Here is a 56,795-nt window from a genome sequence, read left to right on the forward strand (position 1 = left end):
GCTCAGCGCCGATGGTAGTGTGGGGTCTCCCCATGCGAGAGTAGGTCATCGTCAGGCACTTCTTCCGAAACCCCCGTCCTCCCCGAGGCCGGGGGTTTTGTCGTCTGGGGCCCCGACGCGGCGATTGCCGGCAGGCCGCCCTCGTCGGACATGCGTCGGCCCCGCCTCGTGGGAGGTGGCCCCTTTGCCCTTGTGGGCACCAGGCCGCGCCTGCCTACCAAAGCCCGGGATGTCGGGCTTTGGGTGCCTCTACCGATTCATTGCGTCAATGGACGGCACATGGTCTCCAGGGCTTCTATCAAGCTATCCATCTCATCATCGGTGCCAATGGTGATACGCATGAAGTCGCGTAGGATTTGGGTGTCGAAGTGTCTTACCAGAATGCCGCGTTCGCGTAGGCCAGTGAATATTTCTCCTGCATCGAAATCGGCGTGACGGACCAGGAGAAAGTTGGCTTGGGAGGGTAGGGCGTCGAATCCTAGTGCTTCCAACTGCTGACGCGTCCGCTCGCGAGTAGTCATGACTCGCTCACGGCAGGCGTCGAAGTGTTCAGTGTCACGCAGCGCTGCGACACCGGCGGCAATGGCCAGGCTGTCGAGAGGATAGGAGTTGAATGAGTTCTTGACTCGCTCCAGCCCCTCGATCAGTTCATGCGAACCGATGGCATACCCTAGACGTAGTCCCGCCAGACTGCGCGATTTCGAGAAGGTGCCGGTGACCAGCAGGTTGGGGTAGTGGCTGACAAGCGGTACGGCACTTTCGCCGCCGAAGTCCACATAAGCCTCGTCTATCAGCACCACGCTATCGGTGACTCGCTCGAGAAGGTGGGCGATCGCATCACGGGTATAGCCATGTCCGGTCGGGGCATTGGGGTTGGCAAAGATCACTCCGCCCTCATCGTTGGTGAACGCCTCCAGCGGCACGCGCCACTGGGCGTCTAGCGACTCAAGACGGTAATCGATGCCATACAGCTTGCAATAGACCGGATAGAAACTGTAAGTAATCGCGGGCATTGCCAGCGGCCTGCGCTGCTGGAAGAAGGCTTGAAACGCCAGCGCTAATACCTCATCGGAACCGTTGCCCACGAATACCTGATCGAGCGCGACCCCGTAGATCTCGGCCAGTGCCTGGCGCAGCAGCGTGGCGTCGGGGTCCGGGTAGAGGCGCAAGTGGTCGGTGGGATACTCACGCAGTACCTGTTCAACGCCTGGGGCCGGCGGATAGGGGTTCTCGTTGGTATTCAGCTTGATCAAGCGTTCACGTGGCTGTTCACCGGGGACATAGGGGGTCAGCTCGCGAATCGCGGGACTCCAGAATTTGCTCATGATGGCTCGCACTGGTGGGATAGACTTTTAGTCATGGTGACGTGCGCGAGCAGGCCGCGCAAGAGCGGTCATGTTAGGCTGCTAGCTTTGCTTCGGCCGGATGCCGCCATGCTTGCCAAGATACTTTCGACCTTGTTGCCCGTCTTCCTGATTACCGGCTGCGGTACGTTGTACGGACGTTTCCGGACACCAGATATTCGAGGACTCAACACCTTGAACATGGAACTGTTCGTTCCGCTACTGGTGTTCGCGGTGTTGGCGGATCGTCAGGCTCCCTTGCAGGACTATACGTCGCTGGCCCTCGCTGCAGTCATTATCGTGCTTGGGTCGGGCCTGCTGTTATGGCCATTGGCACGTGCCTTGCGTCTGGACCTGAAAACCTTCCTGCCACCGATGATGTTCAATAATACCGGCAATATGGGGATACCGCTGCTGGTACTTGCCTTTGGGGAGGAGGCGTTACCCGCAGCTGTAGTGCTGTTCATCATCGAAATGCTGCTGCACTTTTCGGTTGGGCTTTACATGCTGGATCCCAGAACACCGCTGTGGCGTGTTCTGCGTATGCCCATTGTGTTTGCCAGCCTGGCGGGATTGGTCGTGAATATCGCTGAGATCCCGTTGTCGGCCTGGCTGTTGGAGGCGATGAATATGCTCGGCGGGGTGAGCATTCCTCTGATGTTATTCGCACTTGGCGTACGTCTGCTCGATGTCGATTTCAGTGACTGGAAGATCGGGATACTCGGTGCCATTGCCTGTCCGCTCAGTGGTCTGGTGCTGACTTGGCCACTGATTCACTGGCTCGGCCTGCATGGCTTACAGGCAGCGTCTCTTTGGGTGTTTGCGGCTTTACCGCCAGCAGTACTCAATTACCTTCTGGCAGAGCAGTATCATCAAGAACCCCACAAGGTGGCCTCGCTAGTGCTGATCGGCAATCTGGGCAGTCTAGTCATCATGCCGTTGATCCTGGCGATGATCTTTTACTATCAAACCAGTTGAAAACCTCAAGCATACAGCCACTTGATTAGTATCCTAATGGCCGCATCTTATAGGCATCGTGCACTCCACTAGGAAATCTTATGTCTTTCGATAAGCTGCTTTCGCCCGTCACCTTGGGCCAGGTTGAACTTCCCAATCGGGTGCTCATGGCGCCTCTGACACGTTCGCGCACTCCCGACAGTATCCCCGGCGACATGCAGGCGACGTATTACTCGCAGCGCGCCGATGCGGGACTGATCATCAGCGAAGCGACCAATATCTCGCCCACCGCCCAAGGGTATGCCTATACCCCAGGCATCTGGACCGATGCCCAGGAACAGGGCTGGAAAAAGGTCGTGGCAGCGGTGCATGACGCCGGCGGCCGCATGGCGTTGCAGCTCTGGCACGTGGGACGCATCTCTCACGAGATGATCCAGCCCGACGGGCAACAGCCGGTGGCGCCGAGCGCCTTGCGTGCCGAGGGTGCCAAATGCTTCGTGGAGTTTGAGGATGGCAGCGCAGGTCAGCACCCGACCAGTACGCCGCGGGCGCTCGAAACCGACGAAATTCCCGGTATCATCGAAGATTATCGCCAGGCCGCACAGCGGGCCAAGCGAGCCGGTTTCGATATGGTCGAAGTCCATGCCGCCAACGCTTATCTGCTGCAGCAGTTTCTAGCCACCGGCTCCAACCAGCGTACCGACCGCTATGGCGGAAACCTGGTCAATCGTGCCCGTCTGGTACTCGAAGTTGTCGATGCCGTCAGTGAAGTCATGGGCGCGGGACGGGTCGGTATTCGCCTGTCGCCGTTCATCGAGATTTTCGGCTTGTCCGACGATGAGCCCGAGGAAATGACCTATTACCTGATGGAGCAGTTGTCTCAGCGCAAGATCGCCTACGTGCATATCAACGAACCCGACTGGACCGGCTCAGGGCCGCAACTGAACGATGAGTTCCGACGTGCCGTCCGTGACCGTTTCCAGGGAGCGTTGATCTATTGTGGCCATTACACTGCGGAACGCGCCGAAAAGCTGATTGGCGATGGCCTGGGAGATGCGGCGGCGTTCGGGCGGCCCTATATTGCCAATCCGGATCTGGTCGAACGGTTCCGCCAACAGGCGCCACTGAACGAGCCGGACCCGAGCACTTTCTATGGTGGCGGCGCCGAAGGCTACATCGACTATCCTACTTTGTCGTGAGGCAATATCGACCAGGGGTGTCCGCAGGCACCGCTTATCGCTATCCTGTCAGGTAGGTGGACGCGTAAGCGGTCCATGGCCCATTGGTTAGGAGGACTAATATGCAGATCAGGACGCTACTGGCCGGTTCCGCCATGTTGGCAGTGTTAGCGGGTTGCGCCGCACAATCTCCACAAGGGGGCGCTGGCGTCACCACCCCCGACGCGGAGAATGTCGCGCTTTACGAAGGCACCTTGCCGTGTCGGAGCTGTGCGGGGATCGATCTTACCGTGCGTCTGCACGGTGATGAGGCTGCGCCCGATGATGAGCGTACCTTCACCCTCAATGCCGATTATCGTGAGCATCCTCAGAATCCACCCGCCGAGGAGTACCAGGGGCAGTGGGATGTGCTGACCGGAACTGCCATCGATCCTCAGGCGACCGTCTATGAACTGACGCCGAGCGGAGAAGGTCAGGTATATTACTTCCAGAAGATCGATGCCGATACACTGGAACTGATCGATCCGCAGCGTCGGCGCTTCCAAAATGGCGAGACGTTGCGCCTGCAGCGCCAGTAAAGCGGAATTGCAGGAGCATGAACGGGGCGGCCATTGGCCGCCCTGCGTGTTTCCGTCTCACCCGCATTATCCCTTGAGCCGGCGTGTGTCGGCAGGAGAGCAGACGCCAGCATGGCAAAAGCGAAGAGCGCCTTCGTATGCACCGAGTGTGGTGCGGAGTACACCAAGTGGCAGGGGCAATGCTCAAGCTGTCGTGAATGGAATACCCTGACCGAGGTGCGCCTTGCCCCATCGCGCCCGGGCGCAGCCCCCGCCGCGACGGGGCGTGGCGGCTATGCCGGCCTTGTCTCGCGCGAGGTGGTGGACCTGGGGGCGGTGGATCTGACCGAAGTGCCGCGGTTGTCGTCAACGTTCGGCGAGTTCGATCGCGTGCTGGGGGGCGGCATGGTCCCTGGCTCGGCAGTGCTGCTGGGGGGCAACCCCGGTGCCGGCAAGTCGACGCTGCTGCTGCAGGTCGCCTGCAAACTGGCCCAGGGGCACCGGGTGCTGTACGTCACCGGCGAGGAGTCGCTTTCCCAGGTGGCCATGCGAGCCCATCGTCTGCAACTGCCGGTGGGCGGGCTGAAGATGCTCGCCGAAACCAGCGTCGAGACGGTGCTCGCTGTCGCCGAGCGCGAGCGCCCCGGCATTCTGATCATCGACTCCATCCAGACCATGCATCTTGAGGATATCGGCTCGGCGCCTGGTGGCGTGGCGCAGGTGCGAGAGTCCGCCGCTGCCCTGACGCGCTTTGCCAAGCAATCGAATACCGTGCTGCTGTTGGTCGGGCATGTCACCAAGGACGGTACGCTGGCTGGCCCCAAGGTACTGGAGCACATGATCGATGCCTCGCTGCTGCTCGAAGGCGGCGCCGACTCGCGCTTTCGCACCCTGCGCGGGCAGAAGAACCGCTTCGGGGCGGTTAACGAACTGGGTGTGTTCGCCATGCTGGAACACGGCCTCAAGGAAGTGAAAAATCCCAGCGCCATCTTTCTCTCGCGTGGCGAGGAACAGGCCCCCGGCAGTCTGGTGATGGTGGTCTGGGAAGGCACGCGGCCGATCCTCGTCGAGGTGCAGGCATTGGTCGATGACTCGGCAATGGGCAATCCCCGGCGCGTGGCGGTAGGGCTCGACCCGAACCGCCTGGCCATGTTGCTTGCCGTCTTGAATAAGCATGGCGGATTGTTTACCGGCGATCAGGACGTCTTCCTGAACGTGGTGGGCGGGGTCAAGGTACTCGAGACCAGCGCCGATTTGGCGGTGTTGCTGGCGGTGGTTTCCAGTCTGCAGAGCCGATCGCTGCCGCGCGAGCTGGTGGTGTTCGGCGAGGTCGGCCTGTCGGGAGAAATACGCCCGGTGCCCAGTGGACAGGAGCGTATCGTCGAAGCCGCCAAGCATGGCTTTACCCGCGCCATCGTGCCGCGGGGCAATGCGCCCAAGAAATCGCCGCCGGGGATGCAGGTGATTGCCGTGGACAAGCTGACCGAAGCGCTGGAGGCGCTATAACTGCGCAACTGCACAGAGTGGCATGTCCATTGGGGCACACGATATGTCCAATGTCTCGCCGAGTTTCCGCCGACCCCCTAGACTTCATGTTTAGAGCGCTGCAGCACCTATCGGCGGTCACCATCCCGGGGGGCGGAGGGACAGGGTGCTGTCGGAAACAGCCGGGGCGGCATGGAATGCAGAAACGCGCTTGAAAGAGGGTGACGCCGGGATTGTTCAGCTGCCGCTGCGCGGCTTATGTAAAATGCCATCAGGATTAGCAAGGAGAGAGCGATGAGCGCCATTCGATTGACCCAATACAGCCACGGAGCCGGGTGTGGTTGCAAGATCGCGCCGGATGTTCTCGACAGCATCCTGGCCAAGGCCGGCCCCGGGGCCACCCACCATAATCTGATTGTCGGCAACCAGGGCCGCGAGGATGCGGCGGTCTACGACCTGGGCGACGGGCGTGGCATGATCGCCACTACCGATTTCTTCATGCCCATCGTCGACGATCCTTTCGACTTCGGGCGCATCGCTGCCACCAATGCCATCAGCGACGTCTATGCCATGGGTGGCACGCCGGTGATGGCGCTAGCGATTCTCGGCTGGCCGCTCGACAAGCTGCCGGCGGATATCGCCGGGGATGTGATCTCGGGGGCCCAATCGGTATGCCGCGAGCTAGGGTTGGCACTGGCTGGCGGGCATTCGATCGATTCGCCGGAGCCGATCTTCGGCCTGGCGGTCAACGGGCTGGTGGATCTCGACCATCTCAAGCTCAACAAGGGTGCCAAGCCGGGGGATCTGCTCTATCTCACCAAGCCGCTGGGCGTAGGCATGCTGACCACCGCCGAAAAGCGCGGGTTGCTCCAGACCGGGCATCACGATCTGGCACGCAACACCATGCTCGAGTCCAATATTATTGGTGCCGAACTGGCTCGCGTCGAGGGTGTGCATGCGATGACCGACGTGACCGGTTTCGGGCTGGCGGGGCATCTCAGCGAAGTCTGCTCGGCAAGTGGCGTGGCGGCGCATATCCATTTCGGCAAGTTGCCCCGGCTGGCGGAGGCGGAGGCGTATCGGCGGCAGGGTGCGCTGCCCGGCGGAACCGAGCGTAACCGACAGGCGCTGGGAACCAGCCTGCCCAAGATGGATGAGGCGCATTGGCAGTGGTTGTGCGACCCGCAGACGTCGGGGGGCCTGTTGCTGGCTGTAGATCCGGCCTGGGCCGATGATGTGGAGCGTATCGGCCGAGCCCATGGGCTAACCCTGGAAGCCTTTGGCGAGTGCGTCAGGCCGAGAGGCGAGGCGTTAATCGAGGTCACCGGGTGAAGCAAGCGCTGATCGAGCCGGATGTAGAGCTGCTGCGCGAGGGTCGCTTGCTGATCGATGTGCGTGCGCCGGTCGAGTTCCGTCAGGGAGCGTTGCCTGGCGCCGTCAACCTGCCGCTGATGGATGACGAGGAGCGTCATCAGGTGGGGCTTACCTATAAGCAGGCCGGCCAGGCCGCGGCCATCGAGTTGGGGAATCGTCTAGTCTCGGGCGGGATCCGGCGCGAGCGATTGCAAGCCTGGCGCGAGACGATCGAGGCGCATCCGGAGGCGGTGATGTACTGCTTCCGCGGTGGCCTGCGTTCGCAACTGGCTCAGCAGTGGCTAGCGGATACCGGCATCGACATTCCCCGTATCCGGGGCGGATGGAAGTCCATGCGCCAAGCGCTGTGCCAACGGGTGGATGCCGCCGCCGAACGTCCACTGCTGGTGGTGGCCGGGTTGACCGGATGTGCCAAGACGGAGCTGATTCAGCGTCTCGAGACCGGGCTTGATCTGGAGGCCTGTGCCCGCCACAAGGGTTCCGCGTTTGGCCGCCATCCCCTTCAGGCCCCCGTGCAGATCGATTTCGAACATGCCATCGGCAGACGCCTGCTCGAAACGCCGCATGCCTGCGTGGTCGAGGACGAATCACGCCATATCGGCGGCGCCAACATTCCGCTGACCTTCTGGCGGGGCATGGAGCAGGCACCGCGGGTGCGCGTGGAAATGCCGCTGGACTGGCGGCTCGATCAGATTCGCAAGGATTACATTGATGATCTCTGGGCAGTCTACCGGCATCAGTATGGCGACTGGCTGGGTTGGGCGCTGATGCGCAAGCAGCTATCGAGTGCTTTGGCGCGGCTTAGAAAACGTCTGGGGGGCGCGAGGTTGCAGCGGCTGCAGCGGTTACAGGCGCTGGCCTTTCGCGAGCACGTCGCGGGCAACCGTCAGGCGCACGAAGCATGGCTGGCGCCGCTGCTCACCGAATACTACGACCCCATGTATCGTTATCAGCTCGAGCGTTATCCTCAAGCGGCGCTGCATGTGGGCGACTGGGAGAGTTGTCTGGCGTTCGCCCGGCAGTGGTCGGAGGAGGCCGTCGCACAACGCGCCTAAGCCGGACGCAGGGGCGCAAGCCAGTGCATCATGACACGATCGAGCAACGACGCTAGCCGATCGAAGCGCTGCGGTGTGGCGAGGATCTCTTCGCGGTCCTGTACGAAAGGACCTCCGGCCCGCTGAGTCTCGGGATCCTGCGCCATCATGGCTTCGGCCAGTTGGGGGGTCATTTCCAGATGGCACTGCAGGGCCACGACGCGTCCCCTGTCCCAGGCGAAGCCCTGTACCGGGCTGGCATCGCTGGAGCCGAGCGGCAGGGCGTCGTCGGGCAGGCCGAAGATATCGCGATGCCAATGAAAGGCCTCGAAGCTTTCGGGCAGGTCGAAGGGGCTTTCCGGAGCTAGGGTAATGGCGTGCCAGCCGGTTTCGGCATAGGTGCCGGGAGAAACGATGGCGCCGAGAGTCTCGGCGATCAACTGGGCGCCATCACCGACGCCCAGTAGCGGCTTCCCGCTCTTGAGCACACGGCTGAGCAACTTGCTCTCGCGCTTGCGCCAGGCCGGTGACGTGTCGCCAGTACCTGGCAGGCCACCCAGCACAATCAGGCCATCGAAATCCTCGAAGCGCGGCGGCATCTCGCCCGCATAGAGATGGCTGGTGTTATAGCTGTGTCCCATACCGGTCAGCCAGTCGGCAAGTCGGGCAGGACCGGCAAACGGAGTGTGCTGAAGAAAGTAGATATGCATGATAACCATGATGAATAAGGCGGGTGGCGACGTCCAGTGCTGCATCGCCCTTGGCTTGGGAGTATGGCATGCCGCGTCGTGAAGTGCTGGAACAGATATACACTATTGTCGCGCAGATTCCGCCGGGGCGGGTGACGACTTACGGACGTATCGCCAAGATGACCGACGGGGCGACGCCACGTATGGTCGGCAGTGCCATGCGCCACCTGCCTGCCGGTCACGGTCTGCCTTGGCACCGGGTGATCAATGCCAGTCGGCGGGTCACCGAACATGAAGGGGCGGTGCGTCAGCGCGAGAAGCTGCGGGCCGAGGGAGTTGTCTTCGAGGGCGCAGGACGTGTGCCTGCCGTCCTGATGTGGCCCTGAATTCGATCAGAACGCAAAGGAACACGGTATATGAGCCGACCCCAGACGGGTTTCAATGAACGCCTGCGCCAGCTCGACAAGCGGCGGCGGCTGGCCTACATGGCGACGCTGACTCAGCGGCTGTTGCCCAACTATGCACTGTACAGCCAGGCCAACGGGCAGGGCGATGCCGCTGCGCTGCGCGGTATTCTTGAGCTTGTCTGGGAATCCTTGCTGGTCAGCCAGGCGCGTATAGATTTCGCCAAGCAGGCGGAGAAGCTCGCGCTGCTTGAACCTCCCGAGGAGGACGACAGCTTCGGCGCGCGCCGCGCCGTCGAGGCGGTCATGGCGCTGTCGGCGATCCTCGACGCCTTGCAGGGGGAAACCCCCGACGCACCGCTGGATGTCAGCCGGGTATCGCGCGATGGCGTACGTGCCTTGGTCGAGATGACCGAGGGCCACGAAGAAGACGATGCCGAGCGGCTCGAAAGGCGCATTCGCGAACATGAGCTGATGATCGACGAGTATGACTTTCAGGATACGGTACTGGCCATGGTCGAGGGAGAGCTTGAACGCGACACCTTGAAGGCGCTGCAGCGACTAGGACGCAATCAAGGCGTCAGCAATCTGGGATTGAGCCTGGATTAACCGTTTACTTGTTCCAGAGGCATAAGCGAAAACGCCGGGCATGGACGGCGTTCGCAGATGGCTACCTCATCCTCAAAGGCGCATTTCGATGCCGCTTTCCGCCATGTGGCGCTTGGCATCGGGAATCGTGTACTCGCCGAAGTGGAAGATGCTGGCGGCGAGCACCGCGTCGGCGCCGCCATCCTTCACACCGGCCACCAGGTGATCGAGATTGCCGACGCCGCCGGAGGCGATGATCGGCACGTTCACTGCGTCGCTGATGGCGCGGGTCACGCCGATATCGAATCCTGCCTTGGTACCATCGCGGTCCATGCTGGTCAGCAGCAATTCGCCGGCACCGTAGGCGACCATTTTCTTGGCCCATTCGATGGCGTCCAGACCGGTTGGTTTACGCCCGCCATGGGTGAAGATTTCCCAGCGCGGCGGTTCGCCTTCGGCGCTGACCCGCTTGGCATCGATGGCCACCACGATGCATTGGTTGCCGAAGCGCTCGGCGGCCTCGCGGACGAAGTCGGGGTTGGTCACTGCGGCGGTATTGATCGAGACCTTGTCGGCACCGGCGTTGAGCATGGTGCGAATGTCCTCGCAGCTGCGAATGCCGCCGCCTACCGTCAGCGGGATGAACACCTCGCCGGCGATGCGGCCGACCATGTCGACCGTGGTGCCGCGGTCTTCATGGCTGGCGGTGATATCGAGAAAGGTGATCTCGTCGGCGCCCTGCTGGTTGTAACGCTTGGCGATTTCCACCGGGTCGCCGGCATCGCGGATACCCACGAAATTGACGCCCTTGACCACTCGACCCGCATCGACATCGAGACATGGAATGATACGTTTGGCCAGGCCCATGGTTAATGATCCCCTGTCGCGGTGGCGTTGAGTTCGTCGCATAGCCGTTGGGCCGCCGCGACGTCGAGAGTGCCTTCGTAGATGGCGCGCCCGGTGATGGCGCCGAGAATGCCGGCATCGGCGACCCGTGCCAGGCCGCGAATATCGTCGAGGTTGGTCACGCCGCCCGAGGCGATCACCGGCAGGCCGCCCTCGCGGGCAAGTTCCACCGTGGCTTCGAGGTTGACGCCCTGCATCATGCCGTCGCGAGCGATATCGGTGTAGACGATCGAGGACACGCCGGAGTCGGCGAAACGCTTGGCCAGTTCGGTGGCCTTGATCTTGGAGACCTCGGCCCAGCCATCGGTGGCGACAAAGCCGTCGCGAGCGTCCAGGCCGACGATCACATGGCCTTCAAAGAGCCGACACATCTCGGTGACGAATTCGGGCTCCTTGACTGCCTGGGTGCCGATGATGACGTAGGAAACGCCAGCCTCGAGATAGTGTTCGATGGTCGCCGCGCTGCGGATGCCGCCGCCGATCTGGATCGGCAACTCGGGATAGGCCCGGGCGATGGCGGTTACCGCCGCGCCATTGACCGGCTGGCCTTCGAAGGCGCCGTTGAGATCCACCAGGTGCAGACGGCGGGCGCCGGTTTCGACCCAGCGCGCCGCCATGGCGACCGGGTCGTCGCCGTACGTCGTGGCATCGTCCATCCGGCCCTGCTTGAGGCGGACGCATTTGCCGTCCTTGAGATCGATGGCGGGGATGACCAGCATGTCGTGTCCTCGTTGGCGCGACGCAGAGCGACGCGATCCTGCATGTGTAAGAAGTCTCGTGGCCGGGCGCTGTCGCGAACGGGGCTCAGGGTGACCAGGTGACAAAGTTCTCGAGCAGCCGCAGTCCGGCACTGGCGCTCTTTTCAGGGTGGAACTGCGCGGCAAACACCGGGCCGCGTCCGGTGGCGACATGGGCCTGAATACCGCCATATTCCGTGCTGCCGAGGATGTCGGCTTGGTGGTGGGCATCGACATAATAGCTATGCACGAAATAAAAGCGTGATTCGTCCTCGATCCCCGCCCACAGCGGATGAGCCTGGCGCTGAACGACGCGGTTCCAGCCCATGTGCGGCACCTTGAGGCGCTGACCCTGGGCATCACGCAGCTCCTGGCCGAAGTGACGGACCGTGCCGGGCATGAATCCCAGACACGCTATGCCGCCACTCTCCTCGCTATCATCCATCAGCATTTGCTGGCCTACGCAGATGCCCAGCAACGGCTTGGCCTGCGCAGCCAGCAGCTCGAGTACCACGCCCTTGAGCTCGGTGCGCTCGAGTTCGCCCATGCAGTCGCGGATTGCGCCCTGACCGGGCAGCACCAGGCGGGTGGCGCCGCGTATCTCACGAGCATCACGAGTAATCACTACATGCTCATGGGTCACGTGCTCCAGCGCCTTGGCCACGGAGTGCAGGTTGCCCATGCCATAATCGATAACGGCGATCGTCATGCTCGCTCCTTGTCCTGTCGGGCAGGCCGGTTACAGGCTGCCCTTGGTGGAAGGCATTTGCCCGGCCATGCGCGGGTCCGGCTCGACGGCCATGCGCAGCGCACGCCCGAATGCCTTGAAGATGGTTTCCGCCTGATGGTGGGCATTGAACCCCTTGAGGTTGTCGATATGCAGCGTGACCCGGGCATGATTGACGAAGCCCTGAAAAAATTCCCAGAACAGCTGGGTCTCCAGTCGGCCGACGGTGGCACGCGTGAACTCGACATCCATGAACAGGCCGGGGCGACCGGAAAAGTCGACAACCACCCGGGATAGCGCTTCGTCCAGCGGGACGTAGGCATGTCCATAGCGACGGATGCCGCGCTTGTCGCCGATCGCCTGGTCGAAGGCCTGCCCCAGCGTGATGCCCAGATCTTCGACGGTATGGTGATCGTCGATATGCAGGTCGCCCTTGGCGACGATATCCAAGTCGATCAGGCCGTGGCGCGCTACTTGGTCGAGCATATGGTCGAGAAAGGGCACGCCCGTCTCGCATTGGAAACGGCCCTGGCCGTCGAGATTAACACGTACCGAAATCTGAGTTTCGGACGTGTCGCGCGACACCGTGGCGATACGCTCGGACATGTTGGGCCTCCAGCGGCTTGGTCGTGTCGTTGGGCCACAGCCGTTCCACGCTGCTCCCGGACCCGACATTATAGTGAATCGGCTAGGCCATCCGCTACAATGCCGGTCAATGACGGACGGCCATATTCTGCCGTCCCGCCGACAGGAGGCTCAGGGGATGCCGGTTACCCTACAGAATGTCGATCACGCGCAATGGGCAGCGGATGCCCAGATTGCGCTGGATCTCTCACGAATTTATCACGATGCATCGTCGGAGCGCCTGCCGGCGGCGGCCGAGGACTTCGTCCGCCATCATCTGGAGCAGGGCGGCACGTTCTGTTGCGCCCACTTCAATGACCGGCGCCTGGGCGCTGTGGCCCTGCGTCGCGAAGGACATGTCTGGTGGCTGTCACATTTCTGCGTAAGAGCGACGACTCGCCGCCGAGGCGTCGGCTCGCGATTGTTGGCGTTGATTGCGGATGCTGCCCGGGAAAATGATTGCGTACTGCGTGTACCCGCCGAGGCGTTGATGATCGGGGATCAGTTGTTGCTATCGCGGCTGGGCTATCGCCTGGACGCGCGAGGCACCTATTTCGAATTCAACCCGTTAGCGCCGTAGGGAGGACGCAGATGAAAGCGCTGGTAAGAGCATTGCTGGCGGCAGTCGGGGTATTGGCCCTGATCGTCGTCGGCGCGGTGGTGTACATCACCACCTTTTTCGACCCCAATGATCTCAAGCCCCGCCTGATCGAGGCCGTACGGGACCAGACCGGGCTCGAGTTGCGACTCGAGGGGCCGCTGTCGTGGTCGTTCTACCCGCGTATCGGCGTCGGCGTGGAGCAGGCCGCCGCCTGGCTGCCCGACCAGCCTCTCGACGCCGCACCGTTCATGGCCTTCGACAGCGCCGAGGCCAGCATGGCCTTTGCCCCGCTGCTTTCCGGCGAGGTGGCCGTGGACGGCATCACGCTGGACGGTCTGCAGCTCAATCTTGAGCGCGATGCCCAGGGGCGTGGCAACTGGGCCGGGCTCATGGAACATATGCAGGGCAGTGGCGATGAGGCCGAAACCGCGCTGACGCCGACCGCCGCCAGCCCCGCGGAGAATGACGAGGCCGCCGGCCTGCCGGTGGCGCTGGATATCGACAGTGTGCAGCTGCGCAACAGTCAGGTCAGCTATCAAGACCGGCAGCAAGGGCTGGATCTCCGGTTTACCGATCTGTCCATTGAGGGAACCAACGTCAATCCAGACAGTGCCTTTCCGCTGCAGATGACCTTCGATGTGGCCAGCGCTCAGCCGAATCTGAACAGCCATGTCGACTTCGCGAGTCGTGTGCGCCTAGGGCTGACGAATGGACGCTACGTCTTCGAGAACGTGGCGCTCAAGACGCAGACGAATGTGCCGGAGCTGTCCGACCAGGCCCAGACGTTGAATATCCAGGCCGAGAATCTCACTGCCGATACCGAGGAGCAGCTATACAGCATCGATGGCGCCAGGCTCGACGCAGATCTGACTCACCCTCGACTGCAGCAGGCACCACTGGCGTTGACGCTGAGCTTTGCAGCCGATGCCGATCTTGCCGAACAGACGGCGCAGTTGCGTGACGTGTTGCTCAGCGGGCCGGATGATCTGCGCCTCTCCGCGGCGCTGACCTTTACCGAACTGCTCGAGTCGCCGCAGTACTCCGGTCAGGTGAAGCTTGCGCCGTTGTCGCTTCGCGCCTGGATGCAGCGCCTGGGGATACCTGTCGAGACCGCCAATGACGAGGCGCTTACCGACCTGGCCCTGGCCAGCCCGTTACGTGGCGATCTGACCCAGGCGACGCTGACCAATCTCAGCTTGGTGCTGGACGACTCGACATTCACGGGGCGCCTGGGTGCGGGCTTCGAAGGGCAATCGTTGACATTCGACCTGCAGGGCGACCGGCTCGATCTCGATGCCTATCTGCCACCCCCGGCCGCATCGGAGCCTGCCGTGACTGCGGCGCTGCCCAGCGCGCCGGGGGTTGCCACGGCTGTGGCCGCCGAGGAGGAGGACGGTGCTTTGCTGCCGGTCGAAATGCTGCAAGACCTGACGCTGGATGGCCAGTTGACGCTTGAGCAGCTCAACGTCAAGGGACTGGCGCTGAATGATGTGGCATTGGCCCTCAAGGGAGCAGAAGGCCGGCATCGTGTCGAGACGCTGAGCGCCAACCTCTACGACGGCACGCTTGCCGCTACCGGCAACATGGATGTGAGCCAGGATCCGGTTCGACTGGCTTTCAGCGAACAACTGCGCGGGGTGGATATCGCGCCGCTTTATCAGAATGCCACTGGTGAAACCTCACCGCTACGCGGCCGCCTGAACCTGGAGGGGGATTTCACGTCGCGCACCAATACCCTTGAGACTCTGCTGCGCAATCTCAACGGCAATGCCTCGCTGCGTATCACTCAGGGGGCGATGCTCGACGTCAACGTGTCGCGTGAAATGTGTACGGCGGTAGCCCTGCTCGAAGGGCGCGAGTCGACGCGCGACTGGAGTCAAGACACCGAATTCGAGCAGATCGAGGCGACCGTCCAGATTACGAACGGTGTGGCTAAAAACGATGACCTGACCATTCGCATCCCGGGTATCGAACTGACCGGCGAGGGCCGCGTGAACCTGGTGACCGAACAGCTTGCCTATGACGCTTTTGCACGCTTTATCAATACCGCTGATGCAAACGCCTGTAAGGTCAACCCACGCCTCGAACGTCTGCGCATTCCGGTGCATTGCGAAGGCAGCCTGGAAGGCGAGCCCCGCGAGTGGTGTGCTTTCGATCGCCAGGCATTCCAGGACGCGTTGGGGGAACTGGCGCGAGAAGAGGCATCTCGCAAGGCGTCCGAGCGTATCAATGAAGAACTCGACGAGCGCCTGGGAGGGGATACGGCAAAAAAGATCGATGAACGCCTAGGCGAAGGCACCACCGAGGAACTTCGCGATACCTTGCGGGGTCTATTCAAGTGAGCAAAGCCCTAAGCCAGTCCCTGCGCCGACGTAAGTCGGCGCTTTTTTATGTGGGGCCTTCTCCGGGCCGCGCGGTAAAGCGGGGGCCGATGGGGCAACGCTCATGATTCAGGAGGTCAGTACAAGCGGTATGCAAGATATTGCTCTTACACCCGAGGCGTTTCGCCAGCGCGTGTTCGACTGGTTCGACGTTCACGGCCGCAAGACATTGCCCTGGCAGCACGACAAGACACCCTATCGTGTCTGGGTGTCCGAAATCATGTTGCAGCAGACCCAGGTCGCAACGGTGATTCCTTACTTCGAGCGCTTCATGGCCCGCTTCCCCGATGTGCAGGCACTGGCTGCCGCGGACCAGGATGAGGTGCTTCACCTATGGACGGGGCTGGGCTACTACGCCCGGGCGCGCAACCTGCACAAAGCGGCGCGAGTCGTGGTGGAGCAGCATGAAGGGGAGTTCCCCGTGGCGAGTGTCGAAACGTTGGCGTCGTTGCCCGGGATCGGCCGTTCCACCGCTGGCGCGATCATCAGTATCTCCACCGGCGCACGCGCACCGATTCTCGATGGCAACGTCAAGCGCGTGCTGGCGCGCCTGCATGCGGTGGAAGGCTGGCCCGGACGCCCGCCGGTGGAGCGCGAGCTATGGCAGCTTGCCGAGCGTTACACGCCCGACAGTCGCCTGCCCGACTACACCCAGGCGATGATGGATCTTGGTGCTACGCTATGTACACGCGGCAAGCCGAGCTGTCTGCTGTGCCCATTCGAGGATGTGTGCATCGCGCACCGGCGCGGCGAGGAGCGGCGTTTTCCCGAAGCCAAGCCTCGCAGGACCTTGCCGGAACGCAGTACCCTGATGCTGCTGCTCTGCGACAGTGAAGGGCGCGTGCTTCTGGAGCAGCGCCCCCCGAGCGGCTTGTGGGGCGGCTTATGGTGCTTTCCCCAGTTCGAGGAAGACGCCGGACTGCATGGCTGGCTGGCACTACATTATCCTAAAGCGCGCTTGGATAAGGCGTGGAAATCGTTTTCACACACCTTCAGCCACTTTCGCTTGAATATCACTCCCAGGCCCGCCCGGCTAGACGCCGGTACCAATCAAGTGACCGAGGGCAGCCGCCAGTGGTATGACCCCGTGACTCCCGCCAACATAGGGCTGGCGGCACCGGTCAAGAAGCTGCTGGAAAGTCTGTCGCAAGCGCACATCACCACTACGCAGGAGGAGAAGATCTTATGAGCCGCACCGTGTTCTGCCGCAAGTATCAACGAGATATGGAAGGCATGGCGGTCCCGCCGCTGCCGGGCGCCAAAGGCAAGGAATTGCAGGACAACGTGTCCAAGCAGGCCTGGGAAGAGTGGCAGGCGCAGCAGACCCGCCTGATCAACGAAAAACATCTTAGCCTGCTCGATCCCGAAGCCCGCGCCTATCTGATGGAGCAGATGGAGCGCTTCCTGGATAACCGTGAAACCGATCAGGCGGAGGGCTTCGTACCGCCGTCGGAAAGCCGCTAACGAGCGGCGACCAGGGGCGGCATGTTTTTGAAATAAAAGGCTTGACCGCTCCAAAGCTTTTTAGTTAAATATGTCCCCGTTGGCAGCGGCCAGATAGCTCAGTCGGTAGAGCAGGGGATTGAAAATCCCCGTGTCGGCGGTTCGATTCCGTCTCTGGCCACCATATGCTGGGGTATAGCCAAGTGGTAAGGCACCGGTTTTTGGTATCGGCATTCCCAGGTTCGAATCCTGGTACCCCAGCCAGCCAACATATTTTCAAGCGTTGCCCATGCCGGCATAGCTCAGTTGGTAGAGCAACTGACTTGTAATCAGTAGGTCCCGGGTTCGACTCCTGGTGCCGGCACCACGGGTAAGCTAGAAAAATCAAGCGTTATCGAATATCAAAAAGTCGCCATCGAGCGGCTTTTTTTGTGTGTTCGTTTTTTGTCCATATCGGCCAACGGGTTGTACCTGACGGCTTCCTCCAGGTGGTCCGGCGCAAAGTGCGCAAGTCACAGCCTCGGCCAGATGATTCGCTACACCTACTGATCACTACGAGTACATCAATGTCTATTTCTCGTTGGTACATAGTGGCAGCGCTCTGGCTGCCGCTTTTAACTGCCTGCCAGTCAGCACCCTTGGATGAGCCCGATTCCGGTTTTTCTTTCGAGGGACACGATAGTCGCTTCGCACTGAGGTCCGAGTGTGCTGAAAATGTGGAACTGCGCACAGATGTCAACGGGAAGCCATATGTAATTTACGATATGGTCGAAACCCCTGAGTGCTTCGGCAAGTTCGATAGCTGGATTCATGGCCAAGTGGGAAAAAAGATCTCCTTGCAGCTTGATGGTGAACCAGTGACCCAACCCAGCAAGGTGTATTCCCCGATAGGCCCCGACCAAATCAGGATCACTACTGATAGCCAAGCGATGCTCCGGCGTGTGTCTACTTACCTGTCTCAGTGATACCTCCGTCAATGGAGGCCTGGGTTACGCAACTCATCATGCCGGGTAGCTGACGCCTGGCTATCTCCACGAGGGAAAGGGCTGGAAAGGGAAGGGGTCATCGATTGGTAAAAACCAGTCCCAAAAGACCGGGCGAGCGAACGGACCAGCGAGGCCACATGCCTAGACACTGATACTATGAAATCTATAAACGTGATTGAGTCTGAACCGGTTAACCTTTTGTGAATCGCTACATGCTATGACAAGTTGGCCCGTAGCTTTCGCGCCATGGTATGCCTAGCTTGCATAAGCTGTTGACTAGGTGCTGACTTTTCGTACAGAACCTAACGTCCGTCGCTAACCTCGAATCATTGTCTCCAACGATTACCGAAATCAGCTGCAACTGCTCAACGCACCGAACGAAGGTTTCCGACTGATCGGTCTGTTGGGTGCAAGGTTCAAATGAAATATTGGCCCGGTTCCGACCTGTGGATACGGGGCCACATGACTTCAGTCAAGTTAGCTCGGTTGCTCCCTATTCGTTCCATAGAAAAACACTGTTTTAGGCGTAAGCTAGGTAGCAGTTACTCCGCACGCTGCCATAGATGCAGCGGCAGGAGACGTCAGGGCGCCTCGGCCGATAGCGGGCCATGTCTTCGGAAGTGATGAAAGATTGCAGAGACCCGTTTCGCCGCCGATAGCTACTGGCAACAAGATTCTTTCGCTACCTAGCCGGCCCTGCCACCACCATGGAAATACTCAACCTCATCTTTCTGCTGACACTGGCCGTTGGCGCCAGTCGTATTGTCGCTAACATCATCCCGCTCCCGCTTCCCATATTGCAGATAGTGCTGGGTAGTTTGCTTGCCCTGCCGCCGTTCGGCATGGAAGTCGAGCTCGATCCCGAGATCTTCATGATGCTGTTCATTCCGCCGCTCTTGTTCTACGACGGCTGGAAGATCCCCAAGAAGGAGTTCACCGAGCATGGCGGGCAGATAGCCGCCATGTCGCTGCTGCTGGTGCTGGTCACGGTCGTGGGAATGGGGTATTTCATTCACTGGCTCATCCCGTCGATTCCGCTGGCGGCCAGCTTCGCACTGGCTGCGATCCTGTCGCCCACCGATGCGCTGTCGGTCATCGCCATTGCCCAGGGCCGTCTGCCACGCCACATGTCGCACCAGCTGGAAGGCGAGGCGATGATGAATGACGCCACGGGCCTGGTCTCGTTCAAGATTGCCATCGCGGCTGTCATGACCGGTGGCTTCTCGCTACTCTCGGTCTCCGGCGAGTTTCTGGTCGTCGCGCTGGGTGGATTGCTGATCGGTGGTGGGTTGAGCTGGACGGTCGGCAAGATCAAGCAGTGGATGACCGCACGTAATCTCTACGATCCGGCGACTTATGTAGTGACTATCCTGCTGTTGCCGTTCGCGGCTTTCTTCATCGCTGAGCATGTCGGCATGTCGGGCATTCTCTCGGCAGTCGCCGCCGGCATGGTACAGAGCCGCGTCGACATGCTGCCGGTGAAGACCAGCACCCGCATCCTCAGCCGTAGCATCTGGGAAATGCTCGATTTCAGCTTCAATGGCGTGGTGTTTCTGCTGCTTGGGCTGCAGTTTCCCGGCATCCTCGAGCGCGTCTGGGAGGCTTCCGTCACCCAGAGCTACGCGATGAGCACGCTGATGCTCTACGCCGTGGTGATCATGGCGCTGCTGCTGGCGATCCGCTTTGCCTTCATCTATGCCTACCACTGGGCCGAGACCCGCCTGCTCAAGCTGCGCGGCAAGGACGGCGAGAGTCAGCCGTTGCTGCTGATCACGGCCTTGAGCTCGGTAGCCGGCGTGCGCGGTGCGATTACCCTGGCGGGCGTGCTATCGGTGCCGCTGCTCGTCGATGGGATGCCTTTTCCCGGCCGCGACCTGATGATCTTCTTGTCTGCCGCGGTGATCATCCTCTCGCTGGTAATCGGTGCATTAGGCATTCCCTATTTCATGAAGTTTCTATCGCTCAATGATCTGGCAGAGCACGAGCGTGAGTTGCTCAAGGCGCGCCAGACCGCTACCCAGGCCGCCGTCATGTGGCTGGAGGAGAGGGGGAATCAGCCGGCCGAGGACGACTCGGAGATGAAAAGTTCGGTCACTGCCCGAATCATCGAGTCCTACCGCCAGGAACTGCAAGCGATGGCGCTGGAACGTGACAATCAGGCCGACCATGCCCGCAAACGCTATGCGCTGGAGACTGAGCTGCGTCTGCAAGCCATCCAGATTCAGCGCAAGGAGCTCTACCGGTTGCGCAAGCGTCGCCATATCGACGAGCAGATGCTGCAGACGCTGCTTCGTGAGCTGGACTACGACGAAGCGGCACTGCAATGATCATCGATTGCGACGTTACTGAGCCACGCCGAAAGGTGTGGCTTTTTCGCTACTACGGCGCAGAGGGAGTAGCCATGCGGGGCCGCTGTCAGAAAGCGTTATTCCCTGATGGCGTTAGTACGATGCCTACCGATATCGCGGGGGGTCATGTCGGCGAAGGCGCCTCGGTAGGTAATTGCAGCAGGCTGAGCAGTTCAGACCGTCGCCAGCCGCTGGATTCCAGCAGATCCCCCAGCGTGTAGCCATCCAACACCTGGAAGAAGGCATTCAGTGCTTCGGAGAGCGCTATCTTGAGCCGACAGGCTGGGGTAATAACGCACCGGCCACCTTCGCTGAAGCACTCGGCCAAGGCGAAGTCCTGCTCGGTATCGCGAATCAGCTTTCCCAAGTTGATATCCTCGGGGCGCCCCTTGAGCAAAAGCCCGCCATGCTTGCCCCGAATCGCCAGAAGGTACCCTCTGCGAGTCAGATCATGAACAATCTTCATCAAATGGTTACGCGAGATAGAATAGTGATCAGCAATTTCGCTAATGGTCGAACGCTCTTCCCCCTTGAGGGCCACGAATATCAGTACGCGCAGAGAGTAATCGGTATAGCGGGTGATATGCATGTCGAACACTCTCGGGCATTTGCCATAAGGTACATTGTATATATATCTTATGGTTCGAAGTCACCATACACAAGCCTCGACCGTAGGCCGATAGTCGCTATTTCGGGACATATGCAACACTAAAGCGATGCCGTCGCCCCCCGCTCAGTAGACTTCCAGGCGTGCGATATCGCGTGCTTGCAGGCGCGCCTCGGTCTCCTGGTTCCGCATCAGGTTTTCGAAGAGCTCCGCCTCCTCACGAGTCCGAGCCAGTTCGGCACGTAACCGATACATGTCCTTCAGGGTTTGATGTACCGTCAGTGCGTTAGCCAGAATTTCCTGAACGTCCCGGCAGCCGAGGCACTTGGGGATGCGGGCCAGGACATTGGGATGACCGAAGTCCTGGCTGTCTATTAACCAGGTCTTCAGCAGGTTGGGATGGGCATCCTCGATATAGCTTGCCATGGCGCGACTCATGCGCTGCTCTCGATCGGTCAGGAACGTGAGTGTCATCTTCATTCGCTCGTCCTGCTGCTCATCGGCAAGGTTTTCATACCGAGCCGCTAGTTGCTCATGAAAATCGACAATCCAACCTAGTAGGTCCTTCACTTGACGGAATGCCATGAGTCAGTGTCCTTGAGTTCGTGCCTGGCCTCTCGGAGAGGCGCTACGGGCCATGACAGCTCTCCCAGAATGGCGTTACCTTATCTGTTATCAGAAGAAAATCAGCACAACGGCGATGGCCAAGCAAAGAATCGTGACGACTGCCCAGACTATCGGCCAGACTTTCCCTTCGTCCTTCTGAACAGAGACTGTTTTCATGGGATCGGTACCTCGCTGATCCGGGCCATACAGCTCATCATGCCGCTTCTTGAGCGCGGGATTCAGCGGTGCGTCATTCGTCGTATCGTCGGAGGGTTCGACAGGCGGTGTCGTATTCATTGGATACTCCTTACTTCTCGCGCTAAGGAGGGCTGCCTAGGCAGCCTTTCATGGATCAACTGCCAGCGCACCATGCTAGTGAGGCAAGTGGCTCCTGGATCGTCACTATCGCTGGCTCTGCTCATGAGTTGGGTCCAGGCGTGCTGATCGGCAAAGCGACTGAAATCGGCAACGCAGACCCGGGCGAAGCCCGCCAGCGACATGTCAGCGCACTCGGCAGCCAGCTTCGCCTCTTCTGCAAGGCGAGGATCAGTGGCTTCAATCCACGCCTGGAAGCCTGTAGCGGAGCGCTTCGCTGCACCCAGCAGATCCCCCAGTGTTTGCATTATTGGACCCCCACGGGTGATGGCTCGATCAGCACGCCCTCTATTTCCGCCGAGGCTACAAGATCCGCGGCATAGCGTGTCGCTGTAACCGCCCAGGCGCGGGCCTCTAGCATGTCGGCGATCTTATCCTTGACCATATCGAAAGGCAGCGTCCTGCCCTCGATCCTGCGCTGTAGACGGAGCACGTGCCAGCCATGGCGGGAGCGGACCGGCTCACGGGCGGTGGTGCCTTCGTCAAGCGCTTCCAGGGCCTCCTGCACGATTGCAACCAGTTCCCCGCGTCGCACCTGTCCCAGTGAGCCATCCTGGTGAGCCGTGGGACAGTTGGAGAACTCGCGTGCCGCTGCAGCGAACGCTGCCGGATCATCGCCGACTTCCGTGGCAATTGTCTGGGCTCTGGTCTGGGCGTTGATCCACGCTTTCTCCTTATCGCCCTCCGGTTCGATCAGGATGTGCGAAGCCTCGAATAAATCAGGTGTCCGAAAGCGGGCGATGTGGCCCTCGTAGTAACGCCGGCATTCTTCTTCCCTCGCGGTAGCAGGCTGGAGCTGCCGCTCCAGCAAGGCCCGTACGATCGCATCGTCCTCGGTCTCGCAGCGCCCGGCTTCATCCACTTCAGGGACGGCGCGTACCCCTTGACGGTGAGCCTCCTGAAGCATCAGCTCGCGCAGCGCCAGTGCCCGTGCGGCTTCCTGCCAGGCCGTCTCACCGTCTGCTGCCGGGTGATGCTGGATTTCCTGGGCGATCGCCTCGGCCTCGACCTCCACACCATTGACACTGACCGTCCCAAAGCTTGGCGGCGCCGGCCGGATCCGAGGGTCAGCTGCCGTAGCGCCACCACCACAGCCTCCGCTCTCGCAGGCACTAGGCATGACGGGCTCCGGTCGAGCAGGCGTGCCCACATCCGTTGCAATGATCTGCTCATTCATGGTGTCTCCTCACCGCTTATTGTGCGCTCTCGCTATGGCCACGGGATGTCGAGCTGCCGCCGGAGCTTGGCGCGAGCCCGGCAGGACTATGCGTGGGTGTCGTGACTCCGCCGCGCTTCGAGCGCGAGCGTACGATCTGATAGCCCGGCCGGAGCAGGTACCAGATGGGCGCGCTCCAGATATGTACCAGCCGTGTGAAAGGCGTGATCAGAAATAGCGTCAGACCCAGAACAATATGCAGTTTGTAGACAAGGTAGGTATCGGCGATCAGGTAGGCAGCACCCGGGTCGAGCGTCAGTATCCCCTGTGCCCAGCCCATGAACATGACCATCTCTTCGCCACCCAGATGATCCATGGTCCAGAGGGTCGTGGAGAGCCCTAAAAATAGCTGTAGCCATAGCAGCACCAGCACCAGGATGTCCCCCACGGAGGAGCTTCGGCGGATGCGCGGGTCGGACAGGCGTCGATAGAGCAGCAGACTGCAGCCGATAAAGCCTGCGATCCCCGCAATCCCGCCCACAATGAGCGCTGTCAGTTGCTTGAAGCCGTGGCTGATGCCGAAGAATTCGAACAGCCCGATCGGCGTCAACAGGCCCACGAAATGACCGATGAACAGGATGATCACGCCTAGGTGGAACAGGTTGGAGCCGACCATCAGTTGCTTGCGCCGAAGAAACTGCGAGGACTGCGAGCGCCACGTGTATTGCCCCTTGTCGAAGCGCAGAATGCTGCCCAGGATCAGTACGGTAACGACCAGGTAGGGATACCAGCCAAACATCAGATAGTTGATGAGTTCGTTCATCACACCCTCCTTTAGTGCCTACCCGCCGAGGTTGGCATTTCGCTAGCCGACCGGATTCTATCGATCACCCAGGTCGTATCGTCATTGCGGTTCCGGGGTGGAGGGGCGCTGAAGTCGACCGGCGCTTCCTCCCACTCTTCATCAATCGGTTTCTCCGTATGGGGCCCGGTACGTTCATGCAGCTCGGAGACGGCCGTGGGGTCGGGGCGGGCATCGGCCAGGGCCACCAGCGCATGGAATATCGCCGCGTAAGGTGATTCCCGTTCCGACAGCCTCTGTTCCAGCACCGCCAGCACGTGAACCGGCTCTCCCAGCCATTCCCGTGCCTCTTGGGGTGGTAGGCAGGACAGGAATTCGAGAAACAGGGGAAGGTAGTCGGGCAACTCGGAGGCCTGCATGATGAAGTCTCGATCGATGTACTGCTGGCCCAGATCGATCATCGCCTGACCGCGCTCACGGTTCTCGCCATGGACATGCTCGAAGAGGTGAAGCGAGAGCGGGCGCGAGTGATCGAAGAGCTCGCAATAGTCGATCTGCAGATCGATCAGATCCTTGTTCTCGAAGGCCTGCAGAAGCGGTTCCAGTCGCTCCAGCAACGGGGCGGGGATGGCCGCCTCTGAATGGAGGCCGGTGCGAACCTCGCCGATATGCTCCTTGAGTTCGATGGAGGGGTAGCCAAGCAACGCCGATAGCGCACGCAGTGTCGTTCTCATGTCGGTACGTCCGTGTAGGGTTTGCGGGCAGCACGCTTGGGTCCGCCGAACAGGTTGGTTTTCGTTCTGCCGTTGCTCGCCTCCTGGAAGCCGAAACCTGAGGAGCCGCGGAGGTGGTAAGCGTCTTCATTCAATTCACGATTCGATGTGGGGATGACGTAGCGATCCTCGTAGGCGGCCAGGGCCATGTATCGGTACATTTCCTCGATCATGGGGCCGGTGAGGCCGACACGCTCAGCGATGCTATTATCGATACATCCATCGACGGTCTTGGCACGCATGTAGGCGCGCATGGCCAGCATTCGCTCCAGTGCAGTGGCAACCGGCTCCTCGTCCCCCGCGGTGAGCAGGTTGGCCAGGTAGCGCATGGGAATGCGCAACGAGCGGACATCCGGCATGCCATGGTTGACGGACATCCTGCCGGCCTCCGCGGCCGACTGAATCGGTGACAGGGGCGGGACGTACCAGACCATGGGCAGCGTGCGATATTCGGGGTGCAGCGGGAAGGCGACCTTCCACTCCACGGCCATCTTGTAGACGGGGGAGCGGCCTGCCGCCTCCACCCAAGACTCCGGTACCCCGTCCCGCTTTGCCTGCGCCTGAACCGCAGGATCATAGGGATCGAGGAAGACGTCCAACTGGGCGGGATAGAGGTCCCGGGGATCCTCGACCGACGCCGCCGCCTCGATGCGGTCGGCGTCATAGAGAAATACACCCAGGTAGCGAATGCGCCCGACACACGTTTCGGAGCATACGGTGGGTTGTCCCACCTCGATACGCGGGAAGCAGAAGATGCATTTTTCGGATTTGCCGCTCGACCAGTTGTAGTAGATCTTCTTGTAGGGGCAGCCCGACACGCACATGCGCCAGCCACGACACTTGTCCTGGTCGATCAGCACGATGCCATCTTCCTCGCGCTTGTAGATGGCACCAGAGGGGCAGGAGGCCAGGCAGGAGGGATTGAGGCAGTGCTCGCAGAGCCTGGGCAGGTACATAAGGAAGGTCTGCTCGAACTGCCCGTAGATCTCCTTCTCCAAGCCGTCGAAGTTGTAGTCCTGCGAACGCTTGGCGAATTCGCCGCCCAGGTCGTCCTCCCAGTTGCCGCTCCACTCGATCTTGTTCAGGGTCTCCCCGGTGACCAGCGAGCGCGGTTTTGCCGATGGCTGCGCTTCCAGTTCGGGCGCCTTCTGCAGCCATTCGTATTCAAATGTGTAGGGCTCGTAGAAGTCATCGATCTCGGGAAGATCGGGGTTGGCGAAGATCTTCGAGAGTAGGCGCCACTTGGCGCCGCCGCGTGGCTGGATCGTGCCGTTCTTCTTGCGCATCCAGCCGCCTTTCCAGCGATTCTGGTTCTCCCAATCCTTGGGGTAGCCGACGCCCGGTTTGGACTCGACGTTGTTGAACCAGGCATACTCGACGCCTTCGCGGTTGGTCCAGACGTTCTTGCAGGTAATCGAGCACGTATGGCAACCGATGCATTTGTCGAGATTCAGTACCATCGCAATCTGCGCACGTACCTTCATAGCGTCTCCTTCTTCGCGGCGTCAGCCTTCGTCCCTATGCCCCAGTCCGCTGTGGCATGCGTATCGGTCGAATCGTCCACGGCCTTGTCGAACCAGTTGGTTTCGCTCATCTTGCGAATGATGACGAACTGGTCACGGTTGGCGCCGACCGTGCCGTAGTAGTTGAAGCTGTAGGCGAGTTGGGCGTAGCCACCGATCATGTGGGTGGGCTTCATGTTGACGCGCGTGACGGAGTTGTGGATACCGCCGCGCTGCCCGGTGATCTCCGAGCCGATGGTGTTCACCATCTTCTCCTGCGCGTGATACATGATGGCCGAGCCGGGCATGACCCGCTGCGAGACGATGGCGCGGGCGGTGAGCGCACCGTTGATGTTGAAGGCCTCGATCCAGTCGTTGTCCTCGATGTCGGCCGCCTTGGCGTCCTCTTCGCTGATCCATACCGTCGGACCGCCGCGGCTGAGGCTGAGCATGATGAGGTTCTCGGTGTAGGTCGAGTGGATGCCCCACTTCTGGTGCGGCGTCAGGATGTTGAGCTGGATCTCCGGATTGCCGTTGGGCAGCTTGTTGAGCACTTGCTTGACCGAGCGCGTGTCGATCGGTGGACGCCAGGTCACGAAGCCCTCGCCAAAGGCCCGCATCCAGTGATGATCCTGATAGAGTTGCTGACGTCCGGTCAGGGTGCGCCAGGGAATCAGCTCGTGGACGTTGGTGTAGTTCGAGGTATAGGAGACGTGCTCGCTTTCGATGCCCGACCAGGTCGGCGAGGTGATGATCTTGCGCGGCTGGGCGACGATGTCGCGAAAGCGGATCTTCTCCTCTTCCTTGCCTTCAGCCAGGTGATGATGATCGCGCCCGGTCTGCTTGGACTGCGACGCCCATGCCCGGATGGCCACCTCGCCGTTGGTCTCCGGCGCCAGCGTCAGGATGGTCTCGCAGGCATCGATATCGCTGTCGATCCTCGGCCGCCCGGCGCTGGGGCCGTCCGGGACCACGCCATTCAGCGCCTTCAGCAGCTCGATCTCTGGCGTGACGCTCCAGTTGAGCCCCCGCGAGCCGTTGCCATGCGTTTCCTGTCCCGGCCCCAGCGAAGTGAAGCGGGCGAAGGTCGCCGGGTAGTCGCGCTCGACCAGGGTAACGTTGGGCATGGTCTTGCCGGGCACGGGCTCGCACTCGCCCTTGCCCCAGTCGCGCGGCGCATAGGGCTGGGCGAGTTCGGACGGTGTGTCGTGCGCCGTCGGCGTCAGTACCAGGTCGTGCTCGACGCCAAGCTCCTCCGCCGACACTTCGGAGAATTTCTTGGCGATGCCGCGGAAGATGTTCCAGTCGCTCTTGGCCTCCCACACCGGGTCCACCGCCGCGGTCAACGGATGGATGAAGGGATGCATGTCGGTGGTGTTGAGATCGTGCTTCTCGTACCAGGTCGCGGTCGGCAGTACGATGTCGGCGTACAGTGCCGTGGTGGACATGCGAAAGTCGATGGTCACCATCAGATCGAGCTTGCCGGCCGGCGCCTCCTCGTGCCAGGCCACCTCGTCGGGGCGCTCGTAGCCGTTGCGCGCATCATCGGTGCCGACCACACCGTGCAGCGAGCCGATGAGGTGCTTGAGGAAGTACTCATGGCCCTTGCCGCTCGCCCCCAGCACGTTGGAACGCCAGAAGAACATGTTGCGCGGCCAGTTCTTGGGATTGTCCGGGTCGTGGCAGGCCATCTTGAGCTCACCGGACTTGAGCGCCTCGGGAACGGCCTTGAGCGGGTCGGCGCCACGCTCGACGAACTGGCGGCCGATTTCGATGGGATTGCTCTGCAGCTGCGGCGCGCTGGGCAGCCAACCCATGCGTTCGGCACGCACGTTGTAGTCGATCATCGCCCCCGACCAGTCGCCGACCGGTGCCGTCGGCGACAGGATGTCGGAGATTTTCAACGACTCGTAGCGCCACTGGTCGGTATGCGCATAGAAGAAGCTGGTGCCGTTCATGTGGCGCGTCGGCCGCAGCCAGTCGCTGGCGAAAGCCAGCGGCTGCCAGCCGGTCTGCGGACGCAGCTTCTCCTGGCCAACGTAGTGCGCCCAGCCGCCGCCACTTTGGCCAATACAGCCGCACATGGTGAGCAGTGCGATGATGCCGCGATAGCTCATGTCCATGTGGTACCAGTGGTTGAGGCCGGCGCCGACGATGACCATCGAGCGGCCGTTGGTCTTCTCGGCGTTGGTGGCGAACTCGCGCGCCACCTGGATGATCGCATCGCGCGGCACACCGCAGACCTTCTCGGCCCAGGCTGGTGTGAACGGGAGGTTGTCGTCGTAGCTGGCGGCGACGTTATCGCCGCCGAGGCCGCGATCGATGCCATAGTTGGCCAGGAACAGGTCATAGGTGGAGGCGACGTAGGCCTTGCCGTCCACCAGATCCAGTGCCTTCACCGGCACGTTTCGCATCAGGATCTCGTCATGCTCGGTGGCGACGAAGGTCTCCGGCGCCACCGTGCCGAAATACGGGAAGGCAACGGCAACGACGTCATCGCTTTTCTCCGCCAGGCTGAGCCCGAGGTGCACCTCTCGGCCCCGGCCGTCCTTCTCCTCCAGGTTCCACTTGCCTTCCTCGCCCCAGCGGTAGCCGGAACTACCCAGCGGGCATACGACCCTGCCGCTGATCTCGTCAAACGCGACCGGTTTCCAATCGGGATTATTGGTCTCGCCGAGTGCGCCCTCGAAATCGGCGGCACGAACCAGACGATCGGGAATCATGCGACCGTCGCGTTCGACCAGCTTCACCAGGAAGGGCATGTCGGTAAAGCGGCGGGCGTAGTCGTCGAAGTAGGGGACCTGGCGGTCGACGTGGTATTCGCGCAGCACCACGTGACCCAGCGCCAAAGCGAGTGCGGCGTCGGTACCCTGCTTGGGGTGCAGCCAGATATCGCCGAACTTGGAAGCCTCGGAGTAATCCGGCGAAACTACAGCACTCTTGGTGCCCTTGTAGCGAACCTCGGTGTAGAAATGCGCGTCCGGCGAGCGGGTCTGGGGGATGTTGGAGCCCCACACCAGCAGGAAACCCGAGTTGTACCAGTCCGCCGACTCCGGCACGTCGGTCTGCTCGCCCCAGGTTTGCGGCGAGGATGGCGGCAAATCGCAATACCAGTCGTAGAAGCTCAGGACGGTACCACCGATCAGGCTCAGATAGCGGGTACCGGAGGCATAGGAGACCATGGACATGGCCGGGATCGGCGAAAAGCCGGCGATGCGGTCGGGGCCATACTCCTTGATGGTATAGGCGTTGGCAGCGGCAATGAGCTCGTTGACCTCCTCCCAGTCGGCGCGGATGAAACCGCCGCGGCCACGCCGTGACACCCAACTGGAGCGCGTTTCGGGGTTCTGCACCAGATGACGCCAGGCCGCCACCGGCGACTTGGTCTCGCGTGCCTCGCGCCACGCCCGCAGCAGCCGCGCACGAACGAGTGGGTATTTGACGCGTGTACCCGAGTAGAGATACCAACTGTAGCTGGCGCCACGCGGACAACCGCGTGGCTCGTGATTAGGCAGATCGGGACGGGTGCGCGGATAGTCGGTCTGTTGCGTCTCCCACGTGACGATGCCTCCCTTAACGTAGATCTTCCAGGAGCAGGAGCCTGTACAGTTCACGCCATGAGTCGAACGTACGATCTTGTCCGATGCCCAGCGCTTGCGGTAAGCATCTTCCCACTCACGAGACTCATCGGTTGTAATTCCGTGCCCATCCGAGAATCGATCCTGGCGGCGGCGAAAGTATGTCAGGCGGTCAAGAAAATGGCTCATCGATCCGTCCCTAAGTTCTGGGCCTGTGGTGCACTTCACTTATTCAAAGCTGGTATCGCCTCGGTGAGAAGTCAAAGCCCCTGCAGTAGGAGTAGAGCGGTTTTGGAAAAAGCCTAATTGTCCAGACTAGGCTCGCAACTTATTGTATTGCCTGATAAATTCCTGTCGTTGGTTGCCACCTTGGAAAGGAAAGTTGCGACAAAAGCCAGTAAACTGCACCTTATGCATTCTCTTTCGGTTGATCTGAGTCAAGGGTTTGCTGGCTAAGGGGCGCAATAGTGATTACCACAGTGTCAGGGTATGCATGGGCCCTGGCGAAGATAATTTGTAATAACCTTGAAGACCCTATGGTGTAAGTTGGGTTAACAATATGTCAGAGCCTCTGAACATTAAATGGCGCAGAAGCCTCATGATTACAATGCGGGATACGCAATCTGAATATGCAACGTGAAACTGCAATACGTTATGCAATATCCGTTAAGAACCTCGGAAAGCATTCTACTTATGAATTTTTTTCGAGAAGTTGGATTTAAGATAACCAGTATTCGCTCCGAACTGATGGTTAAGCTATTTGGCAAGCGCTAGTTTTGTTCCCATGGGAGATACGTATGACCCTACCCTCGAATACCTTGGACTCCATACTGGAAGCCAACCCACTCGCCACGGTCTATGCCGATCGCACGGGTCTTATCCGGTATTGGAATCAAGTTGCGGAGCAGATTTTTGGATACACCGCTGAGCAGGCGCTCGGGCAAAGCCTCGACCTGATTATTCCTGAAAAACTACGTGCGGCACACTGGCATGGTTTCGAGCAGGCGATGGGCTCGGGCGTGGCTCGCCTGGGAGGCCAGTTCGTTCGGACTCGGGCACAGACGGCGGCTGGCCAGGCCTGTTACGTCGAGGTAAGTTTCGCTCTAATCGCGGATGATAGCGGGAGAGTGGTCGGTGCAGCGGCCTTTTGTCGGCCGACCGAATAGTCGGTTCAGACCAATCGAATCCTACCCTGGCGGTAGGCTTGGTCCCCGGCTGATCCTAGGCTTTATCCGAAAAGTGCCTGCGCTCGACCATGCGGCGTTAAAATTGACTCAAAATACTCATTTACAACCCGTAAACTCCGTCTTTTCGCCAATTTTTGTCTTGCCTGGCCATCGCTCGTCGACTTTTCAGACGAAGCCTAGCCAGTCTGCCAACCGTCGAATCACTACCCGGCCGGTGGAGGTCGGCGGCCGCAAGCTCGAAGTCGGCGAGCGGTCAGAGCGGCTTATCCAGCAATTGGATTCGCGGTGCTGCCGATGTGGGCCGAGAAAACGGCAGGTGCTTGCTGTATTGGCGGAAACGTTAGGTGGGGTTGGGGTATATACAATATTGATCAGAAAAGGGGACGTATCGTCCCCTTTCGCTTTGCATCTAATAGGTAGCTTACTGGGGCCGATGCTTGCTCGTTTCGGCTTTTGCGCCGGCAGGAGGACCGAAGCCGAAGTAGCCTGCGACTAGGGCGTTGAGAATATGGAGCCAGATATCGTTGCCATACAGTGGCGTGAGTCCAAACAGCGTGTTGGTGGCGGGAATTAACCCGAGAATGGCCAGCAGGGCGAACAGTACCGCGTTGGCCTTTGCGTAAACCACGGCCGCCGAAAAGCTCTTCGCAGCGACAATTCCCCAAATACCCACCGCCAAGTGCACCAGGTTATGCAGGAAGTTGACCGGGAACAGGCCGAGCAACCTGCCGTGTCCAGCGTCAACTGCCAGTTCACCCGTCATGTCGGGCATGGTGACAAGGCCGGGGATAAAACCCAGTATCCCGACGAGGGTATAAATAATCCCGAAGATAAGCGCAAACTTCTTGACCATAAGGCCTCCTGTTCCGTTTGGATTAAGCGTCAATGCCTGGGTTCGTTAAGTACGCTATGGCAAGAATCTCAGTCTGCCGTGAGCTCAGGCCATTCCTTGATGCGTAGACGAAAGCCGATATTTCGCCTGAGTAAGAGTAGAAGGTTCATGCGAACTTGGGGAGGCTATTACCGCTCCGTCGGGTTGAAAACATTAAAATATCGACGATACGGCTTGGCGCGGACCGTGGTGAGCGTGGCCTGAATGGTTAAGGTGGGAAGAGTGTGCGGATTTTATCCGTGGTTAAAGTGACGTAGCACATGTGTCAGCTACGCTGAATATACTATGGGATATCCCATCGTTTCGGCCCGTATGGCCTTGATTTATCTATCCATGCCGTGATGCTAGGCCGCAGGGAAGGGAAAGGTCCTTTCTCGCGAGCAGCCAAGCTTCGGGCTTATGCATTCAACGCATGGCTAAGGAGAGCGAGCAGGGTGGCCAATGAGCACACTGCTGGCGGAGCCGTGAAGCGAGACGTATTGCGTCTTTGCCCAGAGAAAGGATGAGATCATGCGTAAACCCTATGAAAATTTTTATCTGCAACCCCTCGCTGGCGAATGGCGTGAGGGGCGTAGCGAACGCACGCTGGATAACCATAATCCTTACGATCAAAGCATTCTGGTCAGCCTGCGCATGGCCAATCGGGAGGATATGGATGCGGCATACCGCAAGGCGCAGGAAGTACAACCCGAATGGGCGGAGATGGGCCCGGCGGCGCGCGCCGAGGTAATGCTACGTGCCGCGAGAATCCTCGAGGAGCGCGAGGAAGAGGTTGTCGACTGGCTGATTCAGGAGGCGGGCAGCACACGCCTCAAGGCGCAGTTGGAAGTGGGGCTGGTGCGTGCAGTGACGCTGGAGGCGGCGAGCCTGCCCAACCGGGTACATGGGCGTATCCTACCGTCGAGCATTCCCGGCAAGGAGAGTCGCGTCTATCGCCAGCCGCTGGGGGTGGTCGGGGTTATCAGTCCCTGGAACTTCCCGTTGCAGCTCTCCCAGCGGTCGGTGGCGCCGGCCTTGGCGGTGGGCAACGCCGTGGTCATCAAGCCGGCCAGCGATACGCCCATTACCGGAGGCGTGCTGCTAGCCAAGATCTTCGAGGAAGCCGGCCTGCCGGAGGGTGTGCTCAGCGTGGTCGTGGGGCCGGGCTCCGAGATCGGCGATGCCTTCGTCGAGCATTCCATTCCTAAACTCATTTCCTTTACCGGGTCGACCCCGGTAGGACGCAATATCGGCCGTCTCGCCAGTGGCGGCGATTATCTCAAGCATGTCGCGCTGGAGCTGGGGGGCAATGGTCCCTTGGTGGTGCTGGACGATGCCGATATCGAGCAGGCCGTCGATGGGGCGATCGCGGGCAAGTTTCTGCATCAGGGGCAGGTGTGCATGGCAGTCAATCGTCTGATCGTCGATGAGTCTTGCTATGACGCTTTCGTCGCTCGTTTCGTCGAGCGCGCCAAGGCCTTGGCGGTCGGCGATCCCAATGATGAAAAGACCGTGATTGGGCCGATCATTAATGCCAAGCAGCTCGAGAGTCTCAGGGATAAGATCGCGCAGGCCAAACGTGACGGGGCAAAAGTTTTGCTGGAAGGCGAGATTCAGGGGCAGGTGATTCCCCCGCATATCTTCGGCGACGTCACGCAGGAAATGGAAATCGCTAGCGAGGAGATCTTCGGCCCGCTGGTAGGCATTCAACGGGCGCGTGACGAGGCGCATGCCTTGGAACTGGCCAACGACACCGAATATGGCCTGTCGAGTTCCGTTTACACCACCCATCTAGAGCGTGGTGTGAAATTTGCCCAGCGTGTTCAGGCCGGGATGACTCACGTCAACGACATGTCGACCAACGACGAGCCCAATGCACCCTTCGGGGGTGAGAAGAATTCCGGTATCGGGCGCTTCAATGGCGACTGGGCGATCGACGAATTTACCACCGACCATTGGATCACCGTGCAGCACACGCCGCGCCAGTATCCGTTCTGAGCGGCTGAAAGCTTCCTTGCGGCCGGGCTCGCGAGACCGGCCGTCGTATTGGGGGGCGGTTTCATAGCCTATGGAGTCTTGAATCAGAGCGTCTCGGCGGACAGCAGACTGGAGGCAAGCTGACCCTCCAGTTCGATGTTGAAGTACTCCGCCGTCGCCATATGTTCGGTCATCAAACGCCTGACAGCGGTCCGATCCTGCGCGCGCAGCGCCTGGATCAAGGCGTGGTGGTCGTGCAGATTGGCTTTAGAAAATTCATGTTGCTCGGGCAATTGGGTTTTCTTGAAGACCACCAGGTCGCGAATCATGTCGTTGAGAAAGCGCCCGATGAAGCTGAGCAACGGGTCGGGACAGCGCTGGGCGAGCACGTTGTGGAAGTCCAGCTCGGCGATGCGCTGGGCAAGGCGTTCTTCAAACGAGTCGGCGGGATGTTCGCAACGCGCCGTCAGACGCTCCAGCTCGAGGAGGTCCTCCTCGCGCAGATGCTCGACAGTCATGGCGGCGAGCTCCGGCTCTACCAGCTTGCGCAGGCGGTACACGTCGGGCCCGGTGGGATGCTGAAAGTGCAGGTAGTTACGCAGTAGTTGCGAGGCCAGCGAATAGGGCACCTGGGCCAGCACGGCGCCGCCGTTGGGGCCGGTGCGGACCTTGACCAGTCCCTGGACCTCAAGTGACTTGAGCGCTTCACGCACCGTGCCCTTGGCGCATTCGAACAATTCCATCAATGCTTTCTCGTTGGGCAATCGATCCCCTGGCTGGAGATTCTTGATCACGATCCAGCGCTTCACCGCCTCGACGATCTGATCCGAGCGCTTCAATCGTTGTGGCTTGTCGATGCCTTCGAGAGAGTGGTTCATGGCGAGGTTCCTGAGAGCTTCAATGCCGAGACGCCTCTGCCAACGATTTCACGGCATCCTAGACTAAGGTCGTCATTGAGCATTATTTTATCCTATTTATAGTGATAAATAGAGAGTGGCTGTTTTCTCCTGACAAGAAAAGGCCTTTCCGTTACGCATTACGCCGGGGTCATGATAAAGGCCGCGGTACCTCGCTATCCATATCAAGAGAAAGGAGGCGCCATGAGCGCGTTTCAATGGGACGATCCCTTGTTGTTGAGCCAGCAGCTGACCGATGAGGAGCGTCAGATTCAAGACGCTGCTCACGCCTACTGCCAGGAAAAGCTGCAGCCGCGGGTACTCAGCGCGTTTCGCGAGGAGCGTTTCGATCGCGAGATCCTGCTCGAGATGGGTGAGATGGGGCTGCTGGGCTCGACAGTGGCCGAGGAGTACGGCGGCGCTGGCGTCGGCCATGTCGCCTACGGCCTGGTCGCTCGCGAAGTGGAGCGGGTCGACTCCGGCTACCGCTCGGCGATGAGCGTGCAATCCTCGTTGGTCATGCATCCGATCGAGGCTTACGGCACCGAGGAGCAGAAGCAGCGCTATCTGCCCAAGCTCGCCAGTGGCGAGTTGGTCGGCTGCTTCGGGTTGACCGAGCCGGACTTCGGCTCCGACCCCGGCGGCATGCGTACCCGGGCGCGCAAAGTGGACGGCGGCTACCGTCTCAACGGCCAGAAGATGTGGATTACCAACAGTCCTATCGCCGATATTGCCATCGTCTGGGCCAAGTCCGAGGCCCATGACAACCGCATCAAGGGCTTTATCGTCGAGCGCGGAACCGAAGGCTTCAGCACCCCGACCATTCACGGCAAGATTTCGCTGCGCGCATCGATCACTGGCGAGATCGTGCTCGAAGACGCCTTCGTGCCCGACGAGGCGATCCTGCCCGAAGTCAGCGGGCTGGCGGGGCCTTTCGGCTGTCTCAACAAGGCGCGCTACGGCATTGCCTGGGGCGCGATGGGCGCGGCCGAGTTCTGCTGGCATGCGGCGCGCCAATACACGCTGGATCGACAGCAGTTCGGACGTCCGCTAGCGGCCACTCAGCTGGTGCAACTCAAGCTGGCCAACATGCAAACCGAGATCTCGCTGGGGTTACAGGCGTGTCTGCAGGTCGGACGTCTGCTGGATGCCAAGCAGGGCGCGCCCGAGATGATCTCGTTGATCAAGCGCAACAATACCGGCAAGGCACTGGATATCGCACGTCACGCGCGTGACATGCACGGCGGCAACGGCATCTCCGAGGAGTACGGCGTGATCCGGCACATGGTCAATCTGGAAACGGTCAACACCTATGAAGGCACGCATGACGTTCATGCCCTGATTCTCGGCCGGGCCCAGACCGGTATTCAGGCGTTCTATTGAGCACGGAGCCGCAAGCTGCAATGAGTGAGCCGACGCAACAGAAGCCGCTGGCGGGGATTCGGGTGCTCGATCTGTCCAGAGTGCTGGCCGGGCCCTGGTGCACTCAGCAGCTGGCGGACATGGGCGCTGAAGTCATCAAGATCGAACGCCCCGGCGCGGGAGACGATACCCGTGCCTGGGGGCCACCCTGGCTTTCGGGGCTGCGCGATAAACAGGAATCCGCCTACTTCCTGAGCGCCAATCGTGGCAAGCAGTCGGTGACGGTGGATATCGCCAGCGCCGAGGGCCAGGCACTGGTCCGTCAACTGGTGGAGCAGTGCGACGTGCTGATCGAGAACTTCAAGGTAGGCGGGCTCAAGGCGTACGGGCTGGACTATACCAGTCTCAAGGCCATCAAGCCGGAGCTGATCTACTGCTCTATCACCGGCTTCGGCCAGGACGGGCCTTATGCGCAGCGAGCCGGCTACGATTTCATGATTCAGGGCATGGCGGGATTGATGAGCCTGACCGGCGACGCGGATGAGCAGCCGGGCGGTGGACCGATGAAGGTCGGTGTTGCCGTGGCGGATCTCTTTACCGGGCTGTATGCCAGCAATGCCATTCTGGCGGCACTCTGGCAGCGCCATGCCACGGGACAGGGCACGCATATCGATCTGGCGCTGATGGACGTGCAGGTCGGGGTGCTTGCCAATCAGGCCCTGAACTACCTCACCAGCGGTGAGGTGCCGCAGCGCATGGGCAACGCCCATCCCAACATCGTGCCCTATCAGGCCTTTGCCACCGGCGACGGCCACCTGATTCTCGCCGTGGGCAACGACGGCCAGTTCCAGCGACTGTGTCAGGTACTTGAGTGTGATGAGCTCGCCCGGGATGCACGTTTCAGCACCAATAGCCGTCGGGTCGAGCACCGCGCCCTGCTGGTGCCCGAGCTGGCGGCGCGACTGGCCATGCGAAGCACCGATGACTGGTTGAGCCGGCTAGAGGCGGTGGGCGTACCGTGCGGGCCGATCAATACCTTGGATCGGGTCTTCGCGGACCCCCAAGTGCAGCATCGTGGCATGCAATTGACGATAGCGCATCCCGATACCGAGCAGGTCAAGCTGGTCGGCAATCCGGTGCGTTTCGATGCGCAGCCCCTCAATGCCGACACGCCTCCACCGACCTTGGGCCAGCATACGGACGAAGTGCTTGGGCGCCTGCTCGGGTTGGATAAAGCGGCGCTTGCCGAGCTCAAGCGGCGTGGTGTCACCGGATAATGAATGGCCGATTTCGAAGGAATGGCACAAGAGGAGAGCCACTTGGAAGAAGTGGGCCAAGCAAAAAAAAGCCCGGCAGGTGCCGGGCGATGAGCTTGAAGCTCCATACGGTAAGAGTTCAGGTTCCGTGATTTCCATGGCATCCTGCCGCGTCAATCTCCTTCCCTATGCCTCGGTCATCCTGACCGCGCGTTTCCTTACACTGGCGACCTGTCCTTGGCCGCTGCTCACCGTACGTCTATACCTTAGTCACTGAGAGTGGGGGTTTCAAGGGCTTGTGAGTCCGCGCCTTCCTGACTATCATCATGCCCACGCCGGTGTAGCTCAGCTGGTAGAGCAACGCATTCGTAATGCGTAGGTCGTAGGTTCAAATCCTATCACCGGCATGAAAGAAGACATTATAAACCGCCGCTTACGGTCAATGCCGAGCGGCGGTTTTTTGTTGTGCTGCTTCTAGGCTCCAATAGGCTGCTTATATCAGTAACCAATCGCCAAGTTCCAGCGGGTGAGGACCTCCACGGCGTTTATATTTGCGAAAGGCCTCGCTCATTCGGCGCCATACATTCGCTTCAGCATGACTTACGTCAGATCTAAATCAGGCCATAAAATACGAACCCAAGCGTGACGAATGTGGAAATGAAAGCTAGCAATGCCAGCAATCCATCATTAGCCATTAGGGAAAGGCCAAACAGAGTGAGAGCCAATCCTGCGCCATTCGCGGTAAAGGGCACCACTTCCATCGGTGGCATGGAAAGCGCTATGACAATACATACGAAAGCAATGGCATAGGTACCTGCTCCATGGGTGAGAGCCGTCAGGCGTGGCCTAAGCAAGCGATCGATGAATCGCGCTGGCGGGCGCATCCACTTTAGGGCTTTATCCAGCTTATCTTGCGCTACAGATCGCTTGAGCAGAAAGTCCGGTAGCCAGAAGCATTCGCGACGAAAAAGCAACTGGCCGGCGACTAACAATACGAACAGCGCCATGATTGTAGGTACGCCCGGAATATCCCCAACGATAGGCAGTACGGTTATGATGCCGGCGACTAATAAAAGAGGGCTGAACGATCGGCGCCCTATTTCCGACACGATATCGTCAATTGAGACCTGACGACCTTTGTGCTTTTCGGCTTCGCCGATACGTTCCAGCATTTGCTCAAGATCGGCGGGTTCTTGCCGCTCGCTCATAGACAATACCATTTGAAGTTGTACCTAATCGTAACCTTTACGATAGTCTGAAAAATATTGGTGCGCGACCACACTGCGTTAAAATTCGCTCGTGCACGGGGCCGATCAAGAGGCGCGTATATACCGCGTAACCCGCGCGCGGCCCAGTCCGTTCCTTTCAAACAATAATGCAACAGACGTAAGCCATTCGCCAGGCCACTTCACTCTCTACATTCTGGTAAGGCCGTAGGTAGTCTCAACTGGTGCTCACCATTACTGAGCCGGGCATTGATGAACTGTTGATCCAGCAGGTCAGTAGAAACTTCTGTAAGTGCTTCGATGACACGGTCCGCGTGGGCCTGGATAGTCGGTCGCTGTTCACCTTCGGCGAATAGAGATAGAGTCTTCAACGCCTTGAGAAGGGCAAGACAGATGCTGATATCATCACGTCCATAATGCAGGATTGGTGAGAAAAGCCGATAAAGAAGGCTGTCCAAGCGCTCTTCAGGCCAGGTCAACCGGTAATGTCCCTGGGCATCGGCTAATGCATTGCACGGTTGGAATTGCAAACGTTGGCATAGAAGCTCGGTGATTTGATGAATACATAGCCGGGCAGTTCCTGGATCGTTGATGCCCGGGGATAATGCTTTGATAGCAATCTCCATCAGTTGAGTCATTCCATTAACATAAAAATCCTTAATGGATTCTCCTTCGGCATATTCGAGGTGCGACAGTACTGACTTGCACCATTTCTCGTTTAAGCGATGTTTAGTCTCGACCTTAAATAACGGAAAGCCTTTTACCGTATAGTCCCCAAAGCTAAAATTAAGATGTATGAGAACATCGGCTTTTTGAGCCAGTTTGGCCAATTCTTCAAGTTCCGCATTCTGGATGTAGCCACTTTGGCGGGAATAAATCAAGTGACATGTTTCGTTGGCAATGGGCTGAATGCTAAGAGAGTGCCAACTGGAGGCGCGCTGTCTGGCCTTGAGGCGCTCCATGGAGTGTTGGGTTGAACTGTGGAGCCCTTGGGTTATGGCATTGATCTGTACCGATTGAGAGGCGTTATGGATAAAATATACGAAGAGCACCAAGCAATTAATGACCATGCCTGCACCGACATACACTGCCAGAGAGCGCCATAGATCTGGCGTTACCCCGTTTACCGGCACCATGAGCAGGATCAGAATGAACAGAATGGTTCCGAGATAGTGTCCTAACACTTGCTGGTGGCGGCGCTCGGTAATCAATCCGAATACCAATTTATGGGAGAAATTCCCCCCTGCCTGGGAAAGAACCGACATCACCATGGAAAAGCTGAATACCAGCAACGAAATCATGCCGGCAATCAATGTTGCCAGCAGAGTGCGTGCAGTGTCTGGATTATCGAAATTGAGCGGCTCAAGAAAACTCGGCAGGTCTGATGCGTTTACTGGTGCGAGAATGGCGATCAATCCTAAAGCTAGATAGGTAGAGATTATCAGGCTGGTCAGGTAGGCGATACTCTCGCGGAAGTTACTCAAGGCTCTGATAGGCCAAGTAAGAAAATGAATCATTATGAATCCTGGTTCTTTAGAGAGTGCTTGGTGCCTAGTAGCCCATGGCCAACAGATTCTTGGGCAAGTTAACTGGGCGAATTAATGAAAAAAGGCGGGTTTCAGCCCCGGCTAGTCATTTTATTAACCCTATGGGTGCTTGCCAACATGTTCGCTGTAGAAGGTTTTGGTTTATTTTCATGTGTAAATTGTTTTTTTATGTTTTATATTATGGCGTTCAATGATGCTAAAACGCTCTCTGCTATAGGAAAAATTCGAATCCCAGTAGGGGGCGGATCAATCATGAATATACCCGATTAGATCGTCATCGCACCTGAAGCCCATCGAAACGTACCCTGCTACGTACCTCACTATAGGTGCATGAATACACTCACGGATAGTATCATGAAGCGATAGTACTCAAGAAGGTAGCGTGCTTATAACCTGCCATTTGAATATCTGGCGTCTGTCCGGCATTCATCCTGAGCAGGAGGGCTGCACATTTAAGCGTGAGACAGCCGCATGAAAAAGGTGTCGTCGTGCCTTATCCCTTAACAGTTTAATCGTTCTTTGACTAATTAAGTTGGGTTCCTATGTTGGATCTGCTGGTGCTGTCGAACAGGCCGTTATATAAATGGTTAACTGTTTTTTTCAAAATTAAGCATGGTGGCCTTTGCATCCTATTTTTTGGCGGCTAGCTTGAGAAAGCATTCGTTAAAAAGGAGGTTGCAATGCAACAGTTAAAACATAAGGTTTCTCTTGTCGCGCTCGCTATCGCTTCAGTCACTACTGCATATCAAGCACAAGCCCAGAACAATGCCAGTAATGGGGATGTTACCGCTATTAGTGAATGGAATTACGATACGCTCTATCAGGAGGGGGGTATGACGGCCGATAGCCTCATGGATGCCGAGGTGTTCGGTGCCGAGGGCGAGGAAATTGGCAGTGTGGAGAATGTGCTGCTAAACGACAAGAATCATATTTCCGCTATTATCGCTCAGGTCGGCGGGTTATGGGATATTGGTGATACCCATGTCCTGGTTCCGTGGGAAGAAGCGCAAGTCACCGAAGATGGCGTTAAAGTCCCTATTACTGAAGATAATGCTGATGATTATGGGCTTTTCAGTAGTAACTATATTACCAAGCGGGATCTTTCCTACACGACACAGGTGGATGATGATATTGCCACAGGGCCTCGTGTGTGGAAACTCTCAGAATTGCTCGATGATTATGCCAGTATAGGCGATGGACAAGGTTACGGTTATGTGGACAACGTGCTGTTCACTCAGGAAGGGAAGATACAGGCCGTCGTGATTGAAGCCGATACGGTATATGGTGGCGAACCTTATGCCTATCCTTTTTATGGCTATGACTACGGATGGGATCCCACCTACACATCCTATGCTCTTCCCTATGAAGAAGCTGATCTCAATGAGCTTTCTGCCTTCGATTATGAAGAATACGATGGGCTCTGGGATTGATTTTTCAAAAATCGGTTGCCGTTTAGCGGCTGTTGTCTAACGGCTAACAGACGTGCGGAGCATAGCTCAAGGAGGTAATTTGCCTCCTTGATTTTATGGGGGCTCCGTTACTTTGCAGCAGCGTCTAGATGACTCAAACGATGGAGGGCATGGAATGAATATTGACATGAGAGGTGGGCGTGGGCTGATTCCGCTATGTTTAGCCGCGTTGCCCTTAGCTGCAGAGGCAGCTCCCGAAACGCTAGAGAATTGGCAGAGCGAAAAGGATGCCTCCCAGGCTGCGTGGACGATAAGCCAGTTGCTGGGAGACGATGTTATTGCAGGCGAAAACACCGAGGTGGGAGAGGTCACGGATGTAGTGCTTGATAAAGAGGGTAACATCACTTCGATTATCGTACATTCCAATGGCAATCAGGTCGAACGGGGCTATAGAAAAGTAGAATGGCCGGTCAAGCTATTCGAGCCTAGTGATGTTTTGCTTTCGATTGCGCAGCAGCCGTCCGAATTCGGCAAGTTGGAGCATAGTGATTCTCCGCAGGGGTTGATTGGAGAAGACATGTTCAGTGCCGATTCCGTATTGGGAATGAGCGTTCAGGTTGAAGGCTTGCCCTATGGGGAGGTTGAAGATCTGGGTATAGATGAGCAAGGGCAAGTGACCAGTGCGATAATTGACCCGGATGGAGTGGAAACTCCCGACTATTGGATTCCCTCCGAGATGGGGTGGATCAGTCCTGAGTGGATATTGGTCATTCCCTACACGCAAAGCGAGATCGAACAGACCACACCTTATGAAAAGCAGGATAATTCAAAGTCATAGTTGATTTTTGTAGAGTCTCGCTCGAATATGGCGCTCTAACTTCATTAGGGCGCCTTTTATTCGTCTCTTCGACATTACTTGGCAGATGTGCCAAATAACTCACTTCGGTGATGGCGGCTCTGGCTCTGCTGGTTGCGGATCAGCCGCGCCCGAAAACCCTCACCCAAGGGGCCGGAGGGGCTATGCCACTGCTGTTATATGTATCATGATAGCGCTGGCGATGCCTTTGGTGAATTACCGCCAACGGGACGGGCTTGCCCCTCACTCTGTTTGCTGTTTGGCCTCTCTTTAATGAGTGGGTACTGCGTGCTTGACTGAGAGCTTCTGTTCATTCGCTGTCGTGCGCTTTTGCAAGGTTCAAAGTATAACGATCATGGAGGGTTTGCCGTTGCAGACCCGTTTCTGGAGCTCCTGTAATGACCTTGTCGACCCTTGCCTATCTGGTAGGTGGATTGATTCTTCTTGTTGCCGGTGCAGAGGTCCTGGTGAGGGGCGCTGCTAAATTGGCTGCTCAATTCGGCATTCCACCCCTGATCGTTGGCTTGACTGTCGTGGCTTTCGGCACCAGCGCCCCTGAAACTGCGGTCAGTGTACAGGCGGCACTGAACGGTAGCGGAGATTTGGCGATCGGTAATGTGGTCGGCAGCAACATTGGCAATGTGCTACTCATTCTCGGGCTGACTGCTCTGATAGCGCCCTTGGTCGTGTCGCGCCAGCTAATCCGCCTGGATGTACCCATCATGATCGCCGCCAGCTTTCTTACCCTGGGGGTGGCCTGGGATGGTGCTCTCAGTAAGCTCGATGGAGCGATACTATTCGCTGGTATTATCGCTTATACCGCGTTTCTGATAGTCAGTAGCCGAAGGGATAAAGGAGCCTGTGGCAACGATGACTTCACCAAGGAATTCGGGCCGCAAGAGCCGCCTAAACCATACGCGTGGTTATTGAACGCAGGCTTGGTCCTTGGCGGTCTGATTCTGCTGGTCGGGGGCTCCAATCTACTCGTCGAAGGTGCGGTCAACTTGGCGCGTGTGCTTGGCCTGTCGGAGTTGGTCATTGGGCTGACCATCGTGGCGGTGGGTACCTCGCTTCCGGAACTGGCGACGTCGATTCTCGCGGCCATGCGTGGCGAGCGCGATATTGCCGTGGGCAACATCGTCGGTAGCAACATATTTAATCTGTTATGCGTGCTGGGCCTGGCTTCGCTAGTATCCCCTTTGGCCATTACGGTTTCGCCCAATGCCCTGGCTTTCGATTTTCCCGTGATGATCGCCGTGGCTGTCGCCTGCTTGCCGATCTTCTTTACCGGTTACAGCATCAACCGCTGGGAAGGCCTGCTTTTTCTGGCCTATTACGCTGCATACACTGCCTATCTGGTCTTGTCTTCCGCGGAGGCTTCGTTCACCGAGACGTTGGGGGATGCAATGCTGGGCTATGTCATTCCGTTGACCGCAGTCACATTATTGGTGATCGCGGCTAGTGCCTGGCGCAAGCAGCGCACGCCTTAGAGAAGGCATCGAGGTGAAACTAAAAGGCCTGAGTCCCGTACTGTACGGGAACCAGGCCTTGAGCGCCGGCTGAATGAACCGTTCAACTGTTGGGGGCAGTTCATTACGAACTATGCCGAGCGGCGGTTTTGGTATCTCGTTCTGGTACTGATCGCCTGGCGATGCCAAGGTGTAGAGCCGCTAGAAGGCCCAGTCCTCGTCTTCGGTAGTGACCGTTTTGCCGATGACATACGACGAACCGGAGCCGGAGAAGAAGTCGTGATTTTCGTCGGCGCTCGGTGAAAGAGCGGCGAGGATGGTCGGGTCGACGTCGGTGACGCTGCTGGGAAATAGCGCCTCGAAGCCCAGATTCATCAGCGCCTTGTTGGCGTTGTAATGCAGGAATTTCTTGACGTCTTCGGTGAGCCCCACGTCGTCGTAGAGCGACTCGGTGTACTTCACTTCGTTGTCATAGAGTTCGTATAGCAGATCGAAGGCGTAGTCCTTGACCGCCTGCTGACGCTCTGCCGAAGCTTCGGCCAGGGCCAGTTGGAATTTATAGCCGATGTAATAGCCGTGTACTGCCTCGTCGCGGATGATCAGGCGGATCAGATCGGCAGTATTGGTCAGCTTGGCATGGCTTGACCAGTACATCGGTAGATAAAAGCCTGAATAGAATAAAAACGACTCGAGAAATACGCTGGCCACTTTGCGCATCAGTGGGTCGTCGGCGCGGTAGCGCTCGAGGATGAGCTCGGCCTTGGCCTGCAGGTGCGGGTTTTCTTCACTCCAGCGGAAGGCATCATCGACATCACGGGTCGTGCATAGCGTGGAGAAGATCGAGCTGTAGGAGCGTGCATGCACCGCTTCCATGAAGGCGATGTTCGCGAATACCGCCTCTTCGTGGGACGTACGCGCATCCTCGATCAATACCGGGGCGCCGACACTGCTCTGAATGGTATCGAGTAGCGTCAGGCCAGTGAAGACACGAATGGTCAGTTGTTGCTCATGGTGGGTGAGCGTATTCCACGACTGGATGTCGTTGGACAGCGGCACCTTCTCCGGCAGCCAGAAATTGCTGGTCAGGCGGTTCCATACCTCCAGGTCCTTGTCGTCCTGCAGGCGGTTCCAGTTGATGGCGTCGATGCGGCGCAGGCGCGGCGGATTCGTGTCGGGCCGATCTACGGTGGCGGTCATGTGATACTCGCTTGGCTCGTTGCGCCCTGATGTCGTGTGACGGTCAGGACGCGAGATGGTTGGGATGGGTTAACAGGCTATAGACTGCAGGACACGCAGCCCTGAACCTCGGTACCTTCCAGGGCGGTCTGGCGCAGGCGGATGTAGTAAAGCGTCTTGATGCCCTTGCGCCAGGCATAGATCTGCGCCCGGTTGATATCCCGGGTGGTCGCGGTATCGGGAAAGAACAATGTCAGCGACAGCCCCTGGTCGACGTGACGCGACGCCTCGGCATAGGTGTCGATGATTTTCTCCGGGCCGATCTCGTAGGCATCCTGGTAATACTCGAGATTGTCATCACTCAGATACGGCGCTGGATAATAGACGCGCCCCAGCTTGCCCTCCTTGCGGATCTCGATCTTGGCCGCCACCGGATGAATGCTCGAGGTGGCGTGGTTGATATACGAGATCGAGCCCGTCGGCGGTACCGCCTGCAGGTTTCGGTTGTACAGGCCGTGGGACATCACCGACTCCTTCAGCGCCTGCCAGTCCGCCTGATCGGGAATCGCAATGCCGGCCCGCTCGAACAGTTCACGGACCTTGTCGGTACGAGGTAGCCACGCTTGTTCGGTGTACTGGTCGAAGAATTCACCGCTGGCATAGCGGGACTTTGCAAAACCGGCGAAGCTTTCGCCGCGCTCGATGGCCAGACGGTTCGAGGCGCGCAGGGCGTGATAGGCCACGCAATAGAAGTAGAGGTTGGTGAAATCCAGCCCTTCCTCGGAGCCGTAGAAGATCCGTTCACGCGCGAGGTAGCCATGCAGGTTCATCTGTCCCAGGCCGATGGCGTGCGACTTGGCGTTGCCCTGGGCGATGGACGGTACCGAGCGCAGGTCGCTCATTTCCGAGACTGCGGTCAGGCCGCGCACGGCAACCTCCACGCTGGCACCGATATCGCCCGCATCCATCACTCTGGCGATGTTCATCGAGCCCAGGTTGCAGGAGATGTCTTCGCCGATATGCCGGTAGCCGAGATCCTCGTCGTACTCGGTGGGTGTGTTGACCTGCAGGATCTCCGAGCACAGGTTGCTCATGTTGATGCGCCCGGCGATGGGGTTGGCACGGTTTACCGTGTCCTCGAACATCAGGTACGGGTAGCCGGACTCGAACTGCAGCTCGGCCAGGGTCTGGAAGAATTCGCGGGCCTTGATCTTGCGCTTACGGATGCGGCCGTCGGCGACCATTTCCGCGTACTTCTCGGTGACGCTGATATCGCCGAATGGCACGCCATAGACGCGCTCGACGTCGTAGGGCGAAAACAGATACATGTCTTCGTTGCGCTTGGCCAGCTCGAAAGTAATATCGGGAATCGACACGCCCAGCGACAGCGTCTTGATGCGGATCTTCTCGTCGGCATTCTCGCGTTTGGTGTCGAGAAAACGCAGGATATCGGGATGGTGGGCGCTGAGATAAACCGCCCCCGCGCCTTGCCGGGCACCCAGCTGGTTGGCGTAGGAGAAGGCGTCCTCGAGCAACTTCATGATCGGAATGATGCCCGACGACTGGTTCTCGATGCGCTTGATCGGCGCACCGAATTCACGGATGTTGCTCAACAGGAAGGCCACGCCGCCGCCGCGCTTGGAGAGCTGCAGCGCTGAATTGATGGCGCGACCGATGGACTCCATGTTGTCCTCGATACGCAGCAGAAAGCACGATACCAGTTCGCCGCGTTGACGCTTGCCGCCGTTGAGGAAGGTCGGCGTGGCCGGCTGGAAGCGGCCACTGACGATTTCATCGACCAAGGCTCGCGCCAGGGTCTCGTCGCCCCGCGCCAGGCTCAGCGCCACCATGCACACCCGGTCCTCGTAACGCTCCAGATAGCGTTTGCCATCGAACGTCTTCAGCGTATAGCTGGTGTAGTACTTGAAGGCGCCGAGGAAGCTCGGGAAGCGAAACTTGTAGGCGTAGGCCTGCTCGAAAAGCGACTTGACGAAGGCCGCGTCGTACTGCGCCAATACTTCGGCTTCGTAATAGCCTTCTTCTACTAGGTAGTCGAGTTTTTCTTCCAGCGAATGGAAGAACACCGTGTTCTGATTGACGTGCTGCAGGAAATACTGACGCGCGGCTTCGCGGTCCTTGTCGAGCTGCAGCTCGCCATTGGCCCCGTAAAGATTGAGCATGGCGTTGAGCGCATGATAATCCAGCGTGCGGGTGTTGGGTTGGGTGGCGTGCCGTGTCGGCGCGGCTAGGCTTGTCGTTTCCAAAACTCTTCTACTCCCTGACGAACCCTGGCGACATCTTCGGTAGTGCCCAGCAGTTCGAATCGATAAAGCAACGGCACCCGGCACTTGTCGGCAATGATACGGCCCGCCAGGCCGTAAGCCGTTCCAAAATTGGTGTTGCCGGCGGCGATGACGCCACGGATCAGCTCGCGGTTTTGTGAGTCGTTGAGAAAGCGGATCACTTGGCTCGGCACCGCGCCTTTCTCACCGCCACCGCCATAGGTGGGCACGATGAGAAGATAGGCTGCATCCACACGTAGCGCAGGTTCGTCGCGGCTGATCGGGATGCGTCTGGCGGGCAACCCCAGCTTCTCCACGAATCGGTGGGTATTGCCCGACTTGGTCGAGAAATACACCAGCCCTCGTTCGTGGGCGGGCGGCGCGGTTAACGCATGGGCCTGGCTCATGCCAGAGCCTGGATCCTGTCCGGACGGAAGCCCGACCAGTGGTCGTCGCCAGCCACCACTACAGGAAGTTGCCGATAGCCCAGGTCCTCTACTGTCTGCCGGGCCGCCAGGTTTTCAGTGAGATCAACGACGGTATATTCCAAGCCCTGCTTGTCCAAGGCGCGGTAAGTGGCCGTGCACTGCACGCAAGCGGGCTTGCTGTAGATCTTGATCGTCATGATGAGAATCCTGATTAAAAATAGTGGCCGGTGGCGTTAGTCAAAGAAATTTACACCACATATGGTGGTATTGGCCAATAGAAAATCAATATATGGTATATGGTTCGGCATGGGCTACAGCAATGATCTCGCCTCAGGGCACGGCATCCGAGGCGAGATATTCTACGTGCGTTCAGGTGGGGTGCGTACGGCGCTGGGTCAAATGTCGGGCGATCATCCCTTTCAGCGGGGCAGCGCGTTCGGCAAGATGCAGGCCGGCGTGGCGCAACAGGCGAGCGGGCAAGCGATCATCGGTGTACAGGGTGACGATGGCCTGAGTGGCCATATAGAGCGGATGGGTCGCCAGGCGATGCTCGTGCTGATAACGCGACAGCACCGAGTGGCCGCCGATATCCTGTCCTCGGCGATGTGCGGCGAGGACTTGCTCCGCCAGGCGCTGCTGGCCCTGCAGCCCAGCGTTGAAGCCGTGGGCCGTCACGGGGTGCATGCCTACCGCGGCATCGCCGATCAGGGCGAAACGCCTGGCAACGAAACGCTCGGCATAGACGCTTACCAGCGGATAGGTGTGGGCCTGGCTCTGCTTGTGCATCTCGCCGAGACGGTAATCGAAGCGCCGGGTAATCTGACGTGCGAATGTGGCATCTTCCAGCGTGAGCAGCGTATCCATCTCGCGCTTTGGCAGGGTCAACACCACTGAAGAGCAATGTTCGCTCAAGGGGAGCAGTGCCAGGGTCTGACCATGATCGAACCACTCCCAAGCCGTCTGATCGTGCGGCTTGGCATGGCTCATGCGGCACACCAGCATACTCTTGCCATTATCGCGCATCTGGGCGGCGATCCCCATCTGTCGACGGGTACTGGAAAAGCGGCTATCGGCGGCCACGGCCAGCGCCGCTTCAATAGCGGTACCGTCACTCAATTGCAATCTGGCACTGTGAGTATCGCTGTCGATCTGATCGACTGTGGCCTGGTGCCATTCGATTCCCTGGCATGCGGTGGCCGCGGCGAACGCCGCTTGACGGATCAGGTGGTTGGAAACCAGAAAGCCGAGCGGCGCTCGATCCTCGCCACGGCCCGAAGCGATAGTCATGGAAAAGGGCGAGGGGCCATTAAAAACCTTTGCGTCGCGTAGCGGCGATACGGCGTGTGATGCAATCCGTTCCCAGATGCCCAGGCGCTGTAGGATCTCGCGGGAGGCATGGGTCAAGGCGATTTCGCGACCGTCAGGCTGGGGTGCCTGCAATGCTTGCTTGGGCTGCTTGTCGATCAGCGCTACCTTGAGCCCACTGGCGGCAAGTGCATTCGCGAAACTCAGCCCTACTGGGCCCGCGCCGATGATAGCGACATCTACTCGCATGCCTTCCCCCTTCCTCGTTGAGCGATCTTGACCGTGCAACGACACGGCACGTCTATCGTAACGCGACGGGAGGGTAAAACCTTAATACAAATCATTTAATGGCTTTATAGCCTGTTCCGCAGGTCTCCTCAGGCGCAGACCCTCATCAGCTTAGCGAATCAAAGCGGTCCCTGAGCGGCACGATGGGCCGCATTGCCCTACGCACGTTTCGGGTTCCGGTAGCGGGTTGTCTAGCTCGCGAGGAGGCACGCGAGATCAAGGGGTTAAAGCATAAAGTGTCACCTGCAGCATGGTGTTCAGTATTATGACCGTGACGTTTTTTTCATCAGGTGATGATGTCGAACCATATTATTAAGCGATCGCTTATGGTTCTTGGTGTCTAAAAATAAAGTGCTAGACGTGCAGTGGGTTGTTGTTACTTAAGTGATGGAGAGCGAGGCAATAAAAACAATCAAGCATGTCGGGTAACTTTAAGTAAGAAAATGGTATTTATTTAAAGACAATTATTGCTGAGAATAGGAGAGAATCCAAAAGGCAAGGTGAAATGCATGGACGCACCCCGTTTGTTCCAATATCGTTGGCAACATCGTAAGCAGGGCGGGCTCTATTCGGTAGAGGCGATCATTCAAGGCGCGGGAAGTCTACAGGGAGAGCGATATATCATCTATCGTGATATCGGCAAATATCCTCATCTTAATTACGTCATTCCTTTTGATGAATGGGATGATGAAATGATGCGGAGCTGAACGCCTTTCTGCAGTCAGCTGACCAGCGAAGGCTAAGCTCCTCACGGTATCTCCGTAAAAATTGGTTTGTAATAATAACGATATGGACCAGGACGTGACGGCCCTGGTCGCTACAGCAACGTGCATCTTGTCGATGGCCATTAAGTCATCTGGGCATCCTGAACCCACTTTTCTATGGTTCGCCGCCGTCCCAAGGCCGGGAGTCGGGCCGTATCGAAATCGGCGGGAACCAAGTTGATTTCATCGCTTTCTTTCTCAGGAACCAGATTGAAGCTTCTATGCGCGCCAATCGGCTTGTCTTCGCTGCCATAGATCGCCACGAGACGTATCTCCAATGACTCGACCTGCATCTCCCCAGCATAGCGATATCCATCGAGCCTGATATGATTGGCGTTGGCGACTCGCTCAATAATGTGGCCAAAACTGCCTATTTGACTATAGTCACCCGACGCTAACGGCCCCTGGCGAGTCGCTTCCGAAAGCGTAGCGCCCTTGTTAACCTCGCCGGGTTGTTCGAAATCGACCAAGTCCTGAGCATAATCACCATCGGAGGTGTGTAGCACTGCGATAATATGGGAAATATAAATCGCCTCTGAACTCATATTGCTGATCAGGCATAAAGCATTGATGTCCTTAGTTCGGCCTCGGTTGATTAACAAACGAGGCCGACGTTGACGAGCAAAGTTTAAATAGAGCAGTTGGGCATAAAACAGCCAGACCAATAGCGTTAAAAATCCCGATATAGCGTTAAGTGCTCCTGAGTTGCTATTTAACCACTCCATGTTATCTCCTGATGACTTCCTGTCCGGTACGCGATTCCTGTAATCAGCTTTTTCGTGCGTCGTATCTTGTTTCGTTAATTATAGCGAGACCCTTTGATTTAGCTTGTCATTGATAATATGGTTGGATGCTGATGATGGTCGTTCTGGATAGAAGTTATAAATTTTCAATAAAAAAGCCACCAATAAGATAAGCGCTTACTGGTAGCTTTAACATGAATGTCCATTCTCAACGAAACCATGAGACGCTAGGATTTTTTTCCTCCTCCGTGGCTATGTTCACCACCTTTCTTGCCAGCTTCAGAGGCTTTTTTCGGATCGTTCTTGAAGTTGCCACCACTATGTTCACCACCTTTCTGGCCCGCTTCAGACGCTTTTTTGCGATCTTCTGCAAAATTACCAGTACCACCGCGATGTTCAGCCATATCGACCTCCTACTTCGGGTCTAGACGCCTAGGGTTGAGCTTGACGCTAGAGGCAAGCACCACACGCACCACAAGGGATATTAAAAATAACACGCTTGCAGCGTCGTCAGCTCAGGTATAGAACCAAGGCGCCCTAGGCGCAAGCCTGCGCCCTTTGCGATTACAATTTATAACGTATCAATTGAACTTAGTATCGATGTTAATCTAGCTCCCTTGTCGTGAGATTGTTTTAGCGGAAACAACATTCGCTTTCATGTGGAGTGATAACTTCCGCTTAGGGCATAGTGCCGATGAGGAATACAACCGACCGATCCCCGCGCGAAAAGACCTGATACGACCGCGCCAAGGTAGGTCGCTATCAGGATGAGATTAATGCACGGTGATTACCGTACAGTTAGCAATATGATTGACCTTGTGAGAGACACTGCCTACCGCCAGCCCCTTCAGGTCGCTCAGGCCACGGCTGCCCATGACGATGGCGTCTGCATCCAGTGCCTTGGCTTCTTCGACGATGACGTTGGCGGGACGACCTTGGCGAGTCAGATAATGAGTTTCACTCCCCTCCAGCCCGGCGGCATGGACTGCCTCGTCGAGAGTCAAGCGCCCCGTCTGTCTCTCCTCCTCCGGTGAGCCGATATATTGCGTGGCACCTACTCCCAGGCCCACGACGTCGCCGGCCGGCAGAGTCTCCGAAACATGTAATAGATAAAGCTTGGCATGTGAGGGTTTGGCGAGTTGAGACGCCACTTTAAGTGCTTTGTGCGAATTCTCGGAACCGTCTATAGGGATCAGTAGTGTCTTGTACATAAGTCACTCCCGGTGTCCATGATGCAGCACGCCACCGCTGAGAGGCGGCACGCAATGATAAGAATCGGCAGCATGACTCAGTATGTGCCGGCTCACGGCCTTGTTGGAAACCGTATCATCAGCGTAGCTGCTGAGTGGAGAGCTCACTGAATTGAAATCGGTAGTGCCCGCTGAGAGAGGGCCTCTGGCGATGCCGTGTCAGGCCGGGAGCGCAGTGACGGTACGGTCACGGCCCTCATGCTTGGCACTGTACAGCGCCGTATCGGCTTCTTTCAGCAATACCTCAGGGGCCTGGTCGTGGCGGGGTCGTCTTGAGGCGGCTCCGATGCTGACGGTGACATGATCACTGACCAGCGAGTCGGCAAAGGGGAGGGCCCGGGCGGCAAGGGCAGAATGGACGCGTTCTGCGACCAGCTGGGTTCCTTCGATATCGGTGCTTGGCAGCAAGATGACCAACTCCTCACCGCCATAGCGTGCGACCCGATCGCCGGGGCGTGCCGCGGACTCTTTGAGTACCGCGGCAATCTGCTGCAGGCAGGCATCACCTGCCGGATGGCCATAGGCATCGTTGTAACGCTTGAAGTAATCGACATCGATCATCAACAGGCCCAGCGGCAGTCGCTCACGTGCGCAGCGCCGCCACTCTTGTTCGAGCAGGCGGTCGAATTCTCGGCGGTTGGCGACTCCCAACAGCTCATCCCGGGTCGACAGGATGTGCAGTTGTCGGTTGAGCCTCTCGAGCTTCTGCTGGTCTTCCTTGAAGGACGTGATGTCCTGAGACAATGCCAAGGCACGGTGAATCTCACCATGATCGCCGGGGAGCGGCACGGCGGTAATCTTGTAAATGCGCTCGCCGTAACGCAACTCGGCTTCCGCCTTGTGGCCCGCCAAAGCGTTTTGTCCCAAGGACTGCAACATCTCGCTGGCCTCGTCCGGGAAATCCACATGGATCGGCTGGCCGATGTGTATCTTGAGGCGCTTGCCGGCGCTGTTGCGCCACTCCTGACCATCAGCAAAGACATAGCGCAGCTCGCGGTCGAAGACAACGACATTGCCGTTGGGAATGTTGCGTGCAATCGCATGGCAGAGCTGTTCCGTTTCCTGCTGCTTGCGCAGGACCTTCAACTGCCGATCGCGAAGTCTGGCAGAGTTGCGTATCGAACGGTCGAGCAGGTAGATGGCCAGAGTGATGCCCGAGGAGAGCACCAGAAAGATCATGCCATAGCGGATAAAGGTCGGCTGCAGTGTTTGCAAGAAGGCCTGATAGTCGTAGGCCACGCTCAGCGCGACGGGGTACAGGGAAAGGTTGCGCAGAGAAACGATCTTTGGCAGGCGGTCGAGCGGCGAAACCACGATAGAGGTGTAGATGCCATCGTGAGCCAGAATTTGTTCAACCGCATCGTTTATTCCGGACGGCATTGCTCCGGTGGGCGCCGGGTAAAGAATCAATGATTCCCCATCTTCGCGGAACATGCCGATACGCAGATCGAGATCGCGTTGCGCTCGGGTATAGAAATTTTTGAAATAGGCGGCATCCAGCAACACGGCCACCACGCCGACAAACTCGCCGTTGCTATTCTGCAGACGCCCACTCACTGGAATCAGGGTATCGTCACTGTCGCGTACCGTGATGGGCGCGCCGATATGCAGTTCACTACCGTCTCGAAGCGTCTGGAAAAAATCATATTGAGCGACGCCTTGGATCGTTGCGTTGGGCAATTTGTTGGCGATAAATACCGTCTCGCCATGCGCGTCGGCAATCAGCATGCCGCCGATCTGTGGCGAGCGCATGACGGTGCGGTACATGGGGCCCCACAGCGTGGAGCTGCTGACATAGCCGTCCAGGCGGCGTAGCTGTACCTCGGATGCGACTTCCGTGAGTATCAGCTCCGCTGCGGAGAAGGAGCTCTCGGCATGCTCCGATAACAGAACGGCCTGCGCCTCCAACTGCTTCTGCAAGGTGACAAGATCCCGCTCGTACTCATTGTGAGCCCCGATGCCGAGCAATAACGCGGCTGTCGCTACGGCAAGCGTGCCAAGCCCGACCAGGAGGTAACGAGGTTTTTTTAACAGCATGGCGCTGGTGTGGCTGGTGGTGTCATAACAGACAAGCGTGGCATCTCCCCGTCACACGAACGAGCGGAGGGCAAGAACCTTGAAAACAGGGCTGATAGGCCCAACGGATCCAAGCGAAACGGAGATTGTGATGGTATGTCGCTCAGAGCTCAAGGAGCGGGACTGGCGTATGGTTCCTAAAAGACGTGGCAGATCGTCGCAGAAACGCCATACAAAAGCATTAGCAGGCTTTTAACGCTAATAAACGTTACGGCGCCGCCATCGGCCGGGGTGCGTCAGCGAAACGACGAAGGATATCGGCTCGGCGGCATGGGACCTTTTGACGGCTTGAAAGTTTTTTCAGGTCTTCTACGATGTATTTCCCTTTAAAGAAATCAGGGATTTAAATTACCAGGTGGCTACGGTGCTCTGCACCAGGACTGGAACAGCACGCTGATCACAAACCTAAGGAGGTGATTGGATGTCAGTACAGACCGCAATGCGTCATGACATTTCCACTCAGGATCGAAACCACGATCGTTACCCGACCCGCTTGAGCCAGCCGCAGGATGCGCCATGGCTCGCCCGCCAGGATGCGGTGGTGAAAGGGGGCGTCGAGGATGGTCCACTCAGCCGCGAGCAGCTTGATAGCTTCGAGCGCGACGGCTTTCTATTTGAACCCAACTTTCTATCCCCCGAAGAGGTGCAGGCATTACGCACCGAGCTGGCATGGTTGCTCGACCGCGATGACTTTCGTGGGCGTGATTTCTCGATTACCGAGCCTGACAGCCAGGAAATCCGTTCGTTGTTTGCCGTGCACTTTCTCTCCGAGAAATTCGCTCGTCTCGCCAGGGACGCACGCCTGATGGGCCGCGCGCAGCAGATTGTGGGTGGCGACGTGTATGTCCATCAGTCGCGTATCAATTACAAGCCCGGGTTTCACGGCAAGGGCTTTAACTGGCACTCGGATTTCGAGACATGGCACGCCGAGGACGGCATGCCCGAGATGCATGCCGTCAGTGCCTCCATCGTGCTGACCGACAATCATCACTACAACGGACCGTTGATGTTGATTCCCGGCTCGCACAAGTGCTTCGTGCACTGTCTGGGGGAAACGCCCGACGAGAACCACAAGCGCTCGCTCAAGAATCAGGAGTTCGGTGTGCCCAGTCATGAGGCGTTGCGCCGCCTGATCGAGGCCAACGGCATCGAGGCGCCGACCGGGACCGCTGGCGGGCTGCTGCTGTTCGATTGCAATACCCTGCATGGCTCCAACGCCAATATGTCGCCGGACCCGCGCAGCAACGCCTTCTTTGTCTATAACCGGCGTGATAATGCCTGTCAGGCTCCTTATGGTGCCAAGCGTCCGCGTCCGTCCTTCCTGGCGCATGGCCCGGATGAAGAGTGGAAACCCGATACGCACTGACTTGGCGGTTAATCTCATCGCTAGGGTGTCAGGCGCCGCTGACGGCGATAGACTCAACCTCTATCGCCGCCAGCGGCGCCTTTTTTGTGGCTTATTTCCGACAGGAGCCTGTGATGGCCTTCATGCCCCGTTTTACCGATGGTCGAGCCTTTTCCCAGCCTCTAGGCAAGATTGTGTGTGTGGGGCGTAACTACGCCGAGCACGCCAGGGAACTCGACAATCCGGTACCCCGCGAGCCGCTGCTGTTCATCAAGCCGGCGACCAGCGCCGTGGCGCTGGAGGAGCCCATCGCGGTGCAGTTCGAGCGTGGCGAGGTGCACTTCGAGACCGAGCTGGCGCTGCTGGTCGGCACGCCACTGACCCGGGCGACACCCGAGCAGGCCGAGCGTGGCGTGGCGGGCATCGGCCTGGCGCTGGATCTGACGCTGCGCGAGGTACAGTCGCAGCTCAAGGATAAGGGCCACCCCTGGGAGCGGGCCAAGGGCTTCGATGGCGCCTGCCCGCTGTCGAGTTTCGTCGCCCTCGACGAAGTGCCGGACTGGCAGTCGCTGACCTTTAACCTGGATATCGACGGACAGCGTCGCCAGACTGGCGAGACACGTGACATGCTGTTTTCCGTGCCTGCGCTACTCGCGGAGATATCCCGGCATTTCACCTTGGCGCCTGGTGACGTCGTCCTGACCGGGACGCCGGCCGGTGTCGGCGTATTGCCGCGTAATGCCGAGCTACATTTGGCGCTGACGGATCAGCTTGAGATAACCACACGAACCGCCTGAACCGATGGCGGTCCGGAGCGTTTGAGAACGGATGGTGAAATCGGATTACCGAACTGCTGCGAGAGAAACGCCATGAAAGCTCATCATGTCTTATTTACCGCTCTACTCTTGGTCTCGCCAGCCGTCATGGCCGACGACACCCTGAGTGACAAGGCGCGACGTGCGGCGCATGCTACCGGAGAGTTGCTCGGCAATGCTGGTGAGGCGGTCATTGTGACCGGGCGCCGCGCCCTCGACGGTACCCGTGAAGGCCTCAATCAAGGAGCGGACTGGACACAGCGTCTGTTCACGGGCGATGCGCAGGGCACGGACGACGCGCGCCGTGCCCCGCAGGCTCAGGCGGCACCCAATGCCCCCCCGCCTTCCGACCCGGTGCAGCCTCCCGAACCCGCCGAGTCCGGGGTACGCGTAACGCCCATGCGCCAATGAGTGTGGGCAGGCGCCGTCCAATCGCGATGTCCGCCACCTCGGTATCACGCCAACACCCCGCCAGCTCAGTCACTGGCGGGGTGTTTCGCTTCCTG

The 56,795-nt window shown here is 58.7% G+C and carries 52 protein-coding genes and 4 tRNA genes; 29 read left to right on the forward strand and 27 right to left on the reverse strand.

Translation table 11 applies throughout. The annotated features are described in order from the left end of the window. Positions 1-257: 257 nt before the first annotated feature. On the reverse strand, positions 258-1,325 hold the full coding sequence (gene hisC, locus ACW4DH_RS10465; protein WP_459636341.1) for a histidinol-phosphate transaminase: 1,068 nt from the start codon (positions 1,323-1,325) through the stop codon (positions 258-260). A 108-nt stretch (positions 1,326-1,433) separates the two neighbouring features. Here hisC and ACW4DH_RS10470 point away from each other — a divergent pair, with 108 nt between their 5' ends. From ACW4DH_RS10470 to mnmH, 6 genes are all read left to right on the forward strand, one after another. Continuing rightward, the gene (locus ACW4DH_RS10470) at positions 1,434-2,321 is read left to right on the forward strand and encodes an AEC family transporter (RefSeq protein WP_459636342.1); all 888 of its coding nucleotides are present in this window, start codon (positions 1,434-1,436) and stop codon (positions 2,319-2,321) included. A gap of 80 nt (positions 2,322-2,401) precedes the next feature. Further along, on the forward strand, positions 2,402-3,499 hold the full coding sequence (locus ACW4DH_RS10475; protein ID WP_459636343.1) for an alkene reductase: 1,098 nt from the start codon (positions 2,402-2,404) through the stop codon (positions 3,497-3,499). A 101-nt stretch (positions 3,500-3,600) separates the two neighbouring features. Next, the gene (locus ACW4DH_RS10480; RefSeq protein ID WP_459636344.1) at positions 3,601-4,056 is read left to right on the forward strand and encodes a copper resistance protein NlpE N-terminal domain-containing protein; all 456 of its coding nucleotides are present in this window, start codon (positions 3,601-3,603) and stop codon (positions 4,054-4,056) included. Between the two features lie 111 nt (positions 4,057-4,167). Then, complete coding sequence (radA, locus tag ACW4DH_RS10485) at positions 4,168-5,541, forward strand: DNA repair protein RadA (protein WP_459636345.1); 1,374 nt, start codon at positions 4,168-4,170, stop codon at positions 5,539-5,541. A gap of 273 nt (positions 5,542-5,814) precedes the next feature. Continuing rightward, complete coding sequence (gene selD, locus ACW4DH_RS10490) at positions 5,815-6,852, forward strand: selenide, water dikinase SelD (RefSeq protein WP_459636346.1); 1,038 nt, start codon at positions 5,815-5,817, stop codon at positions 6,850-6,852. Continuing rightward, the gene (gene mnmH, locus ACW4DH_RS10495; protein ID WP_459636347.1) at positions 6,849-7,949 is read left to right on the forward strand and encodes a tRNA 2-selenouridine(34) synthase MnmH; all 1,101 of its coding nucleotides are present in this window, start codon (positions 6,849-6,851) and stop codon (positions 7,947-7,949) included. Before selD ends, mnmH begins: the two co-directional genes overlap by 4 nt. Here mnmH and ACW4DH_RS10500 read toward each other — a convergent pair. Then, positions 7,946-8,638, reverse strand: a complete 693-nt coding sequence (locus ACW4DH_RS10500) for a type 1 glutamine amidotransferase (RefSeq protein ID WP_459636667.1) — start codon at positions 8,636-8,638, stop codon at positions 7,946-7,948. The two genes, mnmH and ACW4DH_RS10500, sit on opposite strands and share 4 nt — an antisense overlap. A gap of 68 nt (positions 8,639-8,706) precedes the next feature. Here ACW4DH_RS10500 and ACW4DH_RS10505 point away from each other — a divergent pair, with 68 nt between their 5' ends. Then, complete coding sequence (locus ACW4DH_RS10505; RefSeq protein WP_459636348.1) at positions 8,707-9,003, forward strand: MGMT family protein; 297 nt, start codon at positions 8,707-8,709, stop codon at positions 9,001-9,003. Positions 9,004-9,033: 30 nt separating this feature from the next. Continuing rightward, a complete protein-coding gene (locus tag ACW4DH_RS10510) occupies positions 9,034-9,630 on the forward strand; it encodes a YjaG family protein (protein WP_459636349.1) in 597 nt (198 codons plus the stop codon). Between the two features lie 72 nt (positions 9,631-9,702). Here ACW4DH_RS10510 and hisF read toward each other — a convergent pair whose 3' ends face one another. The 4 genes from hisF to hisB form a co-directional block, all read right to left on the reverse strand. Beyond that, the gene (hisF, locus tag ACW4DH_RS10515; RefSeq protein WP_459636350.1) at positions 9,703-10,476 is read right to left on the reverse strand and encodes an imidazole glycerol phosphate synthase subunit HisF; all 774 of its coding nucleotides are present in this window, start codon (positions 10,474-10,476) and stop codon (positions 9,703-9,705) included. Between the two features lie 2 nt (positions 10,477-10,478). Beyond that, positions 10,479-11,234 carry a 1-(5-phosphoribosyl)-5-[(5-phosphoribosylamino)methylideneamino]imidazole-4-carboxamide isomerase gene (gene hisA / locus ACW4DH_RS10520; protein ID WP_459636351.1) on the reverse strand — a complete coding sequence of 252 codons (756 nt, stop codon included), beginning with the start codon at positions 11,232-11,234 and terminating at the stop codon, positions 10,479-10,481. An 85-nt stretch (positions 11,235-11,319) separates the two neighbouring features. Beyond that, positions 11,320-11,961: an imidazole glycerol phosphate synthase subunit HisH gene (gene hisH, locus ACW4DH_RS10525; protein WP_459636352.1), complete on the reverse strand. Its 642-nt coding sequence runs from the start codon at positions 11,959-11,961 to the stop codon at positions 11,320-11,322. Between the two features lie 30 nt (positions 11,962-11,991). After that, entirely contained in the window at positions 11,992-12,585 is a 594-nt protein-coding gene (hisB, locus tag ACW4DH_RS10530; RefSeq protein WP_459636353.1) for an imidazoleglycerol-phosphate dehydratase HisB, read from the reverse strand. 157 nt (positions 12,586-12,742) lie between these two features. Here hisB and ACW4DH_RS10535 point away from each other — a divergent pair, with 157 nt between their 5' ends. From ACW4DH_RS10535 to ACW4DH_RS10575, 9 genes are all read left to right on the forward strand, one after another. Continuing rightward, the gene (locus ACW4DH_RS10535) at positions 12,743-13,183 is read left to right on the forward strand and encodes an acetyl-CoA sensor PanZ family protein (protein ID WP_459636354.1); all 441 of its coding nucleotides are present in this window, start codon (positions 12,743-12,745) and stop codon (positions 13,181-13,183) included. Between the two features lie 11 nt (positions 13,184-13,194). Then, positions 13,195-15,546: an AsmA family protein gene (locus ACW4DH_RS10540; protein WP_459636355.1), complete on the forward strand. Its 2,352-nt coding sequence runs from the start codon at positions 13,195-13,197 to the stop codon at positions 15,544-15,546. Positions 15,547-15,676: 130 nt separating this feature from the next. Continuing rightward, positions 15,677-16,774, forward strand: coding sequence for an A/G-specific adenine glycosylase (mutY, locus tag ACW4DH_RS10545; RefSeq protein ID WP_459636356.1), 1,098 nt, complete (start codon positions 15,677-15,679; stop codon positions 16,772-16,774). Continuing rightward, positions 16,771-17,049, forward strand: coding sequence for an oxidative damage protection protein (locus ACW4DH_RS10550; protein WP_459636357.1), 279 nt, complete (start codon positions 16,771-16,773; stop codon positions 17,047-17,049). Before mutY ends, ACW4DH_RS10550 begins: the two co-directional genes overlap by 4 nt. Positions 17,050-17,136: 87 nt before the next feature. Beyond that, positions 17,137-17,212: transfer RNA gene (locus ACW4DH_RS10555), tRNA-Phe, on the forward strand. A 5-nt stretch (positions 17,213-17,217) separates the two neighbouring features. Beyond that, positions 17,218-17,292 (forward strand) — tRNA-Gln (locus ACW4DH_RS10560). A gap of 27 nt (positions 17,293-17,319) precedes the next feature. Beyond that, positions 17,320-17,395, forward strand: a tRNA-Thr gene (locus tag ACW4DH_RS10565). 199 nt (positions 17,396-17,594) lie between these two features. Further along, positions 17,595-17,993, forward strand: a complete 399-nt coding sequence (locus ACW4DH_RS10570; RefSeq protein WP_459636358.1) for a hypothetical protein — start codon at positions 17,595-17,597, stop codon at positions 17,991-17,993. A gap of 728 nt (positions 17,994-18,721) precedes the next feature. After that, positions 18,722-20,341, forward strand: coding sequence for a Na+/H+ antiporter (locus tag ACW4DH_RS10575; RefSeq protein ID WP_459636359.1), 1,620 nt, complete (start codon positions 18,722-18,724; stop codon positions 20,339-20,341). 145 nt (positions 20,342-20,486) lie between these two features. Here ACW4DH_RS10575 and ACW4DH_RS10580 read toward each other — a convergent pair whose 3' ends face one another. The 8 genes from ACW4DH_RS10580 to ACW4DH_RS10615 form a co-directional block, all read right to left on the reverse strand. Continuing rightward, positions 20,487-20,951 carry an Rrf2 family transcriptional regulator gene (locus ACW4DH_RS10580; protein WP_459636360.1) on the reverse strand — a complete coding sequence of 155 codons (465 nt, stop codon included), beginning with the start codon at positions 20,949-20,951 and terminating at the stop codon, positions 20,487-20,489. A 144-nt stretch (positions 20,952-21,095) separates the two neighbouring features. After that, positions 21,096-21,554 carry a 2-hydroxyacyl-CoA dehydratase gene (locus ACW4DH_RS10585; protein WP_459636361.1) on the reverse strand — a complete coding sequence of 153 codons (459 nt, stop codon included), beginning with the start codon at positions 21,552-21,554 and terminating at the stop codon, positions 21,096-21,098. 90 nt (positions 21,555-21,644) lie between these two features. After that, positions 21,645-21,872 carry a hypothetical protein gene (locus ACW4DH_RS10590; RefSeq protein WP_459636362.1) on the reverse strand — a complete coding sequence of 76 codons (228 nt, stop codon included), beginning with the start codon at positions 21,870-21,872 and terminating at the stop codon, positions 21,645-21,647. Between the two features lie 325 nt (positions 21,873-22,197). Further along, on the reverse strand, positions 22,198-23,127 hold the full coding sequence (locus ACW4DH_RS10595) for a peptidylprolyl isomerase (RefSeq protein ID WP_459636363.1): 930 nt from the start codon (positions 23,125-23,127) through the stop codon (positions 22,198-22,200). 16 nt (positions 23,128-23,143) lie between these two features. Beyond that, positions 23,144-23,929 (reverse strand): respiratory nitrate reductase subunit gamma, encoded by a 786-nt coding sequence (narI, locus tag ACW4DH_RS10600; RefSeq protein ID WP_459636364.1) that lies wholly within the window; start codon positions 23,927-23,929, stop codon positions 23,144-23,146. Positions 23,930-23,940: 11 nt separating this feature from the next. Then, positions 23,941-24,642: a nitrate reductase molybdenum cofactor assembly chaperone gene (gene narJ, locus ACW4DH_RS10605; protein WP_459636365.1), complete on the reverse strand. Its 702-nt coding sequence runs from the start codon at positions 24,640-24,642 to the stop codon at positions 23,941-23,943. Beyond that, entirely contained in the window at positions 24,639-26,165 is a 1,527-nt protein-coding gene (narH, locus tag ACW4DH_RS10610) for a nitrate reductase subunit beta (RefSeq protein ID WP_459636366.1), read from the reverse strand. Before narH ends, narJ begins: the two co-directional genes overlap by 4 nt. Continuing rightward, positions 26,162-29,950: a nitrate reductase subunit alpha gene (locus ACW4DH_RS10615; protein ID WP_459636367.1), complete on the reverse strand. Its 3,789-nt coding sequence runs from the start codon at positions 29,948-29,950 to the stop codon at positions 26,162-26,164. Before ACW4DH_RS10615 ends, narH begins: the two co-directional genes overlap by 4 nt. Before the next feature lie 608 nt (positions 29,951-30,558). On the opposite strand from ACW4DH_RS10615, the gene ACW4DH_RS10620 reads away from it, so the two are divergent. Next, positions 30,559-30,927, forward strand: a complete 369-nt coding sequence (locus ACW4DH_RS10620; protein ID WP_459636368.1) for a PAS domain-containing protein — start codon at positions 30,559-30,561, stop codon at positions 30,925-30,927. Between the two features lie 442 nt (positions 30,928-31,369). On the opposite strand, the gene ACW4DH_RS10625 is transcribed toward ACW4DH_RS10620, so the two are convergent. Then, the gene (locus tag ACW4DH_RS10625) at positions 31,370-31,801 is read right to left on the reverse strand and encodes a DUF4383 domain-containing protein (protein ID WP_459636369.1); all 432 of its coding nucleotides are present in this window, start codon (positions 31,799-31,801) and stop codon (positions 31,370-31,372) included. A gap of 549 nt (positions 31,802-32,350) precedes the next feature. Between ACW4DH_RS10625 and ACW4DH_RS10630 the strand changes: the two genes are divergently transcribed. Then, the gene (locus ACW4DH_RS10630; RefSeq protein WP_459636370.1) at positions 32,351-33,817 is read left to right on the forward strand and encodes an aldehyde dehydrogenase family protein; all 1,467 of its coding nucleotides are present in this window, start codon (positions 32,351-32,353) and stop codon (positions 33,815-33,817) included. A gap of 83 nt (positions 33,818-33,900) precedes the next feature. Here ACW4DH_RS10630 and ACW4DH_RS10635 read toward each other — a convergent pair whose 3' ends face one another. After that, positions 33,901-34,674, reverse strand: coding sequence for a FadR/GntR family transcriptional regulator (locus ACW4DH_RS10635; protein ID WP_459636371.1), 774 nt, complete (start codon positions 34,672-34,674; stop codon positions 33,901-33,903). A gap of 222 nt (positions 34,675-34,896) precedes the next feature. Between ACW4DH_RS10635 and ACW4DH_RS10640 the strand changes: the two genes are divergently transcribed. The 3 genes from ACW4DH_RS10640 (at position 34,897) to ACW4DH_RS10650 (ending at position 37,717) form a co-directional block, all read left to right on the forward strand. Continuing rightward, positions 34,897-36,075, forward strand: coding sequence for an acyl-CoA dehydrogenase (locus ACW4DH_RS10640; RefSeq protein ID WP_459636372.1), 1,179 nt, complete (start codon positions 34,897-34,899; stop codon positions 36,073-36,075). A gap of 20 nt (positions 36,076-36,095) precedes the next feature. Further along, positions 36,096-37,331, forward strand: coding sequence for a CaiB/BaiF CoA transferase family protein (locus ACW4DH_RS10645; RefSeq protein ID WP_459636373.1), 1,236 nt, complete (start codon positions 36,096-36,098; stop codon positions 37,329-37,331). Positions 37,332-37,644: 313 nt separating this feature from the next. Beyond that, positions 37,645-37,717 (forward strand) — tRNA-Thr (locus tag ACW4DH_RS10650). A gap of 204 nt (positions 37,718-37,921) precedes the next feature. Here the strand turns inward: ACW4DH_RS10650 and ACW4DH_RS10655 are convergent. Further along, entirely contained in the window at positions 37,922-38,518 is a 597-nt protein-coding gene (locus ACW4DH_RS10655) for an exopolysaccharide biosynthesis protein (RefSeq protein WP_459636374.1), read from the reverse strand. A gap of 200 nt (positions 38,519-38,718) precedes the next feature. Further along, positions 38,719-40,053, reverse strand: coding sequence for a DUF2254 domain-containing protein (locus tag ACW4DH_RS10660; RefSeq protein ID WP_459636375.1), 1,335 nt, complete (start codon positions 40,051-40,053; stop codon positions 38,719-38,721). Between the two features lie 710 nt (positions 40,054-40,763). Here ACW4DH_RS10660 and ACW4DH_RS10665 point away from each other — a divergent pair. The 3 genes from ACW4DH_RS10665 (at position 40,764) to ACW4DH_RS10675 (ending at position 43,838) form a co-directional block, all read left to right on the forward strand. Next, on the forward strand, positions 40,764-41,513 hold the full coding sequence (locus ACW4DH_RS10665; RefSeq protein ID WP_459636376.1) for a PRC-barrel domain-containing protein: 750 nt from the start codon (positions 40,764-40,766) through the stop codon (positions 41,511-41,513). Positions 41,514-41,667: 154 nt separating this feature from the next. Beyond that, positions 41,668-42,330 (forward strand): PRC-barrel domain-containing protein, encoded by a 663-nt coding sequence (locus ACW4DH_RS10670; protein WP_459636377.1) that lies wholly within the window; start codon positions 41,668-41,670, stop codon positions 42,328-42,330. Positions 42,331-42,746: 416 nt separating this feature from the next. Beyond that, a complete protein-coding gene (locus tag ACW4DH_RS10675; RefSeq protein WP_459636378.1) occupies positions 42,747-43,838 on the forward strand; it encodes a calcium/sodium antiporter in 1,092 nt (363 codons plus the stop codon). 180 nt (positions 43,839-44,018) lie between these two features. Here the strand turns inward: ACW4DH_RS10675 and nrdF are convergent, their stop codons facing one another. The 5 genes from nrdF to ubiM all read right to left on the reverse strand — a co-directional run bounded on the left by nrdF (position 44,019) and on the right by ubiM (position 49,257). After that, positions 44,019-45,014: a class 1b ribonucleoside-diphosphate reductase subunit beta gene (gene nrdF / locus ACW4DH_RS10680; RefSeq protein ID WP_459636379.1), complete on the reverse strand. Its 996-nt coding sequence runs from the start codon at positions 45,012-45,014 to the stop codon at positions 44,019-44,021. A gap of 77 nt (positions 45,015-45,091) precedes the next feature. Then, a complete protein-coding gene (nrdE, locus tag ACW4DH_RS10685) occupies positions 45,092-47,257 on the reverse strand; it encodes a class 1b ribonucleoside-diphosphate reductase subunit alpha (protein ID WP_459636380.1) in 2,166 nt (721 codons plus the stop codon). Continuing rightward, the gene (nrdI, locus tag ACW4DH_RS10690; RefSeq protein WP_459636381.1) at positions 47,239-47,682 is read right to left on the reverse strand and encodes a class Ib ribonucleoside-diphosphate reductase assembly flavoprotein NrdI; all 444 of its coding nucleotides are present in this window, start codon (positions 47,680-47,682) and stop codon (positions 47,239-47,241) included. The genes nrdE and nrdI overlap by 19 nt, the downstream gene beginning before the upstream one ends. Further along, entirely contained in the window at positions 47,679-47,900 is a 222-nt protein-coding gene (gene nrdH, locus ACW4DH_RS10695) for a glutaredoxin-like protein NrdH (protein ID WP_459636382.1), read from the reverse strand. The genes nrdI and nrdH overlap by 4 nt, the downstream gene beginning before the upstream one ends. A gap of 172 nt (positions 47,901-48,072) precedes the next feature. Then, positions 48,073-49,257 (reverse strand): 5-demethoxyubiquinol-8 5-hydroxylase UbiM, encoded by a 1,185-nt coding sequence (gene ubiM, locus ACW4DH_RS10700; protein WP_459636383.1) that lies wholly within the window; start codon positions 49,255-49,257, stop codon positions 48,073-48,075. 548 nt (positions 49,258-49,805) lie between these two features. Here ubiM and ACW4DH_RS10705 point away from each other — a divergent pair. Then, positions 49,806-50,003: a hypothetical protein gene (locus ACW4DH_RS10705; RefSeq protein WP_459636384.1), complete on the forward strand. Its 198-nt coding sequence runs from the start codon at positions 49,806-49,808 to the stop codon at positions 50,001-50,003. 140 nt (positions 50,004-50,143) lie between these two features. Here ACW4DH_RS10705 and ACW4DH_RS10710 read toward each other — a convergent pair whose 3' ends face one another. The 4 genes from ACW4DH_RS10710 to ACW4DH_RS10725 form a co-directional block, all read right to left on the reverse strand. Further along, the gene (locus tag ACW4DH_RS10710; protein ID WP_459636385.1) at positions 50,144-50,785 is read right to left on the reverse strand and encodes a hypothetical protein; all 642 of its coding nucleotides are present in this window, start codon (positions 50,783-50,785) and stop codon (positions 50,144-50,146) included. Between the two features lie 245 nt (positions 50,786-51,030). Beyond that, the gene (locus tag ACW4DH_RS10715) at positions 51,031-51,207 is read right to left on the reverse strand and encodes a con-10 family general stress protein (protein WP_459636386.1); all 177 of its coding nucleotides are present in this window, start codon (positions 51,205-51,207) and stop codon (positions 51,031-51,033) included. Positions 51,208-51,576: 369 nt separating this feature from the next. Next, positions 51,577-52,014, reverse strand: a complete 438-nt coding sequence (locus ACW4DH_RS10720; RefSeq protein ID WP_459636387.1) for a universal stress protein — start codon at positions 52,012-52,014, stop codon at positions 51,577-51,579. A gap of 198 nt (positions 52,015-52,212) precedes the next feature. Continuing rightward, a complete protein-coding gene (locus ACW4DH_RS10725) occupies positions 52,213-54,090 on the reverse strand; it encodes a diguanylate cyclase domain-containing protein (protein ID WP_459636388.1) in 1,878 nt (625 codons plus the stop codon). A gap of 460 nt (positions 54,091-54,550) precedes the next feature. Between ACW4DH_RS10725 and thpD the strand changes: the two genes are divergently transcribed. The 3 genes from thpD to ACW4DH_RS10740 all read left to right on the forward strand — a co-directional run bounded on the left by thpD (position 54,551) and on the right by ACW4DH_RS10740 (position 56,700). After that, positions 54,551-55,495, forward strand: coding sequence for an ectoine hydroxylase (gene thpD, locus ACW4DH_RS10730; RefSeq protein ID WP_459636389.1), 945 nt, complete (start codon positions 54,551-54,553; stop codon positions 55,493-55,495). Positions 55,496-55,608: 113 nt separating this feature from the next. After that, complete coding sequence (locus ACW4DH_RS10735; RefSeq protein ID WP_459636390.1) at positions 55,609-56,271, forward strand: fumarylacetoacetate hydrolase family protein; 663 nt, start codon at positions 55,609-55,611, stop codon at positions 56,269-56,271. A 72-nt stretch (positions 56,272-56,343) separates the two neighbouring features. Beyond that, a complete protein-coding gene (locus tag ACW4DH_RS10740) occupies positions 56,344-56,700 on the forward strand; it encodes a hypothetical protein (RefSeq protein ID WP_459636391.1) in 357 nt (118 codons plus the stop codon). Positions 56,701-56,795: the final 95 nt, after the last annotated feature.

This window comes from Halomonas sp. WWR20 (assembly GCF_054602495.1).

Coding starts and splice junctions, on each gene's coding strand:
- hisC (WP_459636341.1), bottom strand. CDS start 1,325: ATGAGCAAATTCTGGAGTCCCGCGATTCGCGAGCTGACCCCCTATGTC.
- ACW4DH_RS10470 (WP_459636342.1), top strand. CDS start 1,434: ATGCTTGCCAAGATACTTTCGACCTTGTTGCCCGTCTTCCTGATTACC.
- ACW4DH_RS10475 (WP_459636343.1), top strand. CDS start 2,402: ATGTCTTTCGATAAGCTGCTTTCGCCCGTCACCTTGGGCCAGGTTGAA.
- ACW4DH_RS10480 (WP_459636344.1), top strand. CDS start 3,601: ATGCAGATCAGGACGCTACTGGCCGGTTCCGCCATGTTGGCAGTGTTA.
- radA (WP_459636345.1), top strand. CDS start 4,168: ATGGCAAAAGCGAAGAGCGCCTTCGTATGCACCGAGTGTGGTGCGGAG.
- selD (WP_459636346.1), top strand. CDS start 5,815: ATGAGCGCCATTCGATTGACCCAATACAGCCACGGAGCCGGGTGTGGT.
- ACW4DH_RS10500 (WP_459636667.1), bottom strand. CDS start 8,638: ATGCATATCTACTTTCTTCAGCACACTCCGTTTGCCGGTCCTGCCCGA.
- ACW4DH_RS10505 (WP_459636348.1), top strand. CDS start 8,707: ATGCCGCGTCGTGAAGTGCTGGAACAGATATACACTATTGTCGCGCAG.
- ACW4DH_RS10510 (WP_459636349.1), top strand. CDS start 9,034: ATGAGCCGACCCCAGACGGGTTTCAATGAACGCCTGCGCCAGCTCGAC.
- hisF (WP_459636350.1), bottom strand. CDS start 10,476: ATGGGCCTGGCCAAACGTATCATTCCATGTCTCGATGTCGATGCGGGT.
- hisA (WP_459636351.1), bottom strand. CDS start 11,234: ATGCTGGTCATCCCCGCCATCGATCTCAAGGACGGCAAATGCGTCCGC.
- hisH (WP_459636352.1), bottom strand. CDS start 11,961: ATGACGATCGCCGTTATCGATTATGGCATGGGCAACCTGCACTCCGTG.
- hisB (WP_459636353.1), bottom strand. CDS start 12,585: ATGTCCGAGCGTATCGCCACGGTGTCGCGCGACACGTCCGAAACTCAG.
- ACW4DH_RS10535 (WP_459636354.1), top strand. CDS start 12,743: ATGCCGGTTACCCTACAGAATGTCGATCACGCGCAATGGGCAGCGGAT.
- ACW4DH_RS10540 (WP_459636355.1), top strand. CDS start 13,195: ATGAAAGCGCTGGTAAGAGCATTGCTGGCGGCAGTCGGGGTATTGGCC.
- mutY (WP_459636356.1), top strand. CDS start 15,677: ATGCAAGATATTGCTCTTACACCCGAGGCGTTTCGCCAGCGCGTGTTC.
- ACW4DH_RS10550 (WP_459636357.1), top strand. CDS start 16,771: ATGAGCCGCACCGTGTTCTGCCGCAAGTATCAACGAGATATGGAAGGC.
- ACW4DH_RS10570 (WP_459636358.1), top strand. CDS start 17,595: ATGTCTATTTCTCGTTGGTACATAGTGGCAGCGCTCTGGCTGCCGCTT.
- ACW4DH_RS10575 (WP_459636359.1), top strand. CDS start 18,722: ATGGAAATACTCAACCTCATCTTTCTGCTGACACTGGCCGTTGGCGCC.
- ACW4DH_RS10580 (WP_459636360.1), bottom strand. CDS start 20,951: ATGCATATCACCCGCTATACCGATTACTCTCTGCGCGTACTGATATTC.
- ACW4DH_RS10585 (WP_459636361.1), bottom strand. CDS start 21,554: ATGGCATTCCGTCAAGTGAAGGACCTACTAGGTTGGATTGTCGATTTT.
- ACW4DH_RS10590 (WP_459636362.1), bottom strand. CDS start 21,872: ATGAATACGACACCGCCTGTCGAACCCTCCGACGATACGACGAATGAC.
- ACW4DH_RS10595 (WP_459636363.1), bottom strand. CDS start 23,127: ATGAATGAGCAGATCATTGCAACGGATGTGGGCACGCCTGCTCGACCG.
- narI (WP_459636364.1), bottom strand. CDS start 23,929: ATGAACGAACTCATCAACTATCTGATGTTTGGCTGGTATCCCTACCTG.
- narJ (WP_459636365.1), bottom strand. CDS start 24,642: ATGAGAACGACACTGCGTGCGCTATCGGCGTTGCTTGGCTACCCCTCC.
- narH (WP_459636366.1), bottom strand. CDS start 26,165: ATGAAGGTACGTGCGCAGATTGCGATGGTACTGAATCTCGACAAATGC.
- ACW4DH_RS10615 (WP_459636367.1), bottom strand. CDS start 29,950: ATGAGCCATTTTCTTGACCGCCTGACATACTTTCGCCGCCGCCAGGAT.
- ACW4DH_RS10620 (WP_459636368.1), top strand. CDS start 30,559: ATGACCCTACCCTCGAATACCTTGGACTCCATACTGGAAGCCAACCCA.
- ACW4DH_RS10625 (WP_459636369.1), bottom strand. CDS start 31,801: ATGGTCAAGAAGTTTGCGCTTATCTTCGGGATTATTTATACCCTCGTC.
- ACW4DH_RS10630 (WP_459636370.1), top strand. CDS start 32,351: ATGCGTAAACCCTATGAAAATTTTTATCTGCAACCCCTCGCTGGCGAA.
- ACW4DH_RS10635 (WP_459636371.1), bottom strand. CDS start 34,674: ATGAACCACTCTCTCGAAGGCATCGACAAGCCACAACGATTGAAGCGC.
- ACW4DH_RS10640 (WP_459636372.1), top strand. CDS start 34,897: ATGAGCGCGTTTCAATGGGACGATCCCTTGTTGTTGAGCCAGCAGCTG.
- ACW4DH_RS10645 (WP_459636373.1), top strand. CDS start 36,096: ATGAGTGAGCCGACGCAACAGAAGCCGCTGGCGGGGATTCGGGTGCTC.
- ACW4DH_RS10655 (WP_459636374.1), bottom strand. CDS start 38,518: ATGAGCGAGCGGCAAGAACCCGCCGATCTTGAGCAAATGCTGGAACGT.
- ACW4DH_RS10660 (WP_459636375.1), bottom strand. CDS start 40,053: ATGATTCATTTTCTTACTTGGCCTATCAGAGCCTTGAGTAACTTCCGC.
- ACW4DH_RS10665 (WP_459636376.1), top strand. CDS start 40,764: ATGCAACAGTTAAAACATAAGGTTTCTCTTGTCGCGCTCGCTATCGCT.
- ACW4DH_RS10670 (WP_459636377.1), top strand. CDS start 41,668: ATGAATATTGACATGAGAGGTGGGCGTGGGCTGATTCCGCTATGTTTA.
- ACW4DH_RS10675 (WP_459636378.1), top strand. CDS start 42,747: ATGACCTTGTCGACCCTTGCCTATCTGGTAGGTGGATTGATTCTTCTT.
- nrdF (WP_459636379.1), bottom strand. CDS start 45,014: ATGACCGCCACCGTAGATCGGCCCGACACGAATCCGCCGCGCCTGCGC.
- nrdI (WP_459636381.1), bottom strand. CDS start 47,682: ATGAGCCAGGCCCATGCGTTAACCGCGCCGCCCGCCCACGAACGAGGG.
- nrdH (WP_459636382.1), bottom strand. CDS start 47,900: ATGACGATCAAGATCTACAGCAAGCCCGCTTGCGTGCAGTGCACGGCC.
- ubiM (WP_459636383.1), bottom strand. CDS start 49,257: ATGCGAGTAGATGTCGCTATCATCGGCGCGGGCCCAGTAGGGCTGAGT.
- ACW4DH_RS10705 (WP_459636384.1), top strand. CDS start 49,806: ATGGACGCACCCCGTTTGTTCCAATATCGTTGGCAACATCGTAAGCAG.
- ACW4DH_RS10710 (WP_459636385.1), bottom strand. CDS start 50,785: ATGGAGTGGTTAAATAGCAACTCAGGAGCACTTAACGCTATATCGGGA.
- ACW4DH_RS10715 (WP_459636386.1), bottom strand. CDS start 51,207: ATGGCTGAACATCGCGGTGGTACTGGTAATTTTGCAGAAGATCGCAAA.
- ACW4DH_RS10720 (WP_459636387.1), bottom strand. CDS start 52,014: ATGTACAAGACACTACTGATCCCTATAGACGGTTCCGAGAATTCGCAC.
- ACW4DH_RS10725 (WP_459636388.1), bottom strand. CDS start 54,090: ATGCTGTTAAAAAAACCTCGTTACCTCCTGGTCGGGCTTGGCACGCTT.
- thpD (WP_459636389.1), top strand. CDS start 54,551: ATGTCAGTACAGACCGCAATGCGTCATGACATTTCCACTCAGGATCGA.
- ACW4DH_RS10735 (WP_459636390.1), top strand. CDS start 55,609: ATGGCCTTCATGCCCCGTTTTACCGATGGTCGAGCCTTTTCCCAGCCT.
- ACW4DH_RS10740 (WP_459636391.1), top strand. CDS start 56,344: ATGAAAGCTCATCATGTCTTATTTACCGCTCTACTCTTGGTCTCGCCA.